We start from the raw sequence: 57,671 nt of genomic DNA, 5'->3' as shown, positions 1-57,671 counted from the left end.
CTGGGAGCGCGCTCCTAATGTCGCCCGCCGCATCGACCCGCAAACCGGCGCTGAGACCCCTCCGTACAATCTTCACCTGATGCGCGGCACGTTGGCGCTCCCGAGAGCGGCCGTATCAGCCAGTCCGAACCGACCGCTCAGGGGGGCGCGTCTGATCGGCATCTACGATAGCCAGGTCACTTTCGGCCAGTCTCGCGCCCTGCTCCTCTGGACACGGCTGATCATGCCGAATGGACGTTCTATCGTTCTCGAGCGGCAGCTTGGCGCTGATACTGCCGGGTATGCAGGTCTCGAAGATCAGGTCGACAATCATTGGGGCGAGTTGTTCAAAGCTGCGGCACTATCGACGTTTCTGGCGATCGGGACTGAACTGGGTGCCGGCTCGGACACCAACAGCAGCGACAGCGCAATCATCCAGGCATTGCGACACGGTGCCTCGGGCTCACTAAACCAGACCGGGCAGCAGGTCGTTCGCCGCAGTCTCAGCATCCAGCCTACTCTGACCGTGCGACCTGGCTTCCTGGTTCGTGTTCATGTCGATCATGACCTCATACTTACGCCGTATAGAGGGTGACAACATGCCAAAAATCAAAATCGGAGAGCTTCCAGACGACGAGCCTGTCAAAGTGAGTACGGAGCTGCCTGCGGCCGTGCATCGTGATCTCGTTACGTATGCAGAAGCGCTTACGCGTCAAGGTAGTCAAGTGGTCGATCCGACTAAACTCACCGCCCGCATGTTGGGGCGCTTTATGGCCACGGATCGAGGAATTTCTAAACTGAAACGTGAAGGCCACGTACCGGACGCAGGCGATGGACAGCAATGCTCAAGGTTTCTCGAAGCCGTTGGTCGACGTTAAAATAGACGCAATGCATCAACCTGGCGCTGCCGAGTTGGCGCTAAGAGCTGAGATATCGTGTCGGAAAGTGTGTTCCCGCGTCTGCCCGAAACAACTCCCATTACCAGGTTTTCTCGGTTTTCAGACGCGAGAGCGCTGGGCGTCGACGTGCAGTTATTCGGTCACCTTCAGGCGCGTTACACTGCTCCGGCCATCGACGCTGACAGGCACGTCGCCCTCGATCGTGGCCCTACGTACGACGCGATGCTGGTCCCCGTAATCGTTGACCGCGTAATGCTGCGTTGCGCGGTTATCCCATATCGCAATATCGCCCTCCAACCAGTTCCAGCGCACAGTGTTTTCGGGCGCGGTGACGTGAGACTGGAACAGATCGAACAGCTTTTGTCCGTCGTATTTGGGGACGTCAACAAAGTGCTTCACCAAAGCGCCGAGCACTAGCGTCCGCTCGCCTGTTTCGGGGTGAACGCGTACGACGGGATGCTCGGTCTCAAAAACCGTTCTGGTGAATACCTCGTCAAAGTGTTTCTTGTCGACCTCGCGGACGCGCGCGATGCCGGCGTAATCGAAAACGTTGCTATGAACGGCCCATAGGCCCTCGGCAAGCCGTTGTAGCGGCGGCGGCAGATCAAGATAAGCGGCAGCCGTGTTCGACCACACGGTGTCGCCTCCGAACGGTGGCATTACAACGGCCCGCAGGACCAAAATCTTGGGATAGGCGTCGGCGAAGGTCCCATCCGCATGCCAGACGTCGGCGCGGCCGCCGCCGCGAGTGGAGTCCAGTTCGAGGAGCGACGCCGTCCCCTTGGTGGCACCGAGCATCGGATGTGGCACTAGCTTTCCGAGACGAGCGGCAAAGCGCTCCTGCTCGGCGTCATTGAGATGCCCCTGATTGCGGAAGAAGATCACTTTGTGCTCAAGCAATAAGTTGTTGATCGCGGCGATAGCCTGATCCGGTAGATCGCCTGATAGCTTGATATTTATGACTTCGGCACCGATGCGCGCTGCACATTTCACAACATCGGTGCTCGGAATGACGCCACCGACCAAAGCCATTGTGCTCATCTTTCTTTTCCAAGCCTTTGTAGTTCTTCCTCGCCTCCTGGAGCGAATGATCTTCAGCAAGCATCGTGCCAAGCGAAAGACGACATGTACTCGCCAAAGGGCACTGAACGAATCGCGGTATTTGGCGCGAGTCATCGAACTGAGCCGATGGCTGGGCCGAGTGGCGAAAGAACTCGATCGACGACCTCACCCTTCGATTGTCGAATCGTGAAGACGTAACGGAGAGCAGGAGCGCGCCAACGGCAGATCTTCAGCTATGCTTTTGTGATCATCAATGGTGTTGAGAAAAGCAATGCTTCTGTAAAATTGCTAATATTTCATGATGGTCGTGAATCATGTAGTTGGGTCTTGCCGGGCTCAAGCGCGCTTCGAAAACAAATTCTCCCACGATTGATACGTTGATATGACCGAGATTGCGGGCAATTTCCGTCTCAACTAGCATATCGCCCACGATGACAGTTCTTTCTGGGATAATCATTGATCTGCATATACAAGCGCAGCCGGTCTTGCTTGCCCATGCTAGTTGCGCGGCTCAAATGCCAAAATGTCGCTGACATGAGTCTCATTCGAAGTCGTTGCGCTTGTGCGCGAACTAGGTGTTTAGTCCCAGGCTTTGATGGTGCATTCTTATCGCACGATTCGAAGGATGCGCTATGGGACAAGTTTTACACGGCTGCGCCACCACGACGGAGGCAGTCCGTCGAGCAATACAAAATAGTCAAGAGAGCCTGAGGGCGCTCGCCAAGCGCTACGGGATCAACCAGAAGACTGTCGCGAAGTGGAAGGAGCGCGAGACTGTCGCCGATATCCCGACAGGCCCCAGGGACGCCAAGTCGACAGTGCTTTCCATCGAGGAGGAGGCGATCATCGTCGCTTTCCGGCGGCATACGCTATTGCCGCTCGACGATTGCCTCTATGCGCTCCAACCGACCATCCCGCATCTGACGCGATCATCCCTGCATCGCTGTCTCCAGCGCCACGGCATCAGCCGATTGCCAGAGGTCGAAGGCAGCAAGCCTGCGAAGAAAAAGTTCAAGGCTTACCCGATCGGCTACTTCCACATCGACATCGCCGAGCTGCAGACCGCTGAAGGCAAGCTCTACCTCTACGTCGCCATCGATCGCACCAGCAAGTTCGCCTTCGTGCAACTGGTCAGGAAGACGGGAAGGACCTCCGCCTCGGCCTTCCTCGAAGCCCTGATCGCGGCTGTCCCCTACAAGATCCACACGGTTCTCACCGACAATGGGATCCAGTTCACTTTCCCGCCGCGCTACGCGGACGGCCCGACGGCAAGATATACGACACATATGTTCGATATCCGCTGCCAAGAGAATGGCATCGAACATCGGCTGACCAAGATCAAGCATCCCTGGACCAATGGCCAGGTCGAGCGCATGAACCGCACGATCAAGGAAGCGACCGTCCAACGCTACCATTACGATCGACACGATCAGCTCGAAGCACACCTTGCCGACTTCATTAACGCCTACAACTACGCTCGACGGCTGAAGACCCTGAAGGGCCTCACGCCCTACGAATACATCTGCAAATGCTCGACTTCCCAGCCAGAACGATTCAAACTTAATCCGCTCCAGCAAATGCCGGGACTAAACAACTAGTTCAACAATTGATTGCTGACAATGACGGCTTGAACGGCTCTCTGATCAGCGGCGAGCAAGACATTTCACGCCCCTTTACGCCTTTGCGTAAGGCAGCGTTGCGCGCTAAGAATTCGTAGGTGTCGTGAAAAATGGCGCCATCCTTGCCATGCACGAGCTCGATTTCATCTCTCGACATACCCGGATTGCGGAAAAGAATGGAGAAAGGGAGCTCAAACTCTCGAAACCTATCCATATCGATCGTTGCGCGGCTGAACCCGCCCAAAATGGCATTGACCGTCTGCAACATCGCATTTGCGTGATCGAGGAGTATGCCATTCCAGTTGAAATAAAATGGCGGATTTCATGCGTGAACCTCGGCACGTCATCGCGCGGTAATGTGTTCGAGACTAGGAATTTGCTGGTCTACATGTCTGGAGTGGTCGTAGTAGATATGTCCGAACAGAGCTGGAATGGGTGTACCGCACGTTAGTGAGCTGAACGGGAGCACCGTTCTTCCTGTGGTTTGGAGAGTGTGAGCATTGCTGTTTTTGTGGGCTCTGTTTCTGAATCGATTTGTTTTAAGCCATGCCATGCTAGGCGGTGCTGGGAAAGCCACAATGCCGAATGGGCGTTCGAAAGTCTCAACACTTACTATGCGCGCTGTACTGGACCTGACGCGACATTGCGTCTCTGTTAGAATACGTACAAGCGTCTACACAGTGCGTAAGTTTGGAGCTGATCGTTCCGTAAGTGAATTTCGCGAGGTAATTGATGGCCCGCCCGCTGGAGCCTGTGAGAGCTGTAGATGTAAGATCGCTCTCTGTCGAGCGTCGCGGTTGGCGGGGCATGCACATTGTCGTCTCAGTCCTGAACCAAGATAAGAGCTGCAACTTCCTTGGTCCCGCGCCAGTTTGCTCGCCGCTAGTGGCTCTGCACAGTGATTTTGACAGGTTGGGTCCGGCGGTCAGATTAGCTCCGGCAGGAGTTTCGGATCAACGAGGACCTCGATGCTGCGAGGCGTCCTTGGCTGCCGTCTGATGAGGCCGGCGCGTTCTAGTGTCAGCACCATCTGGTGAACCGTAGGCGGGCTGACGCGGAAATATTCCTGGATGTCGGTTTCGGCCGGGGGCCTGCGATGCAGCCGGGTATAGAGGTGGATAAAAGCCAGATACTGCCCCTGCGTGGGCGTGAAGGGTTTTGTCGAAGGACTCACGCCGGCCATCCGATTCAGTTGTTTGTGCGTGCCTCGAACGAGGAGGCACACCATGAATGTACGCTATCGGGTCGAACTCAGCCAAATCGAGCGCACCGATCTGAGGGCGCTGCTCAGCGGCGGCAAGCATGCGTCCCGCAAGCTCAAGCGAGCGCAGATTTTGCTGGCCGCCGATGCCGAGACCAGCGACGAGGAGATCGCAAGGAGCGTCGGCGTGAGCGGCTCGACCGTGTACCGGACCAAGCGACGCTTCGTGGAAGGCAATCTGGAGCGGGCGCTGAGCGAAGAGCCGCGTCCCGGGGCGGAGCGCAAACTCACGGGCAAGGAAGAAGCCTTGCTGGTGGCGACAGCCTGCGCCAGTCCGCCAAAGGGCCGTGCCCGCTGGACGCTAAAGCTGCTGGCGGGTGCGATGGTCAAGCTCACCGAACACAAGAGCCTGTCGCACGAGACGGTTCGGCGGCGCCTGGCCGAGAATGCCCTCAAGCCCTGGCGCAAAGACATGTGGTGCATTCCGCAGGTCGACGGCGAATACGTCGCCCGCATGGAGGATGTGCTCGACCTCTATGCCGAGGCGCCCGACTCCAGGCGGCCAGTGGTGTGCTTCGACGAAAGCCCGGTGCAACTCATCGGCGAAACGCGTCAGCCCATCCCGGCCAAGCCCGGCAGGCTCGAACGTTACGATTATGAGTATCGTCGCAATGGCACGGTCAATCTCTTCGTTCTCCTCGACGTGCATCGTTCCTGGCGCAAGGTCAAGGTCACCGAGCGGCGAGCGGCAAGGGATTACGCCCAATGCATGCGTGATCTCGTCGACATCCATTATCCCGACGCCGAGATCATCCGGGTCGTCCAGGACAATTTATCGACCCACTCCGCCGGCGCCCTCTATCAGGCGTTCCCGCCCGCCGAAGCCAGGCGGATTTTGCGACGGCTCGAGTTCCACTACACCCCAAAACACGCAAGCTGGCTCAACATGGTCGAGATCGAAATCGGCGTCCTGCGGGGCCAGTGCCAGGATCGCAGGATCGACGACCCCAAGCGACTGCTCCGCGAAATCACCGCCTGGGAACGACAACGAAATGCCGCCCGCTCCCGCATCAAATGGATGTTCACAACAGACAAGGCTCGCGCCAAAATGGCTGGCGCCTATCCCGCCACTTCCAAAGAGTCATAATCACTGTGACGAGGTACTAGGCCCTTGGCGATACCAATGCGATCAGGCGCGGGGCGGTTTTGGCTCATCTTGCGCTTGCCTTCGACCATGGTGATCGGGATGCGCGCGCCGACGATTTCACGCAACTGAGCGGCGATGAAATCCGCGGGAGCATCGCTGACGGCCCAAGGCGTCGCGCGTCACGTCTCATGGATATTCGTCAGACGCGTCACGATCTCGAGCAGGCGATTGGGATCCTCGAAGAACTCAATCGGCCTATTGGCGTGAACCGCGATGTAGTTCCATGTCGGCACCACATGTTCAGCTTGTCGCTTGCTGGATACTAGGATGGCGTCACATAAGCCTCTGCGCCAGATCGCAGGAGCTTCTCCGATCGAGGCCGTGCCATTGCGGATTACAGCGCGTCGTGTTCGCCTTCAAGTGGCCCATCTGAGCAGCGGATTGTCGCTCAAATGTTCTCGGGGTCGTCGTCTCGAAAGTGGGGTGATATGTACATGAAGGCTCTCCGTTGGCAGTCGTCGAGATAAACCCAAGTCAATATGCTGAAAACTGCCAGTTTCGGTCGTTCCCGGAGAGCTTCTTCGCTTCCTCGCAGCCCGATTTGAGAATCTTGTGGAACACCTCGATTTTCCACCTCAGCGCATACCATTCGAGCTTCTCAACGGCGTCCTTGCGTGACTGAACGGGCAGGTCGGTGATCAGTTTCCACTCGATTTTCTTTCTGTTCTTCAGTGTCCCGCCTTCCGCATGAAGCCGGCGGAACCGGAGGAGATCACGCAGCTTTAGCCGCGCAGATCTTGCTCACTTAGGTTGCAAATTCAATCTTTGGACACGGGCTTCGTCCGAGCCGCGATTCCGTGGGTTTCGGTCGCTTCTCCTACAGGCGCTTGGCGTCTCAGCGTCGTCGAATCCGTGGCACCCGAAGCTTTCGCCTTACTTGGCGGTCCAGTTCGTGATCGAGCCGCGCGGATCCGGAACGATACCATGCGCTCCAGTTACAGCTTCCAAACGGCATCTTGCTCATGGACAGCCTGGATACGGCAAGATCCTCGTGGTCGACGCGCCCGTCGCCATCTCGAGAGACTAGCCTTCAGGATTGACCTGAGCGAACTCGGAGGCCCCTTCGCCATCAGACGACTGTTTCCATGAGACAGGCGTTCGAACAAGCGAAGCGCAGCGCGCCTTCGCTGCGGATCTTAGAGGAGATTGATGTCTTTCGCCGGTGCGCGGACCCTTGGAGGAACTGACGGAGCTCCACCGGATGGCTTATACCAGTCAGTACAATCGTCTTGCCCTCGTAGCTGCTGAACGGATCGCAGGCCAGATATGACAACCGTCCAAGTAATTCGTGTTTGCTGCGCTGTCGACGGGTTGATGTGCGAGACGTCGCATCGCCGCGACCGGCTCGATCCAGGGCAAATCGGGGACGTGCATCAGGCTTACGAGCCGACATCCGCCAAGGCCGCGAATCGAAGCTCTCGCAGTGGTCGTACCCGTTCGATCGATTCTTTGTAGCGATCGTGCACCCTTATGGGCGGCGATCTCAGAATCATTCTCGAATTCATCGTAAGCAACGAGTCGATGTCATTACCGAGCTGATCGGCCTTTGCGGTTGCGCGCGATCTCGAGCCGTCGTGCATGTGGGACGGCGGTAAGAACCGAGAGTCCGTCGGCGATTCGACGATGTGGTCTTGTTTTGGCTGTGAATAGGACGATGTGGCGAATCATAGCTGGCTCTGGCTCGTGTGAGATGAAGGCTGATCGCAGGGCAATCTTGGTATCGTGCCAGCGACGGACGCCGCATGGTTGCGATTGCATTGTTGTCCCTCATAATGACGCCGGGAGGACGAGGCGCTCAATGGTTTGAATGTGACGCGCAAGCAGATCGCAGGCTTGATCGATATTGCGCGATCGTAATGCTTGCAGAATCAAGCGGTGATCCTGATTGGAGCGCGGGCACCATCCGGCACTGCGCGCCATCGCGAACACCAGTCGCGAGTTTGCGAGTTGCAGCCCATCGAGGCAGGCGAGCAATCGAGGCATTGCGCAGGGCGCCACAAGGGCGTGATGAAATGCGCGATTCGCGATCTCGAATTCCTGAATTGTGTCCGCATTGTCTGCTTCGATCAGGGCGAGCTCAATCCGCGCCAGATGAGCCGACGTAAGTTTCGGCGAGGCATTCCGCAGCGCGATCACTTCCAACGCGGCGCGCATCTCGGCGATCTCCTTCACCGACTTCGCGTCGAGCGATGCAACGCGCACGCCGCGGCGGGGGGCGGCAACAACGAGATGTTGTGCCTCCAGTTGCCGAAAAGCTTCCCGCACGGGGACGTGGCTCGAGTTGAATTCGCGCGCGATATGGTCCTGCCGCAGCGGTGCGTCTGGTTGTAGCGCGCCGCTGATAATGCGGTGCGCGATCGAATGCGCAATGCGTTGCGCAGTTGTCGCGTTGTCGCTTAAAGTCATCATAGATTATCTACTATAAAACATCGTGCGTGGCGGCCAGACGTCAGTTAACATACCTCGAGATGGAATATGATAGATAATCATAAGGATTATCTATAGTTCGAAGGAGGCCTCGTGGCTCGGATAGTCCCAAGCGCGAAAACAAAATCGGAGGATGGCTGCGACATCGAACCCGTTCGCCACGACTGGACCGTTGGAGAGGCGACGACGCTCTACAACGCGCCGTTCTCCGACCTGATGTTCCGCGCCCAGGCCGTTCACCGCCGCCGATTTGATCCCAATCATTTGGAGACCGCGAGCCTTCTCAGCCTCAAGACTGGCGGCTGCCCAGAGGATTGCGGTTATTGCTCGCAGAGCTCGCATTATGACACGGGGCTGAAAGCGACGCGGCTGATGGACAAGGTGGATGTGATCGCGGCCGCCGAGCGTGCGAAAGCGGCCGGCGCGGCGCGGTTCTGTATGGCGGCTGCGTGGCGCAGTCCGAAGGACCGGGACCTAGGCCATGTCTGCGAGATGGTCAGCGCGGTGAAGGGTCTCGGACTGGAAACCTGCGTGACGCTCGGAATGGTGACCGCTCCTCAGGCGCAGCGTTTGCGTGAGGCCGGCCTCGACTTCTACAACCACAACGTCGATACCTCGCCCGAATTCTATGGCCAGATCATCGCCACGCGGATCTTGCAGGATCGTATCGACACGCTCACGGAGGTGCGCGCGGCGGGCATCAAGGTCTGCAGCGGCGGCATCATCGGCATGGGGGAGCGCGTCGTGGACCGGATCGCCATGCTGGTGCTGCTCGCAAATCTTCCGAGCCATCCGGATAGCGTGCCAATCAACCTCTGGAACGAGGTCAAGGGCGTGCCGGTCATGGAAACCGCGGAACGCCCCGATCCAATCTCCCTCGCGCGTCTCGTCGCGGTCGCACGCATCCTGATGCCACAAAGCGTGGTGCGGCTGTCCGCCGGGCGGCAATACATGACCGACGAATTGCAGGCGCTGTGCTTTCTCGCCGGCGCTAACTCGATCTTTATCGGCGAGGCGCTTCTAACCACGCGCAACTCGCAGCGCGAGCGCGACATGGAGTTGCTCGAGCGGCTCGGCATCAAATCCAGCCTCGACCAGGCGCAGCCGGTCAACAGGCAATCTGCGCCGGCCAACGATAGCGTTCACAGTAATTGACGCCCAAAGGGGCGTCCGCCGCCCTTGAGAAACCCTTGAAGAATGTCAGGAAGAAGCGGGGCTTCGCGATAGCGGCTGCCTAAATGATTTACGCAAGCACCCCTACTACACGCGGGATTGATTGATGACTTCAACACGCGCGGGCAAGGTGGCCACTTATCACGCCGCCTTGCGGGCCCTGAACGAGCAGGACGGGCTGCGGCGCCTAGCGCCGCGTTCGGGCATTGATCTTGGATCGAACGACTATCTCGCGCCGGCGAGTGCACCGCGCATGAAGAAGGCTATGGCGGCAGCGCTGGAAGCCGGCACTCCAATCGGGGCCGGCGGGTCACGCCTCCTGCGCGGAAATTGCGACGAGCACGAACGTCTCGAACTGGAGGCCGCGCACATTTTCGGAGCCGAGACGGCGCTGTTTTTCAGCGGCGGATATGTGGCGAATTTTGCGATCCTGTTGCCTCAACGGGGCGATCTGCTGGTACTCGATTCGCTCGTGCACGCGAGCATTCACGAAGGCGCACGGTCCGGACGAGCCGAGTTTCGCGAAAGCGCTCACAACGCCCCGACGTCGGTCGAAAACACAATCCGCGACTGGCGAGTGAAAGGCGGGACGGGCCGCGTCTGGATCGTGGCTGAAAGTCTGTACAGCATGGACGGCGATTTCGCGCCGCTCAAGGAGCTTGTCGCAATCGCCGACAGGCATGATGCGTTCCTTTTGGTAGACGAAGCTCATGCCACTGGCGTGTATAGTGAGCAGGGAAAGTGGCTGACCGCCCCCTACGAAGGGCGCGAGAACCTGGTGGTCGTTCATACGTGCGGCAAGGCGTTGGGCGCCGCCGGTGCCCTCGTCACCGCGAGCCGGGTGCTGCGCGACTTCATGGTCAACCGTTGCCGTCCATTCATTTTTGCAACCGCCGCGTCCCCTTTGCTGGCTGTTGCCGTGCAGGAGGCGCTATCAATCTTGAAGGAGGAGCCGGAACGGCAACAACGCCTGGCCAGCTTGGTCGCCTTCACGGCGACAACGCGCGCGCCATGAAACTGGCATCGATGCTGCAGGCTCGCGGATTCGACGTTCGGGGAATCCGACCACCGACTGTGCCGGCGGGCACAGATCGGCTGCGAATCTCCCTGACGCTGAATGTCCGAGAGGATGATGTGCGTGCGTTGCTCGATGCTTTGATGGAAGAAACCGGAAGCGAGGCAAGATGGCTCGGCGATTCGTAGTCACCGGCACCGACACTGAGGTCGGCAAGACGATCTTTTCCGCAGGAGTCGTCGATTTTCTTGATGCCTATTATTGGAAACCTGTCCAGGCTGGTCTTCGAGGGGAGATCGATTCCCAGGTCGTTAAACGACTGGCTGAACTTCCAGACGATCGGATTGTGCCAGAGCGGTATCGTCTTGAGACGCCAGCGTCACCACATCTCGCAGCAGAACTCGATCGCCTTCATATCGACGCCACCTCACTCGATGTACCGGACACCGGGGATCGCCCGCTCGTGATCGAGGGGGCGGGCGGGCTGATGGTACCGCTCAATCGCAACGAACTCTACATCGACGTCTTTGCACGATGGCGGCTGCCAGTCATTCTCTGCGCGCGCACTGCCCTCGGTACCATCAATCATTCGCTGCTTTCGCTCGAGGCCTTGCACAATCGCAACATTGAAATTCGCGGTATCGCGTTCATCGGCGAAGAGAACGTCGACACCGAGAGCACCATTTGCAGGATCGGACAAGTGCGGAAGCTGGGCCGGCTGCCGTGCCTTGTTCCACTCACGGCCGACGCGCTTCGCGCGGCCTTTAAGGTCTCGTTCCATGGTGGTGATTTCGATTCATAATGTGCAAAGCAAAGTCGCGGATCTGGCATCCGTTTACCCAACATGCGCTGCAAGGCGAGATGATAAAGGTTTTGCGCGGCCAGGGCGCATATCTTTACACCGCGGATGACCGTCGCATCATCGACGCGATCGCGTCTTGGTGGGTAGTGACCCATGGCCATTGCCATCCTTACATCGTGAGCGCCATTCAAAAGCAGGCGGAAAAGCTCAACCAGATCATCTTCGCGGGCCACACTCATGAACCCGCCGAAGAGGTGGCATCCCTGCTTCTGAAGCTTGCGCCCCGTGGCCTCGACTACGTTTTCTTCTCCGACAGCGGCTCGACCAGCGTGGAGGTCGCGCTGAAATTGGCGCTCGGCTATTGGCGCAACATAGGCGGGTCGCGCTCGCGTATCGTCGTGATGCAGCATTCCTATCATGGCGACACGGTGGGGACGATGTCGGTCGGCGCGCGTGGTGTGTTCAATGCGGCCTACGAACCTCTGCTTTTCGAGGTTACCTCAGTGCCGTTCCCGGCGCTGGGTCATGAACAGGCGACGCTCGACGCGCTCGAGGTCGCGTGTCGCAACGAAAACCCGGCTGCCTTCATCGTCGAGCCCCTGATCCTGGGGGCTGGCGGGATGCTTATGTATCCTGCTTGGGTCCTAAATGAAATGAAACGGATCTGTGAGGCCTCAGGCGTCCTGTTCATTGCCGACGAGGTCATGACTGGCTGGGGGCGCACTGGAACATTATTCGCTTGCGAGCAGGCCGGTGTCACGCCCGACATTGCCTGCTATTCCAAGGGCCTCACGGGTGGCTCTCTTCCGCTTGCGGTGACGCTCTGCCGCGCGGAGATTTTCGACGCACACTATTCGAAAGACCGAACCCGCACCTTCTTCCATTCCAGTTCTTACACGGCAAATCCGGTGGCGTGCGCCGCTGCCAAGGCGAACCTGGATCTCTGGTGCAACCATGAGACCTACGAGCGTGTGGCCTCAGTCGCTGCAATGCAGAAACAGAAAATCGAACCATTTCGCGCGGACGCGCGCTTCGGGAACGTCCGTCAAACTGGTACTATCACAGCACTCGAGCTGAAGGTGTGCGACGAGGGGTACCTCGCCAATATCGGGCCGAGACTGCAGGCGTTTTTTAGAGATCGAGATCTGCTGCTGCGCCCGCTTGGCAATACGATCTATGTTATGCCGCCGTATTGTGTCACGTCGGCGGACCTCGAGGAAATCTACGCTGGAGTTAACGATGCAGCCGATGAGCTGGTCTAGAAGCAGGCCGGATCGGTCGCCGATCGCCACAGCCGGTCCGCGAATCTGCCGAAGTCATTGGCCACGCCCGCATGACCCAACACACCGGCCGAGAAAGTCTTCGTCTGGTGATCGCGCAACCAAAAGGAATTTCCATCCGTTCGCGGGCCATTTTCGAGGTGTCGATTTCTTTTTATCTTCGCCGGTTGACAATTTTCTTCCAAGCTCCCTAGGAAGCACCAGGTGCGCAAAGGCTCAACGATATTTCAAATGAGAAAAGTGCTCTCTGCTAAGCTGCACGGCATCCATGTCACAGAGACCAATCTTTATTATCCCGGTTCCGTCACCCTCGATCCAGGTCGCTGTCACGAGGCGGGCATTCTACCGACGGAGTTCGTGGAGACCTGGAACAAGAAATCCGGGGCACGAATCTCGACTTACGTCATTCTCGGCGTACGCGGCTCACGTTGCTGTGTCCTCAACGGCGCTGCGGCGCGGATCTGCCAAGTCGGCGACCAACTCATTGCTTGCAGTTCGTCCTTCTTGGACGAGCAGAAAATTGTTGAGTTAAGGCCGAAGAGTCGCCCTTTCGATCGCAGCAACCAGATTACTGAACACCTGACATACTCGGTCAGTTCGGAAGCAGCAGGCGACTTCGCGCCGCATAATCGAACTGAAGTCGTCGACGCGATGGGGGTCCAATGAGCCACGTTTTAGAGCAGCCGGTTGAGCGCATCACGATTCCCATGCTGCAGAAGTGGAAAGAGGAGAGCCGGCGTGTCGTCATGACCACTGCCTACGACGCGGTTCTGGCGCGTATCGCGGATCCTTCCGTCGATATAATTCTCGTCGGTGATAGTGTCGGTAACGTTTGCCTTGGATTTGAAAACACGCTACCGGTGAGCGTGGCGATGATGAACCATCATCTGGAAGCCGTTGCACGCAGCAAGCCTCGAGCTTTACTCGTCGCCGATATGCCGTTTCTTAGCTTCCACCTCAGCGTCGAGGAAACCATACGCAATGCCGGCGGATTCCTGCAGCGAGGCGCAGCCGCGGTGAAACTCGAGGGCGGCGGCAAGCGTATCGAGATGGTACGTGCCCTTGTCGATTGCGAGATTCCGGTGATGGGTCATCTGGGCCTTATGCCCCAGAGCGTCAATGTCATGGGCGGCTTCAAGGTGCAGGGCCGGAAAGCGGATGAAGCGCTGCGGTTGCTCGATGATGCTCACCGTCTGCAGGAGGCCGGCTGTTTCGCTTTGGTGTTGGAAGGCATTCCGGCCGAGCTTGCTGCTCGAGCAACCGACTCCTTGACAATACCGACGATCGGAATCGGCGCCGGCCCGGACTGTTCGGGGCAGGTGCTCGTGTTTCACGACGTGCTGGGCCTGACCGAAGGTCAACGCCCCAAATTCGTTCGCGCCTATGCGGAAGGCTTCCAGCAGTTGCATGATGCGCTTTCGCGCTGGGCCGCGGATGTCCGCAGTGGTGCATTCCCGGGACCGCAAGAGTCCTATCGACTTCCTGAAGGCGTCGGCGAGGCAATTACCAACTGGGCGCCGTCCAACCCAAACCGATGTAAAGGTCGACATGCAAACAATCGCGACGGTCGCTGAGCTTCGCCGCACTCTCGCAAAAGCCCGCAGTGCCGATCAACGGGTCGGATTCGTGCCGACAATGGGCTATCTCCACGATGGCCACTTGGCGCTGATCGCGGCGAGCCAGGGGCAATGCGACGTCACGGTCGTCAGCATCTTCGTCAACCCCACTCAGTTCGGACCAAACGAGGATCTCAGCACCTATCCGCGCGACTTCTTGCGCGATGAGGGACTGTGCCGCGATGCCGGGGTTGCGATCCTCTTTGCGCCGGATGCACAGGAAGTCTATCCGAGCCATTTCGAGACTTTCATTGAACCGGGCGACCTAGCGAAACCTCTGTGCGGAGCATTCAGGCCTGGACATTTTCGCGGTGTCGCGACTGTCGTATGCAAGTTGTTCAACATGGTGCAGCCCGACGTCGTGTTTTTTGGCCAGAAGGATTTTCAGCAATGTGCAGTCGTGCGTCGCATGGCGGTTGATCTCAATCTCCCCATCGAGATCGTCACCGTACCAACCGTTCGCGAACAGGATGGGCTCGCGATGAGCAGTCGCAACCGGTATCTCAGCAAGGAAGAACGTCAGCGGGCCCTTACGATCAATCGTGGGCTATCCGCCGCGCTCGATGAATTTCGCTCTGGAGAGCGCAACGTAGAAAGGCTGATTGCTATCGCCAAGCGGCATTTAGAGGCAGTTGACCGACTGCAGTATCTTGAACTTGTCGACGGTGACACGCTCAACACCGCCGATAGTCCACTGCGACGCCCCGCGGCGCTTTGTGCGGCAGCCTACGTCGGCTCGACCCGGCTGATCGACAACGTAATACTGGCGTCGCCAACTCCGTAGCGCAATGCGTAGTCAAACCGTACGCAGCATATTGAGCTGGAAGAAGTGCTCAAGGCAACTTTTTACAGACGTGTCGACCTGGTAGCAAAGGGCGAACCCCGAGCCGACGTTGTTCAGAGAGTTAGCGATGCGATAGGGGGTGCTTGCGGAATATTGTGGGACCGAGAACTTTGCATTTGGCAACATCACAAGTTTCTCGCGGCTGCGATGACCTGCCACTGAGTTTTCATCCGGTGGCGGTTAGAGTCTCGGGGTTTTGTACGCCAAGTGGCGCGGGTGGAGCAACGGACGATCGGCGGAGCTGGTCGGGGTTGCGCAGCCGGTCGTCCGTTGCGGTGAGGTGGGCGGCATAGGCCGCGGGGGTCAGGTATTTCAGCGACGAGTGAGGCCGCTGGAGATTGTAGTCGGCAACCCAGTTGGCGATCTTGGCGCGAGCATCGTCGAGTTCGAAGAACAAGGTCTCGTTGAGCAGTTCGTCGCGCATCCGGCCGTTGAAGCTCTCGACAAAGCCGTTCTGCATCGGCTTTCCTGGTGCGATGAAGTGCCAGTCGATGGCTGCGTCCTTGCACCAGGCGAGCATGGCGTTGCAGGTGAACTCGGTGCCATGGTCGGACACGATCATTCCTGGCTTGCCGCGCCGCTCGACGATCGCCGTCAGTTCGCGGGCCACGCGCCGCCCCGAGATCGATGTGTCCGGAATGGCGCCCAGGCATTCCTTGGTGACGTCGTCGACGATGTTGAGGATGCGGAAGCGCCGACCGTTGGCGAACTGGTCGTGGACGAAATCCAGCGACCAGCGCGCATTGGGCCTCGCCTCGACCAGGATCGGGGCACGGGTCCCCACGGCCTTGCGGCGAGCCCGCCGCTTGCGGACGGTGAGCCCTTCTTCCCGATAAAGCCGGTAGATCCGGTTGATCCCCGAGGGCTCTCCCTCTCGCCGCAGCAGGACGAACAGCCGGCGGTAGCCAAAACGTCGCCGCTCGTTGGCGAGGTCACGCAGCCGGCCGCGTAGAGCAGCGTCCGGCGGACGGCTGGAGCGGTAACGGACCATCTTCCGATCCGCGCCCACGATCGAGCAGGCCCGCCGTTCCGACAGGCTCATGACGGCCTGCAGATGCGCGACAGCAGCGCGCTTGGCGGCGGGCCCTACCATTTTTTTGAAAGGAGCTCGCGAAGGGCGGCTGCATCGAGCATCTGCTCGGCAAGAAGCTTCTTCAGCTTCCCGTTCTCCTCCTCCAGGGCCCTCAGCCGCTTGGCCTCGGAGACATCCATGCCGCCGAATTTGGCCTTCCAATTGTAGATCGTCGCTTCAGAGATCCCGTGCCTGCGAGCCAGATCGGCCGTCTTCGCCCCGGCCTCATGCTCCTTCAACACTGCGATAATCTGCTCTTCCGTAAACCTTGCTCGCTTCATCTGTCCGTCCTTCTTCAGGCCGGACTCTAACTCCTTCTGGAGGAAATACTCAGTGGCAGGTCAGCGACCAGAGACCGTTTCGACAAACCTTGGTATAGTGTTTTGCAGCCCATGCTATATTACCGACTTACCTTTGTAGAGTTGAGGACCCGTCAGGTCGTTTGTACTTTCGATGTCGAACCTGGATCATTCGATCGACGAGTCGGTGCGAAGCCTAAACTGATACCTTGCTAGAAGTCGTTGCGTTCCAATCAGGTGTGAGGACGAACATCTTGAACCGGACCTTTGGCCGATTGCACGCAAAAAAGACAGGGGCTTTATCTTAAGAAGGTACCCACTATTCGAGATCGCGATCAGCGATCAGAACAGCTCAGCCAACGTTTATGCAAGCGACGAAGATGGAGAAGCGGAGGATTGGGCACGCTATGCTCAGGAACGTGTGAGCCCTTAGAGTGGCCGATAACGCTCCCCTCATACTACGGGCTTTAGCGCAGTCGCCGCATTGATGATCGCTGCCGTAGCGCAAGTTGCTGGCGTAGTTGCATCCCCCTCTTGAAATGCGAGTCGCGATGGCATTTACCGAGCTTTTCATCAAACGTCCGGTATTGTCTATCGTCGTCAGTGTCCTGATCCTGCTGATTGGCTTGCGCGCGGCCACCGTACTGCCGATCCGGCAATTTCCCAAGCTATCTAATACGGTCGTCAATATCACGACTTCCTATCCTGGCGCCTCCGCCGACATGATCCAGGGGTTCATCACCACTCCCCTGGAGCAGGCAGTCGCTTCCGCCGAGGGCGTCGACTACATCAGTTCCTCATCGGTGCTCGGTACCTCGACGATCCAAGTCTACATCAAGCTGAATTTCGATCCCAACGAGGCGCTCACCGAGGTGCTCTCCAAGGTCAACTCAGTCAAATATTTGATCCCGAAGGAATCAAACGATCCGGTCGTCACTAAGTCGACCGGTCAGATCACCGCTGTAATGTATATCGCCTTCTCCAGCGAGGAATTGACGGCCAGCGCGATCTCCGACTACCTCTCGCGCGTCGTGCAACCCGTTATGTCAACCGTCGATGGCGTCGCAGCGGCAGACATCTTGGGCGGTCAGAGTTTTGCGATGCGGCTATGGCTCGATCCTGCGAGAATGGCAGGGTACGGCGTGTCGCCGGCTGAAGTTTCGGCTGCAATCGCCGCTAACAACTTCCAGGCCGCGGCCGGCCAGACCAAGGGCAATTTCACCATTTCCGATGTCACTGCAAACACGGATCTGCGGAGTGTCGATGACTTCAAGCGCATGATCGTCAAAGCCAATGACGGGGGCTTCGTGCGCATGGAGGACATTGCGATAGTCGAGCTTGCCGCGCAGACCACAGACATGAGCGTCGCCATGAACGGCGAGCACGCGGTCTTTATCGGCGTTCAGGCAAGCCCGCAAGGCAATCCGCAAAGCATAGTGCGAGGCGTTCGGGCGCTGTTTCCAGAAATGGAGCGTAACCTGCCGCCGTCACTGAAGATGAAAGTGGCCTACGACTCCACCAAATTCATTCAATCGTCGATCGATGAAGTGGAGAAGACGCTCATTGAGGCCGTTGTGGTCGTGGTGGCGGTGATCTTCCTATTCCTGGCCTCGCTGCGGTCGGTCATCATTCCTGTAGTCGCTATTCCGTTATCGCTCGTTGGTGTCTGCAGCGTGATGCTGGTGCTGGGGTTTTCATTCAATCTCCTGACTCTCCTTGCGATGGTTCTCGCGATCGGTCTCGTGGTCGATGACGCGATCGTGGTGGTTGAGAACATTCATCGCCATTTAGAAGAGGGGGCGCCGCCCCTCCAGGCTGCTACAAGGGGCGCGCGCGAGATCGTCGGCCCCGTTGTCTCCATGACGATTACCTTGGCTGCTGTATATGCCCCAATCGGATTTCTCGGCGGTCTCACCGGTGCGTTGTTCCGCGAGTTCGCGTTTACGCTAGCGGGAGCGGTGATCGTGTCGGGCGTAATCGCTTTGACGCTGTCGCCGATGATGTGCTCGCTCTTTCTGAAGCGCGCCGAGAGGGGGCGGTTTGCAGGGTTTGTGAACCGCGGGTTCGGCGCCTTGACACGATGGTACGGCCGCAAGCTCGACCGCTCGCTCGACTACTGTCCGATTACCGGGCTGTTTGCGCTGACCATGTTGGGCCTCGTCGGCTTTCTATATATGAATACTTCCAAGGAACTCGCGCCCGAGGAGGATCAAGGTGTCGTATTCGCACTAACCAAGGCGCCGAAATACGCCAATATCGACTACCTCGACTATTACGGCACCAAGCTCGAAAAAGCGTTCCAGAAGTTCTCCGAGACTGATTTGAGCTTCGTGCTCAATGGCTTTAGCGGCCAGCAGAGTGGCATGGCCGGCATGTTGCTCAAGCCATGGGACGAGCGCAAGCGATCATCGACCGCGCTAAAGTCCCTTGTCCAAGCCGAGCTGTCGAAAATCGAAGGCATTAACGCGTTTGCCTTTAGCTTGCCGCCGCTTCCGGGCGGCTCGGGTGGCCTACCAGTGCAGATGGTGATCAATTCGACGCTTGGCTTCCAATCCGTCTACGAGCAGATGTCGAAGCTGAAGGATGCCGCGCGCAAGAGCGGTCTGTTCATGGTGAGCGACTCCGACCTCGAGTTCAACCAGCCGGTAGTACGAATCAAGGTTGATCGATCCAAGGCCAACGAACTTGGCATCACCATGCAGACCATCGGTAACGCGCTCGCCACCTTACTTGGCGGAAACTACGTCAATCGCTTCAATTTGCAGGGTCGCTCCTACCAGGTGATCCCGCAGGTGCCGCGCGAGGAACGCCTGGCCCCGCAAGCAATTGGGAGCTATTATGTGAAGACTGCGACGGGCTCGATGCTCCCGCTGTCTACCGTAGTCTCCACCGAGACTGCGACCGATCCGAACGCGCTCACCCACTACAATCAGCTCAACTGCGCGACCTTTCAGGCCGTGCCGATGCCCGGCGTCACGATCGGTCAGGCTGTGGACTTCCTGGAAGCCGAGGCAAAGAAACTGCCCGCAGGCTTCAGCCACGACTTCCTCGCCGACGCCCGCCAATATGTGCACGAGGGTAACCAACTGGCGATTACCTTTGCATTTGCACTCATCATCATATTCTTGGTGCTTGCGGCGCAGTTCGAAAGTCTGCGCGATCCCCTTATCATCATGATCAGCGTGCCGATGGCAATCGTCGGTGCCTTGATCCCGCCATTCTTTGGCTGGGCGACTATGAACATCTACACCCAGGTCGGACTGTTGACACTGGTCGGGTTGATCTCCAAACACGGCATCTTGATGGTTCAGTTCGCCAATGAGCTGCAGCTCAAGGAGAGACTTGACCGTCGCTCGGCTATAGAGATGGCGGCGCGCGTCCGACTGCGTCCAATCTTGATGACCACGGCGGCAATGGTGACGGGCTTCATACCCTTGTTGACTGCAACGGGAGCGGGCGCCGCGAGCCGCTTCTCGATCGGGCTCGTGCTCGTCGCTGGCATGTCTGTCGGCACGCTGTTCACGCTCTTCGTGCTGCCGGCGGTCTATGTCGCGATCGCGTCCGATCACCGTGCCGATGCGAGCTCCGGCCGCGCGACGATCGCCGCCGAGCTCGACCTCACTGGCGCTGCTGATGCCCAGATGGCCAAGCAATGACGATAGAATAGATTTCGCTCAGTGTGGTGAGCGAAGGAGCGTGCGACCGCTTCAAGCTCCCTTGCGCATCGAGATCTTCAAGCCCGTGATGCAGAGCTTGGCAACCATCAGGTGCCCGGCGAAGAATACGTCATCGGTGATCCGCGCCTGCTCTGTCAAGGAATCGCACCGTACATTCACGGCGGCGGAACGCTCTAGACCTCGCCGGGGGAAGAAGGGAACTGATGCTCGCCTGATAAAAGGTGGCCTTGCCATTTATCCCAAGTGCTCTTTAAGGAGAATTGTTTGCTTCCGTCCGACCGCGTTGCGTTGCTAGCTGAAAAAGGTGACGCTGAACCGCTTAGGATTCGACACGAGTTCAATTCCGTGGGGCGACGGTCGTCAGGAGCCCCCGTATCCATGACCGACGCACTTACGGCTTCGACACGACCATTGTCGACAAACCGAAGAACAGGCTGACACGTATTGCTGAGTGATCGCAGTCGGGTATTGGGAAGGGCAGCACAGCTTCTGTTGTACGACCGAAGTCGAGAGTAGGAGCAACTCCTGAACCTGTGCTGACCACTGCCATTGCGAAGACGGCCGGAGCTGCTATGCGAATGGTAAGAATCTGCCGCAATCCAGATGACCAATGGCCGCGCTGGTCCCCCGACGCGTGACCCGACGCCCTCCGGTGTGGGAAAGTTAAGGAAATGCCTGAGTGTGATCCTGCTATGTGGTTTCTGGCCGCAACGACGTGTTTTGCGGCCTTTGTAAATGGAGCCATCGGCTACGGCTTTCGTCGCTCACGGTACCCCTTGCGCTGGTTTTCTACACCAATGGGGAACCTTCTGGCCGCCTGAGCCGGGACAATCGAATATCAAAAGTATCGGGCCGACATTGACGGCTTGCGCGTGATAGCGGTCCTCGTTGTATTGATCTCGCGGGTCAGCGCAGTTACTCGCGATGAGAGCTTCCGATTTTGCAAAAGCTGTCGGAAAAGCTACGGTCGTGTTAGCGCCAACTACAGGCGTGGGGCGCCGTTGGCTTTGTAGGCTTTGCGACAGCCCATACTGAGCGTTGCGCCTCCGGCTGTCGCAAACCAGCAAAAAGCTATCATCTTCGTATGGCCAGCTCATCCGGGAAAGATTAGCCGAAACACCGCCCCCACGGGCTCGACCATCACCCCTACTTGTCGCTCGCCCTGTGACGTAGTCCAGCATTTGTGACGGCATCGCATTTGCAGTGATGAAGAACGTCAACTTGAGGCCATCATCGTCGAGTCGCGCGCCGCTTGCGACGCACGCAGGATGAGGGGCGCCGCGCTCGCGAGCCCGTTCTTTCAGGAGCGTCCGTGATACCATCTGCCAATTGGTCTGCCGGCGTGCTTGGGACGCGGCTGACATTTTTTGTGGCCGGATTCGGCCTCGCGGCCTGGGCGCCTTTAGTGCCAATCGCCAAGGAGCGGCTCGCGCTGGATGACCGCATGCTTGGTCTACTGCTGCTCTGCCTCGGAACGGGATCCGTCATCGCGATGCTTATGACCAGCGTGTCGAATGCCCGGTATGGCAGCAAGCCCATTATCCTCGCGGGTGGACTTGGACTCGCGATCATCCTGCCGTGCCTTGCAATTGCCGACACACCTGTCAAGCTCGGCGCCACGCTGTTTGCTTTCGGCGTTTCAATCGGCTCAATCGATGTAGCCATGAACATTCATGCGATTGAATCGGAGCGCGCCACCGGCCGTCCATTGATGTCCGGCTTCCACGCTCAGTATAGCATTGGCGAATTCACCGGCTCTGCTGTCGTGACCTCGTTCCTCTCGCTGCAGCTTGGCTCGCTTTTTTCGACGTTGGTCTGTTCGGCGTTAATGACGATCGTGATTGTGTCGGCCTGGCCGAGGTTACTCGCGACGGGTTCGAGACAGCAGGGACCATTGTTTGTCTTGCCCCATCGCAGTGTGTTGCTGATAGCTGTGCTCGCGGCTATCACCTTTCTTGTCGAAGGTGCAATGCTCGATTGGAGCGCTTTGCTTCTCGTTGAACGAGATCTTCTCGCGGAGGCGCACGGGGGCATTGGTTGTATGCTCTTCTCAATCGCCATGACCGCAGGGCGTCTCAGCGGAGATGCCGTGGTGGCGCGAATCGGCGACCGTGCCACATTGATGCTCGGGACTCTGCCAATCGTGACAGGCTTCTTGGCTGTGGTGGCCGCGCCCGTTGCGTTGATTGCTATGGCGGGGTTCCTGCTTATTGGATTGGGTATTTCAAATGTTGTTCCCGTACTGTGTCGCCGCGCCGGCAAACAGAAGGTGATGCCAGCAGGCATAGCGATCGCGGTCATCACGACAGGCGGCTACACGGGTATACTCGTCGGGCCAGCCGGCATCGGGCTCATCGCACACATGTTTGGCTTGCCCCTGGCGTTCGGGATGTTAGGCGTGCTCATGTCCATCGTTACGCTGTCGGCGAGGATGATGATGACAGACCATCGCTAAAACATTGCTCGAGAGGAAAGGGGTACCGGCACGCTTCCGGCTAATGATCGTCCATCGGCGTTTGAGACTTAGAGTCGATGAGCCTCAATTGATGGCAGCACGTCTCGATCATGATCATTTTCCTTTTCCTGCAAGTCGGCTGGCTGCGTCGGAGCTTGGATACACCGCGTCACTCGGTTTCTTGGGGGCCAACTGAGGGGCGTTGTTGACAATGAACGTTCGTCAACTGCGAATCACGATTGATCGTTACGTGAGCGGCGGGTCCGCTAGGCCGGATGTTCACCGCCGATTGATCGTAGGATCGGCCCCTTATCTGGGAACAAGCGAATCACTCTGGTGCCTCCATCGCTGTCAGCGCGATACGCCCGGTATGCCAGCTGAATCCCGTCCTCCAGCGAGGTCGTGGCGCGCCAACCGAGCCCGGACAGCCGACCCACGTCGAGCAGCTTGCGCGGCGTGCCGTCCGGGCGCGACGTGTCGAAGCTGATTTCACCGCGAAAACCGACGGCGGCCGCGACCATGAGTGCGAACTCGGCGATGCTGATGTCCTTGCCAGTACCGATATTGACCAGTTCCGGCGAGGAATAGGTCTTCATCAGATGGATGCAGGCGTCGGCGAGATCATCGACATAGAGGAATTCGCGGCGCGGCGTGCCGGTACCCCACACCACGACTTTGCCGGCGCCCGAAATTTTGGCCTCGTGGAAGCGGCGGATTAGCCCGGCGACGACATGGCTGTATTCAGGGTGATAATTGTCGCCGGGGCCGTAGAGGTTGGTCGGCATCACGCTGATGAAATCGGCGCCGTACTGGCTGCGATAGGCCTGGGCCATCTTGATGCCGGCGATCTTGGCGATGGCATAGGGTTCGTTGGTCGGCTCCAGCGGGCCGGTCAGCATCGAATCCTCTCGCAGCGGCTGCGGCGCCAGGCGCGGATAGATGCAGGAGGAGCCGAAGAACATCAGCTTCTCGCATCCATTGGCATGCGCCGCCTGGATCACGTTGCTCGATATCGCCAGATTGTCGTGGAGAAACTCGGCGCGCAGCGTGTTGTTAGCGACGATGCCGCCGACCTTGGCGGCGGCGAGGAACACGGCTTGCGGCCGCTTCGCGGCAAACCAGGCGTTCACCGTGGCCTGGTCGCGCAGGTCGAGCTCGCTGCGCGACACCGTCAAGAGGTCGGCCTGTTCGCGTGCCAGCCGGCGCATCAGCGCCGCGCCGACCATGCCGCGATGGCCGGCAACGAAAACCGTCTTGCCCTTCAGTTCAAACGCCGTGCTTGCCATTGGCCGCCCCCTGCCTGGCTTGGACCAGATCGCTGGCGACCATTTCCCTCACCAGTTGCGAGAGCGGCGTCTTCGGAGCCCAGCCGAGCTTCGCGCGCGCCTTGCTTGCATCGCCGATCAGGAGATCAACCTCGGTCGGACGGAAATAGGTCGGATCGATCTGCACCAGTGTCTTGCCGGACGCCTTGTCCACACCGACCTCTTCGACGCCCTTGCCGCGCCATTCGATGCTGCGCCCGACCTCGGCAAACGCCAGCTCGGCGAACTCGCGGACCGACCGCGCCTCGCCGGTCGCGAGCACGAAGTCGCCGGGCTCGTCGACCTGCAGGATCCTGTGCATGCCCTCGACATAATCGCGAGCATGGCCCCAGTCGCGCTTGGCGTCGAGATTGCCGAGATAGAGCGTGTTCTCGAGGCCGACCTCGATGCGGGCGACGGCGCGGGTGATCTTGCGCGTCACGAAGGTCTCGCCGCGGGTCGGGCTCTCATGGTTGAACAGGATGCCGTTGCTGGCGAACATGCCATAGGCCTCACGGTAGTTCACTGTGATCCAGTAGCCATAAAGCTTGGCGACGCCATAGGGCGAGCGCGGATAGAATGGCGTGGTTTCCTTCTGCGGCACCTCTTGCACCAGCCCGTAAAGCTCCGAGGTCGAGGCCTGGTAGAACCGCGTCTCATTTTCCATGCCGAGGATGCGGATCGCTTCCAAAAGGCGCAGCACACCGATCGCGTCGGCATTGGCGGTATATTCCGGGCTCTCGAAACTGACGTGGACGTGGCTCTGGGCGGCCAAGTTGTAGATCTCGGTCGGCCGGATCTGCTGCACCAGCCGAATCAGATTGGTCGAATCCGTCATGTCACCATAGTGCATCAGAAACGGCAGGTTGCCGGCATGCGGATCCTGGTAGAGATGATCGATGCGCGCTGTGTTGAACGAGGACGACCGGCGCTTGATCCCGTGCACGGTGTAGCCGAGACCTAGCAGATACTCGGCGAGATATGCGCCGTCCTGCCCGGTGACGCCGGTGATCAGCGCAACGCGCCGCTTTGAGTCCTGAGCCGCCATGGTCTCTCTTAGTTGCGTCGGAAAGAAAGCCTACCTGTGAAATGCTATTGCGAAGCCGTTTGTCGATAAATCTAGATGCGCAAGCGCGCTCCACCGGCAATTAGAGGAAAGCGATCATTAGCTCCAGTCATACACATCATGTAGGAAATGCACACTATATACATTGATTTATATTAAACTGGAGAAGCCAACACATTGAGCTTCCAAACATGAAAGTCAACTAACCCTCGCAACCTGCCTGATATCCGCGATGATCCGAAGCAGGCGAGATGGATGGCAAACGCAGTTACGAGCGTCAGGGCGCGCTTCCCCCGCGGGCGATATTTCCAATGAGATAGAAGCCGACGGTCTGTGTTCCTTATCTATTCTCAAGCGCATCTACGCATTCGCGTGCTCTCGCCATGGCTTGGGAGAGTGACGAGCTGAGGCCGCGGTCGTCAATGCGTTTGTCGGCATCACGCGATGCAGGCGAGCACACGTCAAGCCTGCGCATCATTTCGTAATCTACAAAGCGCCCGTACCGTTAATCTCCGAATAGAACACCCTGGCTTGGCGGTGACTCGTCAACGGTGATCAGTGCCTTTGCCAATATCAACTCGCGGCAGTGGACGGTCGACGCAAGACAAAATGAGAAAGAGTAGCAAACGTTGGTATAAATCCTCGAACGTTCCGATATCGAAAGTTTACGTTCGTACAATAGAGCTCCGACGCCAATCGTTTAGTCTCGACGAGCGTGACTTGCCTCGGTCCGAGTATGATGAGCCATCTTAAACCAGCGCCGGCAAAATGTTTCCAGTGACATAGGACAATTCTTGCTAGAGCGGCTGCGCAAATATATCGGCAGCAGACGATGTAGAAGCCACGGGCAGCGTGTCTTCTTTCTATCTGCAATGAACCAAGGCCCAGACGAACGTGAGCCTCTCGAAGAGTCTATCAGTGAGACGCAAGGACTCAATGACTCCCACATCAACTGCCGCCCGGTTCGCCGGTATCGCTGCTCACTTTCTTGGAAACTTGAGCTGCAAGTCGTGAAATGGCTCATCAGTGATGGTGAGCAAACCAGAAGATGTTTTACCGTAGCATAATTGACCTGTGACCTGCCTATCTGTTCGAATGTCCTCAATCCATGGAGCCAGACTATCTGCACGATGTATCCTCGCAGCGGCTTGTTGCGACGACGACAGCTGTCGTCGCAACGGAGCGAGTTTGTTTGTGTCGGAATTGTATTTCACCGGGCAAGCGCATCTGCGTATCTGGCTCTCCTCGAAGCGGTCACGCTATTCGCAGCCCGCATCACAGTTTACTCGATCGGCAGCCAAAAGCGGAATGTAGCCGGGCGAAGTGATGGTGGCCGAAGAAATCTGACTCGCGCTTGTGAATGCGGCGGCGATGCGGGCGGCCGCGAAAGATCCCGAACTTGACGCCTGTTACCACCGGGCGAGCGAATTTCATAACGGGGTTCCTGTGAGGAGGAACGTCGGGCTTCTTGAACTTGGGCAGCGTTGATCGATATGTGTGGCATTGTTGGCATCTTGGGGCGTGGTCCGGTCGGTGAGCAGTTGGTCGCGTCGCTCAAGCGATTGGAATATCGTGGCTACGACTCCGCAGGCCTCGCGACTCTCGAAGGTCTCCGTATCGAGCGGCGACGCGCTGAAGGTAAGCTGAGAAACCTTGAGGAGCGGCTGCGCTATTATCCGCCGTCGGGTCGTACCGGTATTGGTCACACCCGCTGGGCGACTCATGGAAAGCCGACCGAGAGCAATGCTCATCCGCATGCGACGGAAAATGTAGCGGTCGTTCATAACGGAATCATTGAGAATTTCAGCGAGCTGCGGACCCAGCTGGAGCGGAATGGAGCCCATTTTGACTCAGAGACGGACACCGAGGTGGTGGCACATCTCGTCGAATCTTATCTCAAGAATGGCTACTCGCCGCAGGATGCGGTACAAGCGTCGCTGCCGCGCCTGCGCGGTGCCTTCGCGCTGGCATTCCTTTTCAAGGACCACGACGATCTTTTGATCGGTGCGCGCAGAGGGTCGCCCCTTGCGATCGGACATGGTAACGGCGAAGTGTATCTAGGATCGGACGCGCTCGCGCTCGCGCCTTTGACCGACACCATTACCTATCTTGAAGACGGCGACTGGGCCGTGCTGACGCGCACGACGTGCGTGATTTATAGCGCAGACGGCTCCGTCGTCCAGCGGGAAACATCAAAGTCTGGCGTATCGTCACTCCTTGTGGACAAAGCGAATTATCGCCACTTCATGGCCAAGGAAATCCACGAGCAGCCAACAGTGGCCGGCAAGACATTGGCGCATTATCTCGACATGGCGGCCAAGCGCGTCGCCCTGCCGCTCACATTGCCGTTCGACTTTAAATCCATTCAGCGCATCTCAATTATCGCGTGCGGCACTGCAAGCTATGCCGGGCACATTGCCAAATACTGGTTTGAGCGGCTGGCGCGCTTGCCTGTCGAGATCGATGTAGCGTCCGAGTTCCGCTATCGGGAGGCGCCTCTGCGCCGGGGGGATCTCGCCATCGTCATCTCGCAGTCGGGCGAAACCGCTGACACACTAGCTGCGTTGCGATACGCCAGGGGCCAGGGCGTGCACACGATATCTGTGGTCAACGTCCCGACCTCGACGATTGCACGTGAGAGCGAATCCGTTCTGCTGACGCTGGCGGGGCCAGAAATCGGCGTCGCCTCCACAAAGGCATTCATCTGCCAGCTGTTGGTATTGGCAGCGCTTGCCGTCGCAGCAGGCAAAGAGCGCGGTAATCTCTCTGAGATCGATGAATCGAAGCTCGTGCGTGAGCTTATCGAAGTGCCGCGGTTGATTGCTGCGGCGCTGTTGATCGAGCCGCAGATCGAGAAGCTCGCGCATTATATCGCCGACTCAAGGGGCGTGCTCTATCTCGGTCGGGGCACGTCGGCCCCCCTGGCGTTGGAGGGCGCACTCAAGCTGAAGGAAATTTCCTATATCCATGCAGAAGGTTATGCCGCCGGCGAGCTCAAGCACGGACCGATCGCGCTGATCGATGAGACCGTGCCTGTGGTGGTGATCGCGCCTTACGACAAGGTCTTCGAAAAGACCGTCTCGAACATGCAAGAAGTTGCCGCTCGGGGCGGCAAGATCATCCTGATCACCGATGCGAAGGGTGCTTTGGAAGCGACCGTGGACACACTCATGACCCTTGTGCTGCCTGAGATGGTCGCAAGCTTTACGCCGATGGTCTATGCCATTCCGGTTCAGCTCTTGGCTTACCATACCGCCCTCGTAAGGGGCACGGACGTGGACCAGCCGCGTAATCTCGCAAAATCGGTGACTGTCGAATGAGACCGCAATGTTAGTATCTGAGCATTGAGGCCTCCGTGTCGAGGTGTTGGGCTTGCGTTTGGTCGCGTCGAGTTCGTGGAGCCGGAACCGGACAAGTTCTTTGCGATTCGTGATTCCCTGACGGCGGTCATCGGCATTGGGGACGGCGATGAGCAAACCGCGGGATGATCGCCAGAAAGAGCTGTGCTTCCGGCCCTCGATCAGATCATCGACATGGGCCACCCGCTGGTGCGGTTGGCGGCGCTGATCGACTGGAAGTTTCTGGATGATCGCTTTGGTTCGGTGTGCCAAACACGTCCGGGGCAGCCTGGCCTGCCGACGCGGCTTGTCGCCGGCCTGTTCATCCTGAAGCACATGCACAATCTCTCGGATGAGGTGCTGTGCGCCCGCTGGATCGAGAACCCCTATTACCGTGTGCCACGAACACCGGCGGCGACGCCGGTGATGCTGTATTGAAGATGGGAGTTTGGCCTCCCGGAGCCGGCCTGCAGGGGCAGGCTTCAAACCACCTCATGCTGCCGCGTTCAAAAGGTGCGGTGGTGAGCGATGAGGAAAAAGGCGGTGAATGAAACCGTCAGGTAAGTGACAAGAAGATGAGTGCAAGCGAACCGCCGATGACGTCTCGAAATGGGTTCAAGACGCTGTCAAAACGGGCGTGGGGTAGTAGCGCTCGGAGGAGTGTGGGCGGAGCCTGGTTACGGCCCACGCGGCAGCCGGTGCATAGGCGGCATGATCTCGTCACAGGCTTCAACACGGAACGTGGGAACCTGACGCAATGCGTCAGGGGCGGAGCAACCCGTAATAGTGACGAAGCGGCTGTAATGGCCGTGGGGCAAAGGGGTTGCGTTATCCTGCCGGCGTCACTGCGCCAACCGGGAAGACCGGGAGGAGCACGGTGAACTCCGGCAAACCGTTGCCTATCACCAAGCGGATGGTGTGGGAAGCCTATAAGCTTGTGAAGAAGAAGGGAAAGGCGGCGGGCGTCGATGGCCAGAGTCTCGGAGACTTTGCCGGCGATCTTGAGAACCACCTCTACCGGCTGTGGAATCGGTTGGCGTCAGGAAGTTACTTCCCGCCACCAGTGCGGCGGGTCGAGATTCCTAAGGCCGGCGGTGGGGTTAGTCCTCTTGGCATACCGACGGTCGCGGACCGTATCGCCCAAATGGTGGTCAAACGGTGTCTGGAGCCGGCGTTGGATGGAGAATTTGATCCGGACTCCTACGGCTACAGGCCCGGAAAATCGGCCCATCAGGCCATAGAGCAGGCGCGTAAGCGGTGCTGGCAGCACGACTGGGTCGTAGATCTCGACATCAAGAGCTTTTTCGACACGATCGATCATGAACTCTTGATGCGCGCGGTCTATCGACACACGAAAGCTGACTGGATCCGGCTCTACATTGAGCGGTGGCTTAAGGCTCCGGTCGAGATGCCCGATGGATCGGTTCGGGCGAGGACGACAGGCACGCCTCAAGGGGGTGTGGTGGCTCCCTGAACGCAAAAGATAACTTTGCGGTGGGGGAGCGGTCACGGAGCTATTGGCGGCGCCGGGCGCCTTTCCACCGGGAGGGGTGGGTGGGAGGGGGATGGAGTGGCGGATGACGATCTTGTCGTCGCCAACGAGGACTTCCTTCACGAGAAGGCGCAGCACGCGTTGGCGTTCGATTATATCGAGCGCGCCGACGGACGAGCGGAGGCGCTCGAGGAAGCTAGTCACGGATTCGGCGAGACGCAGACAAACCTCCTGCTCCTGCGATTGGTCTTCGATCGCCTGCAGCGCCGACAAGCAAGCCTGTTCGCGGCTACGCAAATCGGGCATGCGACTGCGCAGCTCTTCAAGTGAGAGAAGGCTCTCTTGATAGGCCGTGAGGAGACGCTCGATGCTTTTCCGGGAGCGCGCAAGATCGCGGCGAAGCGTTTCCTCCCGGCGCTGTGTGGGATCGGTGCACGGCGGCGATCAAGGTGAGACTCCGGCGACAATCAGGGGTTCTTCCGCACATTTGGTGCAGGGTGCAGGATTCACGAACAGTGCGAATAAGGGCATAAGGTCGGAATCGCAGTCGACGTCCGTGATTCGCCTTGCTCCATGCCTTCCGCTCGCTGGTTTCCCCCGAACTTTCGATTGTCCAGATCCTTCCCCAGACGGACAGGGTGGTGCTCGTGGCTCGGCCGAAGTCAGCGGTCTCGCTCTGTCCCTGTTGCGGCGGCCAGACGGGTCGCGTCCACAGCCATTACGTGCGACGCTTAGCCGATCTGCCGTGGCAAGGTCGAGTGGTCGAAATCCGGCTTCAGGCGCGACGCTTTCGATGCGCGAATCCGCAATGCCCGCGTCGGATATTCACCGAGCGGCTACCGGCAACGGTGCGGCCGAAAGCAAGACGCACAACCCGCCTCGGCGAGAGCCTACTGGCAATGGGCTTTGCGGTCGGCGGAGAACCCGGCTCGCGCCTGTCGCGCAAACTGGCCATGCCGGTCAGTGGCGACACCTTGCTCCGGATGGTTCACTCGGCTCCCTTGCCGGATTTCGTGGCCCCGACCGTCGTCGGCATCGACGATTGGGCTTGGCGTCGTGGCCAGCGATATGGAACGATCATCTGCGATCTGGAGCGCAATTGCGTGCTTGACCTGCTTCCCGATCGTAATGCCGACAGTGTTGCGCGCTGGCTGAAGCGCTGGCCGGGCATCAAGGTCGTAGCCCGCGACCGTGCGGGACTTTATGCTGATGGCGTACGCTGCGGCGCGCCCGACGCGGTGCAGGTGGCGGACCGTTGGCACCTGCTCAACAGTTTAGGTGAGGCCCTGCGCCACGCTGTCGGCCGCCATCGTCACAACGTAGCCGCCGCCGTGCAAATCATGGCGTCCGTGCAACGACCGAAGACTGGCAGTTCCACGCTGCCGCCCGGCCTTGCACAATTGCGGGCGGATCAAAAGGCTGCACGACGCGAACGCTGGGATGAAATCTGTCGCCTACGCGAGCAAGGTTGCCCGACATCCGGGATCGCCCAACTGCTCGGCGTCGACAGGCGCACGGTTCAGCGCTGGCTGGCCGCTGGCGGCGAACCGGAGCATTCGCGTCCTCACAGACCTTCACATCTTCTCGCGCCCTTCTCGGCATGGCTGGAAGCGCGGTGGGCCTCCGGCTGCCAGGGGGGCCAGCAGCTTTGGCGCGAGCTTCAGCAACAGGGTTATACTGGAAGTCGGGTGACCGTCGCGCGATGGGCCGCTGACAGGCGTGCACATGCAGACTCGGGAGGAGCAGCACAACCGCACCCAACCTGGAAAGCTCCCTCGCGTCGTCGCTGTGCTTGGTATTTGAGCCGGGATCTGGATCAGATCGATGCTGACGCCAGGCTGTTCCTCGGTCACTTGTTTGCGCGAGCTCCGGAACTCGCCACGACAGCAGAGCTAGCGAAGAGGTTTGTGTCTCTTCTCAGGGGCAGCGACATCGCCGAGCTCGATAAATGGATCGCACAAGCAGCCACCAGCGAGCTCAAGAGCTTCGCCAACGGCATCGCGCGCGACATCGACGCGGTCCGACCAGTCGAAGGCCAGATCAGCAGGATCAAAGCCATCAAACGACAAATGTATGGCCGGGCAAGCTATCCGCTATTACGTCGACGTGTCCTTCTGGCTGCTTGAGTATGACCGGGCAACCTATCCAACCCAAGCTACCAAGCTGCACCAAATGTGCGGAAGAACCCCTGATTGTCGCGCTATAGGGATCGGCGTTGCGCGCCGCCTTGAGGCGGCGCTCAAGTTCGTCTTCGATGAGGTGTCGGTCTTCAAGTAAACGCGCGATCTCTTTCCATACCACCTCGTCCAGCAAATCCTGGCGCATCGGGCGACTGTCGCAGACCGGCCCGCCGAGCCGGCGCCGGCCATCCGAGCCCAAGCAGCGGTAGTAATGGATGGTTCGAGCGCTCGACCTGGTGGAGGTGCGATAGAGCCCATAGCCGCATTTGGCGCAGCTCAACAATCCTTGCAGGGCGCTCGGCGTGATCGTGCGTCGCGGGGCATGCTTCTTGTTGGCTTCCAAAAGCTCGTTCGCCAATGCGAAGGTCTCTTCGCTGATGATGGTCGGCACGGGGATTTCGATCCACTCTGTGCGAGGAAGCTCATGATTGGCGCTATTGCGAGGCGCGACGCCGCCGCGCAATCGCAACGGCCGCGTCACACGCATGCGCGGCGCGATCCGCGTCTTGCCAAAGCAGGCCGTTCCTTTATACGCCGGATTGCGCAGCATCGCCCAGACCGTCGAGCGCTCCCAGCGGCCTGTTTCTTTGGCTGTCGGAATCTGGCGCTCATTGAGCAGGCGCGTGATGGCGCCGATGCTGTGGTTTTTTGCGGTGTAAAGCTCGTAGACCCAGCGCACGATACCGGCCTGTCGCTCGTCGATCTCATAATAGGCGGCCGAGTGATCGGTCTTGCGCTTGTAGCGATAGCCAAACGGAGCGCCGGAAAGCACGCTCACTTGGCCTTGAAGGGCGCGATGGCGCTTCCCTCGCCGCGACCGTTCCAGGATTTGAGCGCGTTCATATTCGGCGATCATGCCCTGAAACTGCAGCAGGAGCTCGTCTTCCGGCGTCGCTGCCCGTCTCGAGCGAATGAACAAGACCTCGACGCCGGCGCGCGCGAACTCTTCGATAAGAAGGATTTGATGCGCATAGCGCCGGCTCAGCCGATCGGGAGCGTAGACGAGCACGGCTTGGATCCGCCCTTCTGCGGCGAGATCGCGCAGTCGTTCAAGTCCGGGGCGCAACAAGCTCGCGCCGCTATAGCCGTCGTCTTCGATCACCCATTCCGCCGGCACGTCGCAGTTCTGCTCGCGCGCGAAAGCGATCAGCGCGCTCGTCTGACTGGCGATCGTGTTCTCCTCCTTCTGTTTGTCCGACGACACTCTGGCGTAAATCGCGGCGGTCTTCATCTTCGCCTCCCGTCACATCGGCGCCAGCGCGCGCGAAGCGCACCTGATCTGGAACGAGAATTTCGTAAACCTGTTCAAGTTTGACGGCGACGAGGCGATCGAACGCAAATTCGAGTCGAACGTCGCGTTTTCTTCGCCGCTCAGCCATCTTCGCGGACAGACGCGAGATAAGCGGCCACCGCTCGGCGCATCACCTCGCTTGCCGAAAGCCTGGAAGCCGTCGCATGCGTCTGGAGTTTTTGGGCAAGATCGGCCGGCATCTTCAGGGAGAGCGTCACTGATGGCTGCGGCGCGGGAAGGAGCCGCTCCCTGCTTTTGGCCACTTCGAGATAGCGATAGGCCTGCCGCAGCGACAAGCCGCTTTCGCGCGACAGCACCAAGGCCGCCTCCGCCATGCCGATTTTCTTCGCGAGCAAGCGTCGCGCCGCCCTCAGCCGCTCGGCTTTCTGCGCTTGCGTCGATCGAATCATATGACATAACGGTATTACCTTTTGCGTCTCAAATCAACAACGGCTCTATCACGCCAGCCGACGATGACGCGTTCAAAGCGGAAGTTATCATTTGCGTTCAGGGAGCCGTCAGTCCAATCCTGGCAAACTTGTTCCTGCACTACGTGTTCGACGTTTGGATGAAAGGGTCTTATCCCCACATTCCGTTCGAACGCTACGCCGACGACATCATCTGCCATTGCCGCACGCGGCAGGAAGCGGAGGAACTTAAATCGGCGCTGGAACGACGGTTTGCTGACTGCCATTTATTGCTGCATCCGGAGAAGACTAAAGTGGTCTACTGCGCTGACAGCAATCGACTACCCGCGTATCCATTTTGACTTCCTAGGCTTTAGCTTCCGCCCCCGTATGGCGAAGAACCGGTGGGGCAGGATCTTCACCTGCTTCCTTCCGGGCGCGTGAGTCCGAACTCTCTCAAGAAGATGAGGGCTCGCATTCGAGGATGGCGCTTGCCTCGGCACTCGCCGCTTCCGCTTGAAGACATCGCGCGTAGTCTCAACCCCGTCCTTCGGGGCTGGGATCAATACTACGGGCGATTCTACCCGACGGAACTGCGTAGGCTCTATGAGTACTTCGATGAGCGCCTCGGCGCGTGGCTTCGGTGCAAGTACAAGCAACTGAAGGGCCATCGGGGACGGTCGTTGCGGAAACTCAACGAGATGGCGAAGCAAAATCCAAAGCTCTTTGTCCATTGGCAAAAGCTTGGACGGGCCACGGTTGGATGACAGGAGCCGGATGATGCGAGAGTACCACGTCCGGATCTGTGAGCGGCCGAGGGTGAAACTCCCTCGGCCTACTCGACAATATTTCTGCGGCGAGTTGAGCTTCTGCCACCGGCTGCCGTTCGATCGATCGTCGATGACGCGCTGGCGCCAGCGGCTCGGCGAGGAGCAGCTCGTCGCGCTGATCCAGGAAAGTCTGTCGGTGGCGCACAAGACAGGCGCCATCGGTCCCAAGGACCTGGAGCGGGTGGTAGTCGATACCACGGTGCAGCCCAAGGCCGTTGCGCATCCGACCGACACGCGGCTGATGCATCGGGCCATCACCAAGCTCGTCGGGCTCGCCAAGCGCAACCGTGTGCCGCTGCGCCAGAGCTATCTGCGCCTGGCCAAGCGCGCCGCCATCATGGTCGGCCGCTATACCCACGCTCATCAGTTCAAGCGCGCTCGGCGTCGACTCAAGTTCCTGCGGACGCGGCTTGGCCGGATCATCCGCGACATCCGCCGCAAGATTGATGGCGATGCGGTGCTGGAAGCGCGCTTTGGCCCGCTGCTCGATCTGGCGCAGCGGGTGCGCACCCAGGATCAGCATCAGCGCGGCCCCAAGGTCTATGCGTTACATGCGCCGGAGGTCTCGGCAAGGGGAAAGCCCGCGCGCCCTACGAGTTAATGGCATGGACCACGCCCGCTCCCGGCGGCAACATAAAGTCCCCGGTAAGAGAAGGAGCGCAAGCCATGCCCCATACGATGGTCACGATCGGTATCGATCCAGGCAAGAACACCGCATGGACCGCAACTATCTCAAAGGTCGCGTCGGCGACCGCATCAATGCCGTCCTCGCCGCGGGCCGGCTACAACGTCGGCCTGCTCCTGCGATGGCTCGCAGAACTCTTGCGTGCCATCATCCGCGCCTTCGCCGAAACTGTCCCGGCTCAAAAGATCGCTTAAATCAGCGCTCGTCCGCGTTTTTCACGGAGGACATCCGAAGTTGCTCGTAGCTGCCGTATGCTGCGCGACCTCAGGCAATGCCCTCGTCAACCCGCCCGTGCTCCGCTGAGCGGCTAGACGACGATCTGAGCGTGACTATGGCGTGGGCGATCTCAGACGGAGAACGATCCCGGCATCAGCAGGTCAATCATAGACCGATTCAGCTGGATGAGCAGAATCAGTCGTGCTTGCGTCATCATCCTCAACCCTGACTATCGCCAATGGGAGTGAGCGTTACCTTCCTGCCGCTCGAGTGGAACGGTCGATAACAATCGGGAATTGCGGACAATTGGGAGATCCAAGTCGGCTCCTGGTTACCCAGCCTGCAACCGCTTTGCAGGGCCAGATTAGCCTGAAACGCGATGCAGAACTAATCCTCACACCTTGCCGAAGCCGACGAGCAAATCGGTGCAGACAGCTTCGGGTCGCTCCGCCGCGGCTAATTCATTGGCAGCGCCTGCGCGCGACAACTTACTTTTCATGACCGCCAGCATTCGCGCCACGTCGGGAAGTTGAGCACGCGCTTCGCCCCCGAAACGATTGCTTGGGATTAGCGGTCGAGTTTCTCCCTTAGATCGCGCGTAGCAGCAACTCATTCAATCCGGTTAAGCCGCACGCGCCACCGCGGCCCTCCCCACCTGCTACGCGTCATCAAAGGATCGTTAGAAACCGGACATTCCCGCGCAAAGCCGAGCGCCTGGAATCAAGTGCAGGTAATTCGCCGCGTCGGAAGGACGCGGCGCCACCGGCTATGTGCGGCAGGCAAGTATTATTGGCCATTATCTGACCCAGCGACAGCCGACCGGCTCGTATAGCAGGATCGACCAGCCTCGCGGCGACGCGGGATTTGGCACGACTGGCAAATTCGGTTGGTGGGCCAGCGATCGCATCGGGTTCCTATCGCGGAGCCGTAGATCTGGTTGACCAGAACAACCGCTCCTCATTCTCGGCATGGGAATTGCTATCCCGCTCCTCGAACGAGACTGCTGTCAGCGCATGTCTGGGAGTGCGGCGCCGTAGGGCAGCCTCTACGTCTCTATCGTTTCAACGCTCGCACCGAAATATGATTATGCACGCAAATCTTAGGGTCACAACCTCAACAACGCAACATAGTGAGCTGGCTTGCTGGGTTAGGCGTCCGTTCGCAATACTCCAAGGAGGAACGAGATGAATGATCGGAATGTGGCCGAAGTCGATCTTCACGACCTACAGGTCTTGGATCCGCTGATTGGGAAATGCCAGCAGCTGGTCAGGGAAGTGACAATTCCCTACCAATGGGAGGTGCTGAACGATCGCGATCCCGAGGCAATACCGAGCCACGCGGTAGAGAACTTCCGCCTTGCCGCCGGACGTGCGAGGGGCCAGTTCCATGGCACGGTTTTTCAGGACAGTGACGTCGCAAAATGGCTTGAGGCGGCTGCATGGTCGCTATGCCAGGCACCCAATCCAGACCTGGAGAAAGCCGCTGATGAGCTGATTGAATTGATTGCGGCGGCCCAATGCGGCGACGGCTACCTCAACACTTATTTCATACTGAACGCGCCTCAGGAGCGCTGGACCAACCTAGCGGAGTACCACGAGCTTTATTGCGCCGGCCACTTGATTGAAGCGGGTGTCGCGTTCTTTCAGGCGACTGGCAAACGGCGATTGCTGGAGGTCGTTTGCAGGCTTGCTGACCACATCGGCAGAGTTTTTGGCCCGGAGCGCGATCAGTTGCACGGCTACGATGGCCATCCGGAAATCGAACTTGCGTTGGCACGCCTCTACGAAGCGACAAAGGAGCAGCGATATCTCACGCTAGCCAACTATTTCGTGGAGCAACGCGGCACGGAGCCACACTTCTACGACATTGAGTACGAGAAACGCCAGCAATCCTGCGTCCCCAAATCGGACGGCACGCCTTGGATGATAAAAAATAAAGCGTATAGCCAAGCGCACTTGCCACTTTCGGAGCAGCGGACTGCAATCGGTCATGCGGTTCGTTTTGTATACCTCATGACCGCGGTAGCTCATCTCGCGCGTCTGCGCCAGAACGAGCAGCAGCGCCAAGCTTGCCTACGGCTATGGCAAAACATGGTCCAGCGCCAGATCTATATTACCGGAGCCATCGGCTCGCAAGTCGCTGGCGAAGCGTTCAGCAGCGATTACGATCTGCCGAATGATACGGCGTACGCGGAAAGTTGCGCATCGATTGGCCTGATGATGTTCGCACGCCGTATGCTGGAGATGGAACTGGACGGTCGCTATGCGGAGGTGATGGAGCGCGCGCTCTACAATACCGTTCTCGGCAGTATCGCGTTCGACGGGCGTCACTATTTCTATGTTAACCCGCTCGAAGTGCATCCTAAAACGCTGAGGTCTAATGGCATCTACAATCACGTCTCGCCGGTGCGACGACGCTGGTTTGGCTGCGCGTGCTGTCCACCGAACATCGCACGCCTTTTCACATCGATTGGTCATTACATCTACACGCCCCGCACCGACGTGCTCTATGTAAACCTCTACGTTGGTAATAGGGTGGCTATATCCATCGACGGACATACGCTGCAGTTGCTCGTAAGCGGCAGCTATCCCTGGAGAGACGAGGTGGAAATCGCCGTCGAATCTGCGCCGCCAATTGCCCACACGCTCGCCCTGCGCCTGCCGGAATGGTGTAGCGCGCCGCAGGCGAGCCTGAACGGCGAGCCTGTCAATTGCGAGCCGCGCAAGGGCTATTTGCACATTCGTCGAACATGGCGGCAGGGAGATCGCGTCAAACTATCGCTGCCGATGCAAGTGCGTCGCGTATACGGCCATCCACAAGTTCGCAATTTGGCCGGCAAGGTGGCCATCCAGCGTGGCCCGTTAATTTATTGTCTGGAGGAAGCCGACAATGGGACCGAGTTACACAACGTTTGGCTTCATGCAGACAGTCGGTTTTCCCTTGTCGAAGGAACTGGTCTCTTTAACGGCAAGACCTTGCTGCAGGCTGACGGGGCGCGGTTGCAACACACCCATTCTGAAGAAGCGGTTCTTTATCAGTACGACAAAGTGGCTGGACAGCTAGAACCGCAGCGGCTGACATTCATTCCGTGGTTCAGCTGGGCTAACCGCGGCGAAGGCGAAATGCGGATTTGGATAAATGAGCATTGACGCCGAACGCGCGGGGCGCGCTTCCACGAATCGAAGTTTGATAACTTTTCTAGCGATATCGTTGCTCAAAGTCTGGAAATCGGCCAAAATATGGAAGGCGGCTCGTCCGCGAACTCCACTGCAACGTCGACACCCAGAACCCGACATGAGGTGGCGCGGCGCAACTCCGGCGTCAGCAGGTCAATCATCGATCGACCTGATTTCTAATGGAGGAGCATCCTCGGGCGTGCTCGCCGCCTCTCATCAAACCTGATGAATGCCAATGGCACGAGCGTACCAAGGCGCTGCAGGCAATCCCTTTGACGGCCACACGCTCGGCCCCGTGGTCGCCGACATGGAGAAGCTCACCGGCATGGAGGCTCGTCGTATCCACGTCGAAAAGGGGTACTGCGGCCCAACTACCCGCACCGGTTCAGGGTCTGGATCTCGGGTCAGGTTCGCCGCGTCACGGCTTCCATCCGGAGCGAGATGAAGCGTCGCGCGGCTGTCGAACCCGTCATCGGTCACGTCAAGGCCGAGCACCGCATGGACCGGAACTATCTCAAAGGCCGCGTCGGTGACCGCATCAACGCCGTCCTCGCCGCGGCCAGCTACAACTTCGGCCTGCTCCCGCGATGGCTCGCAGAACTCTTGCTTGCCATCATCCGCGCCTTCGCCGAAACTGTCCCGGCTCAAAAGATCGCTTAAATCAGCGCTCGTCCGCATTCGTCACGGAGAACAACTTAATCCGTCGTCCTGGCGAGATTGTCGTCGCGTGGAGCGTTTAGATCGGACATGAACCCAAGCTGCAGGTTGATTGCATCAGATGCCCTCTCGGCCACCATACGCCTTCAGTGCGGTATCGAGGAGCTCGATTAACGCTTGTCCGCCAAAGGGTTTGGCGAGGAAGCCAATCGCTCCGGCGCCCAGGGCTGACGCGCGCACGCGGTCGTTGGGGAAAGCCGTAATGAAAATGAACGGTGCGTCGTAGCCACGCGTCCGCATCTCTGCCAACAGCTCCAGGCCGCTCATAGCCGACATCTGCACATCGGTAATGACACAGGATGTCTCGTTCAACTGCGGCGACCGCAAGAGTTCCTCGGCCGACGCAAATATTCGGACGATGTAGCCACGCGATTTCAAAAGGTTCTCTGTCGCCGCACGGACTGAGGCGTCGTCGTCAACGACGGAAATCAAAGGCGTAGACAACACGAGCCCTCCCGACGCGGGTATAGTGGCTGCCAAAGTAGTAGCCACATTCGCCGAAAGTGGGCTTGAGTGACGAAATTGTAAAATCATACGTGGGTTTATTCGGGACGATTGGCGCGGATTCCCAGCGTCTCAGTCATTCTGATCAAGTCGGCCAGCGACCGGGCACGCATCTTTTTCATGACGTGTCCACGGTAGATCTTGACCGTAATCTCGGCGAGCCCAAGCTCGGCTGCTACCTGCTTGTTCATCAAGGCCGGCCGCGACCAGTTTCATCACCGCCTGCTCGCGCGGGCTTAAGGTTTCAAATAGAGACTGCAGCTTCGCGACGGTCTGCTGAGCCTGCCGTCTTTTGCGATCGCGTTCGGTCGCCGCAACCACGGCATCAAGGAGTTCCTGGTCGCGAAACGGTTTGCTGAGAAAATCGACCGCTCCTTCCTTCATGGCCCTGACGCTCATGGGAACGTCGCCATGGCCGGTAATGAAAATGATCGGAATATGTATGTTTAACCTCGCCAGCTCGGTCTGGTATTCAAGGCCGCTCAAGCCTGGCAGCCGGACATCAAGAACGAGACAGCTAACAACGTCCGGAACTGTGCTCTGCAGCATTTCGCGGGCCGATCCGAATGCAACCACGTCCAACCCTACCGATCGAAAAAGGTTCGTAAGCGAGCGACGCAGGGAGATGTCATCCTCGACGACGAAGACTATCGGCTTTGTCGACGCCTCGGCATTGCTGCCTTCACCTGGCGAGTCAAATCGTCCTGTCACGAGACGGCCTCCTTATGCAGCGGCAGGGCAAACTGGAAGGTCGCGCCCGGTCCATCTTTGTGGACGATTGACAGCCGCCCTCCGTGAGCTTCCACGATCGATCGGCAGATCGAAAGACCCATTCCAAGGCCACTCGCCTTTGTGGTGAAGAAGGGATCTAAGACGCGGTCCGCGTCGTCTTCGGCGACCCCGACGCCGCAATCGGTCACGGCAAGCTGCACGTGCCCCAGATCGTCCTTTGATGATTGAATCAGCAGTTCGCGCGTCCGGTCTGTAACGGCGTCCATGGCTTCGATTCCGTTCATCACCAGATTGATGATCACCTGTTGTAGCTGAATCCGGTCGCCGAAGATCATGGGCAGCGCGGCCGTCAACTCGGTTCGTAACGTCACTCGGTGGCTAACCAGCTCTCGTGTTACCAGCGCAATGACGTCCTTAACGACCTCATTGATATCGAGCGGCACCATCTCAATCTGGCCTTTCTTCGCGAGTGTGCGAACACGACGGATCACCTCGCTTGCCCGGATCGCGTCTTCGATGATCCACTCCACCGAAGAGCGCGCGGCGGAAAGATCAGGAGCGTCGCGACCCATCCAACCGAGGCACGCATCGGCGTTGCTGATAATAGCGGCGAGTGGCTGGTTTATTTCGTGGGCGATGGAAGTTGTCAGCTCGCCTAACGTCGTTACACGCGTCACATGCGCAAGCTCCGCCTGTGCCTTTCGTAGTGCTTGTTCGGCTTGATCGGCGCGAATGGTAGCGGTGATATCAGTGCTGACGCCGCGGTAGCCGAGAAAATTGCCCTTTCCATCGAAAAAAGGCTTGCCACTCGTGCGGACGTAGATCAGAGATCCCATCCGAGTCACGGTGCGGTAGACGAGATCCCGAAACGGGAGATGGGCCTCCAACATCGCCCGATGCTGCCGCCACTTCTCGGGTTCCTCTTCGACGTCGCACGCAATGTCCCAGCGAAGCAGGCCCATCACTTCTGTCGCCAAAATTCCCGCAGTGCTGGTGTGCTCGGATAAGTGAGTGACCTGATGATCCGGCCCGGTCTCCCAGAGCCAGTCGGAAGCTGTTTCGGCGTAGTCGCGAAAGCGCTGTTCGCTTTCGCGCAGCGCAGCAAGTGTGTTCTCCAGGCGTTCCCTAGCTGCGTGCTGTTCGGTGACATCCATATGTGTTCCGATCAGCTCGCTGACGTTACCGTCGCTGCCGACCACCACGTGCGCAACGGCGTGTATGCGCCTGATCCCGCCATCTGGTAGAAGGATACGGAAATCATATTCGAACCGCCCCTCCTTGTGTTCAATTGCCTGGCGCTGCACCTCCTGTAGCCGCGGCAAGTCGTCCGGATGGATGCGCGATCGAATGGTCTCTATCGATACCGGCTCTTGTGGGCTAAAGCCAAACAGACGATCGACCTCGGCGGAGCGATACACGAAATCTAGACCGTAGACGTCCCAGGACCAGCTGCCCGTGTGACTGAGATGCTGGGCTTCGGCCAGATAGGCCTCGCTCCGGCGCAGCTGCTGTTCTGCTCGCCTCGCCGCCGTGATATCCGTAGCTGCCCCAACAAACTCGATCTCACCAGAGGCAGTTCTCGTGACTCGTGCCCGCGCATGGATGTGCTTCACCGAGCCGTCCGGTAGCAGCAGCCGGTATTCGTGCTCGAAATCGCTCAGGTCTCGCATCCCTCGATCGATAGTTTCTCGAACCGAAGCCCTATCATCTGGATGAGTGCGCTCAACGACGAGCTGCGGCGTCGGGACCGTCTCAGGGTCTAGTTGGAAAATCCGAAATGTTTCCTTTGACCAGAGGGCCTTGCCGGTGGTGGCGTTCCAGCTGAAGCTGCCCGTATGGCTCAACTCCTGCGCCTGGGCCAAATGTGCTTCGCTCCGCTGCAGGGCAAGTTCGGTCCGCTTTCGCTCCGTGATATCTTCGCAGGCTATAAGGATGATGGGCTGGTCATCGGTCCAGAGCATGGCTTTGGCGTTTTCACGTACCCACAATATCGAGCCGTCCTTCCTGACTTTCTGGACATCCCAAGTGCGCGATTGTCCGATATCCTCAAGGCATTTCCGAACGCATTGGCGAACGAACGCGCGATCCTCCTCAAGAAAAACGCGCAGCACGGATTGACCGGTCAGTTCAGCACGAGCATAACCGAGTTGTGTCGCGCCGAACGTATTGACGTTGAGGACAGTGCCGGCTTCATCGACCATGAAGTACATGGCCGGATTGTGCTCGAAGATTGCGCGCCAGCGTTTTTCGCGATCCTCTAAATCCGCCGCACTCTGCTGAAGCTTGGCCGCGGCCACACGCGCAGCCTCTCTTTCCTGGCGGAGCTTTCCGATCAGGTGCGTTCCCACAATCGAGACAATAAAAAAAGCAACAACTACCGGAAGATCTTGCGGGTCATCGATTCGCAGACTGAACGCCGGCGGCGCAAAGTAGTAGGTGAGAGCAGCGATGGCTAGGATGCAGAGCGCTGATGACGCGACGAAGCTGCCCATCAATGAAAACAGCAAGACCACTAACAAATAGGCGAACGCCGTCGCGGCGAAATGCGACTGAAGGTACAAGCAAAGCAGTGTTACCGCGGCCAGCGTTATGCTGCCGAAAGTAAATTGAGGAGCTGAACGTTTAAAATTGCTGATGTGGCTACGCATTTTGATAACGTCCGGCCTTTCCGGCGGGAGAACTATAACATTTTAGGCAAAAATGGGGCAATCCCCGGCGCCCGGCCCCTGGTGGGCGGTTCCGAGATTGATTGCTTGCTGCGGAACTCAGCACGCGCCGAGAAAAAACGCATCATAGACATACGTATAGTTGTTCTAAACATTCTAATATTGCGCGCCGGCGCGCCTGCATTCGAAGCTGAGATGTCTGCTTTCCCCAGCTGTCGATAACCTCAGGGCAGGCGCTTGAGGCTGCGGCCGATGACAACCCCCTTACGCCAACGGCACAAGGACAGCGGCTGCAGTTTCCCCAAGACCTGGAGGCGGAACAATCAGGCGCCCCTCGCCGAACCCGGCAAGAGCAGGGACAAGCTGCCGGACCACTCATCTCGCCGGCACGATCGGTCATGCGGAAGAAAGCGCAATGGTCATGTGTCAAAAAGCGAGGGCGAAGTTACGCGACTGCTTTGGTGCCCTAGGGCCAGCACGCCAGATGTGGAGGACCTTTCCCCGAGTAGTTAGCCGCAATCGAGCGCGCAACGACGCCGGACCGGCACCAGCCGTGTGCGTGGTCGGGCGAGGCAAGTGCAGTGACCGCGCACATCGGCATTTGTTGGCTGGACCAACACCCAGCTCCGTCAGGCTGACACGTTCTGTCGCTATCATGTTATCTAGCCCGGCAAAATGTTGCACAAGCGTTCAGATAGCCGGAGCATTGACGGCCAAAGACGCGCTTGAAATGACTGTTAAAAAGCTCCTACTCATTTTGCTCGCGTGGGGCATCTTTTCAGGGGCGGCCGCCGGGCGCGACGCGGAGGGCTGCGCACTGGAGATCGCGTGAGAAAGTCCCGGCTCGTGTCAAGTCGACTGTGCGGATTCGAAGTGCGAGAAATGTGGCTCCGCTTGCATTCGATGCGTCTTCGAATGGCGGCGGTCAAGTCCGGGACCTACCTCATTGTTCTTTTACTATCGATAGTGCTGGAAACGGTGGGCTGGTTGAGACGAGCCTGCAGCGTCTTGTGCTCGAGCTCGTTTTCCCACCAGGATACGAACACGGCGGCGATGCCATTGCCGGTGATGTTGGTAAGGGCGCGCACCTCGCTCATGAACTTGTCGATCGAAAACACGATTGCCATGCCCGGCACCAGCGCCGGATTGACCACCGACAGCGTTGCAGCGAGCGTGATAAAGCCGGCGCCGGTGACGCCGCTTGCTCCCTTCGACGTTAGCATTGCCACGAGCAGGATCGTGAGCTGCTGGCCAAAGGTGAGATCGACCCCGAGTGCCCGGGCAATAAACAATGTCGCAAGTGTCATGTAGATATTGGTGCCGTCGAGGTTGAAGGAGTAGCCAGTAGGCACCACCAGGCCGACCACGGGCTTGGAGCAGCCCAGCCGTTCGAGCTTCTCCATCAATTGCGGCAGCGCGCTTTCAGAGGACGAAGTGCCGAGCACGATCAGAAGCTCGTCCTTGATATAGATAATGAACTTGAATATTGAAAAGCCTACGAGGCGCGCGATCAGACCGAGCACCACCGCCACAAATAGCGCCGCCGTAGCGTAAAACAGCGCGATCAGACCGATCAGATTGCCGAGTGCTGCCGGCCCGAACTTGCCGATCGTGAAGGCCATGGCGCCGAAGGCGCCGATCGGGGCCGCTTTCATTATGATAGCGATTACGCCGAACACCGCGTTCGCGACGTCGTCAATGATGCCGCGCAGGCGCTCCCCACGCTCTCCCAGCGCCATCAGCGAAAAGCCGAATAGGATCGCGAATAGGAGAACCTGCAGAACATCGCCGCGAGAGAAGGCGCCGACCACGGTATCGGGAATGATGTTGAGAAAGATATCAACGGTCTTCGAGGCTTCCGCCTGCTTGACGTAATTGGCGACCGCCGCAGCATTCGGCTTAACCGCAAGGCCATGTCCGATTTGGACCAGATTGCCCATAACGAGGCCCAAAAGCAATGCAAAGCTGGAGACGATCTCGAAATAGACCAGCGCCTTGACGCCGACGCGCCCGACTTTCTTCGCATCTTGAATATGCGCGATACCAGATGTGACGGTGCAGAAAATAATCGGCGCGATCACCATCTTGATGAGCTTGATGAACCCGTCACCGAGCGCCTTGACCCAGTCGTTGGTCGCGACGGACGGCCATAGGCAGCCGACCATGGCGCCAATCAAGATCGCAATCAGCACTTGGACGTAGAGAATCTTATACCAAGTTTGCGACGCGCGCGCGGGCGCCGCAGTTGCCATGGTGGTCATGACGCTTCCTTCCCGAAAATACTCGAATGTGAGCCGTCCCGTCGTTGAGAGGAGACAGCGTCATACGAGACTCATCATTTTTTAGCCGGGTCCAATTGGAGACGGTTCCGAGAGCCGGCGCGTCGTTCCAAGGGCAGGCGTTCAGTTACGTATCCTTTCTCGTTAAGCAAGATATGCACCAGACGCGCAAACTGCGGCCGATTAAGTAGTCGCGGACAAACTGCCTGTCTCCGGGTGGCATCGGCTTGAGTGCTCAAACCGCGTTCGCAAGGTCGAACGAGAAGTTGCAGCGTGACTCGTAACTTGATCGGCTGGGCGCATTAGCGGAGTCACGGATCGGCCTCGAAGCCTAGCGTGATCGATATGCGCCGATTGCGGAGATGGATGCAACAGTAGGCTACATCGGTAAAATTGATAGTTTGGATTGTAGGCATCCATGCGATGGAAGCCTGATTTAGGAAGTCGATTGCACGGAAAAATCGCCTATGGATGCACTGCGTTGTCGCTAGCGGCGAAGCTTGTTTTCGTGCAAAGGGCATTTGTCTCCAGGCGTGTGCTAACGATTCCCATTAGGCAGGTTGGTTGAGGGGCGGCCTTCGCTCTTGGCCCCGCGCGCCTTTTGCCGCGTCGCAGAAGCAGCGTTACAATGATTTCTCCGCTAGATCGTTCGCGTTGCTGCCAACGGCAGGCTTTCTGCGATCCGTTCCATTACCGGCGCGGCGAGTGCGGCCTTTGAGCCATCGACAAACCAAACAGGCATGTCTCGGGGCGTCAAATGCTGCCGTTTCGTTGCGCGACTGTCGCTGTCTGCTCGGGAACAAAGATGCCGTAAATCTGACAGATCGTTAGATCCGCTCCACAGCGACGTCGTGCGTCTATGCGAATTTCTCTCACGTAGAGCATAGAGCGCGCCACAGTGCGCACGCGGCACAGGAATTGCTGATGGCGAACGAGCAGCTGCCGCCGTCAGATGGATGGAAAGGTGGCCCAGTCACAGGAGTTGCCGATGAGGCTTGCGAAGCTGCTCTTGCTTGCAGAAACGACGCGCGTGAATGTGGCGGCTACAAAGTGCCGCGCGACTAAAGGGCGATCCGCGCCACATCCCTGGGCGAGCCGGACGTGCAGGCGATCACTGTGCCGATACGGCGACCTGATCTCATTGTTGGGCTGACGCATGGATGTCTTTTCGGCAGAGATTGCGAATCCGTTGCGCTCACGATTGAGCTCGCCGGGAGAGAGATGACAAATCTACCGAATGCGAGCCCATGTTGTCTGAAACCCTAATTCGCAAGGCCCCCTGTTGCCGATTCCTTCAATCAGGCAACCGAAAGCCCGCCGCAGCAGTACTGTCCGTGATTTAGCGAAATTGCTGTCCCTTAGTTAGCGAAACCACTGTCCGGTTTTTGCGAAATACGCACTGTGAACCAACTGTCGAAGAGCGTCGGTGCGGGAACAATCCGCACGCCACGATCTGTGGGAACCGGGGGCGGGCCGCCTTCGGTGACCCGGTGAAGTCTCATTATTCGAGGCCACGGTCTGCGAGCAGTCGGTCCATGATTTCGCGATTGATCTCGCCAGCGATTTGGTTTCGGACTTGGGCTCCGAGCACCCGCTCGGCATCCAGGTCGCCTAACAAGCCCTTCTCGGCCAGTCGATGATTCAAGCGGGTTTGAAATTCCTCGCCCATGGCTTCGACGCGCCGGTCTTGCATCGCTGCATGTTCGCCCGGAGCGATGCGCCTCAGCACCGTCTCCCAGGGGTGCCAGCGGGTTGCCATGTAAGCGTCGAACTGGTTCGCTTCCTGCTCCCGAACCAGGTCCAGCGCCCGCGCAGCATCATCCGGGGTTACGTGAGAGACCGCCAGGAATTGCATGTTGGGGGCGACGTGACTGAGCTCGAGCGGCTCGCGCAGCAGATGTTGATAGGCCAGGTAGACTTCGATCTCGTCTATGCTCGGGTCGACCCTGACGAGCGAGTTGACCCTGTCGCGCGCGATCCCGTCCAGCGCCTCCAAGCGGAACGCAACACGGCCGCGCTGGATCAGTTCGCCGAGCCGATCATCATAAACTCCGTCCTCGACGTCAGCGTTAAGGCGCGCGGTCTGCATACCGTTCCAGTGCAAAGTAACGCGATCATCGCAACTCAAGTTGGCCTCGGAAGCATGCGTGAAAAACTGCTCGCGCAATCTCGGATTGGCCGCCGCCCGCCGCAAATCATCAGTCACTGCCTGCCGAAACTCGTGATTGCCATGGTTCACGGTCCCTCGTAGCCGCTCTAGGAACCGTGCGTAGTCTTGGGCGCCTGGCTCATCCGCAAAGTGCTGCCATTCGGCCAGTGTCGTCGGGTCGTCTGCGAGCCAGTCCGCGATAACCTCGTGCAGAGGCCGCGGCTCAACTTCCATCGCTCCTTCGGGCACCGGGAAAAAGATCTGCGGACCGGCATAGTCTCCGGCATGCATTGCTATCGCCAGATTGGTCCGCACCGGCTCGGGCAGCGGATTATTCTCCAGATCAACGCTGGACTCTTGGCCTAGCTGCGTCAGCAGGGTCTCGGGCACGCTGGTCAGCTGATTGTTGCTGGCGCCGAGCCACAGGAGCTCGGCCGGTACCGGCTCTGGCAAGCTGGTCAGCTGGTTGTGGCTGGCGCTGAGCCATTCGAGCCCGGCGGGGAGGGGGTGGGGCAGATTGGTCAGCTGATTGTAGTCGACGTTCAGCCGCTGGAGTTCGGCGGGAAGCTCGGGCAGGCTGGTCAGCCTGTTGCCACTGGCGTCCAGCTCCTGAAGCGTTCCCGGAAGGGGGGGCAGACTAGTCAGCTGGTTGTTGTCGACGCTCAGGCGACGCAGCCCGGGCGGCAAGTCTGCGGGCAGGCTGGTCAACCCGTTGCTGATGGCATAGAGCCGCCGGAGCCCGATTGGAAGGTCGGGCAAGCTGGTCAGCCGATTGTTGCTGGCGTAGAGCCGCTGGAGACCGGCCGGAAGGGTATCGGGCAAGCTGTTCAGCTGATTGTCGTCGACGTTCAGGCGGCGCAGCCGGGCCAGGAGGGGGGCGGGCAAGGCGGTCAGGGACAAGGACGACAGATCCAGCGCCTCATCGACATCGCCCGCTTCTCGCCAATCCCTCATTCGACTGACCGCCTCTTGCCGATTCTCGTGTTCGCCCTGCCCCTCTTCGGCAACCCAGCCCGCCAGGACCTGGTCGCGCGACGAGGCGGCGTCGGTGCCCGCCTCCGTCAAGGCTTCGACCCACTGCGCCGGGGCGGGAGCCCCTCGTTCGGAAGCCTCGGATTCTGAAGTTTCGGAAGGAGTGCCAGCGCCAAGCCGGGCCTGTTCTGCATTCATGGATGTCGTCTCTTCGGTCGTCAGATGAAGTCTAGATGGAGACGTTCTCATGCTACGAGGCTTTGCTGTCGACAATCTGACAAGCCTCGGAACGATCCCGCATTGCCTCGTCAGAAATGCTCCTGAATACGGAGTTGTTGCCTCACGTAAATTGCTCCCCAATAGCAACGGAGCGCAGAGGCGGCGATGAGGCGATTGAGCATGGCGACGCGCACGGAACTGAAGTCTGTTTTGGCACGGCGTTACGGGATGTCGAGCCGCGTCGAGAGCCGCATTCTCGACAGTTCGTTGCGATTACCTGCTTCCATCGGAAGCATGTGATCCGGATGTTGTCGGCGGCCTCGTCGACTTTTCTGGCGAGCGGCTTGGTGCCGGACAGACCGAGGATGTAGTCGATGCCGTTGGTCTCGCACCACGCCATTGCCTCCGGCCGGGCATAGTGCCCGTCGCCACGGAACGTAATTCGCGTGTCGTGCCATCGCGTGCGGATGTGCCGTACCAGGCGGCGCAGATGGGCACACACCTCGACGCCGCCCGGCGTCTTGCCGGGCCGCAGCACGACTGCCACGGGCCGGCTCTTCTCCGTGTCGTAGACGTGGATCGGCAGAAAGCAGCGCTCGTCATAATGAGCGTTGAACAGCGAGAGCTGCTGATGGCCGTGGACGACATCGCAGCTATCGTCGATGTCGAGCGTGACGGATGCCGGCTCGCGCGGGTAGCTATCCATCCATGCGTCGACCAAAGTGTAGGTCAGTCGGATCACGTCGCGCTGGCGCGGAGCATTCTCCAGGCGCGACAGCGTCGGTTGGGAACACAGATCGCGACCGCTGTCCGGCAGCCGTCCGCAGGCCAGCTTGAATGCGGGATCGGACCTCAGATGATCGAGGTCGTCGGCGTCCTCGTAGCCGCAGCAGATCGCGAACATGCGCGCGCGGAACATATCGACAAGGCTGTGCACGACCCGCGTCGGATCGCGCCGATCCGGGAACACCCGGGCCAAATTGTCGGCCAAGCCAAGACGCCGCTCGGCCATCGCCAGAAGCATCACGCCCCCATTCGAGGTTAGGCGCCCACCATCGAGGCAGCTGTGACTTTCTTGGCGTGAACGGCTGGAAACGAAAAGGGCGGAATCGTATCGTCGGTCATGGCGGGTGTGGCGTTCGCGGTTGAAGGTGATGGGTTGGCTTCGCAACCGAATCCTACGCCGTATCAGCGCTTTACACCACGCTCGCCGGCCCCTCAGGCGCACTCTTGCGAATAAGACGGGCTAGCTTTTCCACAAGCCGAGAACGCAATTCGAAACGAAGTCGTCGCCATCGCGCACTTTCGACGGTTAAGCACAGCGGGCATGCTCACACGAGCGGCTCGGCACGCCGTGGGTTTGAAATCCTGCGAAATTTGTCAAATATCGCTGAATTCCTGTGCCATTTTGGCGGCTCCATCGCGATATCGCTGCGCGCTTCCGATTAGAAAGGCGCTCTAGGCAGGAGTTTTCAAATGAAGGTCGGAGTCCCCAAGGAAATCAAGGCGCACGAATATCGCGTGGGTCTTACCCCTGGAGCTGTCCGCGAATACGTGGCAGCGGGTCACCGCGTGATGATCGAGACCGATGCTGGCGCTGGCATTGGTGCAACCGATGACGATTATCGCAATGCTGGCGCAACGATTCTAACTTCCGCAGTTGAGGTATTCGCATCGAGCGAGATGATCGTAAAGGTTAAGGAGCCTCAGCCGTCCGAATGGTGTCAGCTGCGGGAGAATCAGATCCTGTTCACTTATCTGCATCTGGCCCCCGACCCCGATCAGGCCATGGGCCTCCTGAAATCTGGATGCACCGCGATCGCCTATGAGACCGTAACTGATGCGCATGGTGGTCTTCCACTGCTGGCGCCGATGAGCGAGGTCGCGGGTCGGCTTGCGATCGAAGCGGCAGGTAGCGCCCTTAAGCGGAGTGCAGGCGGACGAGGGCTGTTGATCGGTGGTGTGCCCGGTGTTCAGCCGGCCCGAATCGTGGTGCTTGGAGGTGGCGTCGTTGGTACGCACGCGGCACGCATGGCGGTCGGTCTGGGCGCTGAGGTGACCATCATCGACCGTTCGATACCTCGGCTCCGCGAGTTGGACCAGCTATTCGAAGGACGCGTTCGCACCAGGTTTTCGACCATTGACTCCGTGGAGGAAGAGGTATTTGCGGCGGATGTGGTGATTGGTGCGGTGCTCGTTGCAGGTGCGAGCGCGCCGAAGCTGGTCCGCCGGAGCATGCTGAGCTCGATGCGCAAGGGGGGGGTGCTCGTGGACGTCGCTATCGATCAGGGCGGCTGCTTTGAGACATCGCATCCAACCACTCACGCTGATCCAACTTACGAAGTGGATGGCGTCATTCATTATTGCGTGGCCAATATGCCCGGCGCCGTGCCGCTGACCTCGAGCCAGGCACTGAATAACGCGACGCTGCCGTTTGGTTTGGCTCTGGCTCAAAAAGGTTTTTCCGCCGTGCTCGAAAGCCCGCATTTGCGCGCAGGCCTCAACGTCCATCGAGGCCGGCTAACTTACAAGGCGGTGGCCGAAAGCCTCGGGCTACCCTTCTCACCGATCGACCAGGCTGCTGCCTGATCCCAGAGGCCCGTTATGGCGTTTCCTCCCTGACTTTGGCCACCCTTCGGGGTGGCTTTTTTTTGGCTCTATCGATCTGCTGACCGCCGCCGGCATTTATTTGTAACGCGGAGCGAAGTGGAGGATCACCAGACGAACGCCCGGCTTCAGTCGCCCTCGTGACGCGAAGCAATGTACTTTTGCTCCATACAGCGTATATGAATGCCGGTCTTGCCAGGTAAATCCAAGGCAATTGAGAATGCGCCCCGCGGGTCCCCAGGGGACCCGCGATCACCGGTGCGACATTATCTGACGCGATCGCCGCGACCTTTTCGGACTGGCTGTGGAGACGCGGACCAAGCCGGTGACGACTGCGCCGGTTGTTCATCGTGGTGCTGTCGCCGAAGCCGCCGCCGTCCCGGGTGGGGAACCAACAAGATGCGGCTCGCGGTCGACCTGACGTGAAGTGGCGCGGCGCATCGATCGTAGCCGCCGCACCGCGGCCTTGGGAAGGATCGCAGATCGCTCCCTCGTGCTGGCGAACGCGGTTCACCTGATCGGCTGACTGCCGGGAGATCGACCATGCGCAAACGACGGCATCGAGATCAGCAGCTGTCATGCCGATTGTAGGATTTGCGACACCGTGTCGAGGCGGCGACTTGCGTTGTCGAAAATAGCCGAGACAAATCAAGGTTAAACTGTCTGGCACAAGACTTGAAAGCAAGAAGCTGTCCCGCACCTTTTTGCTCATGGAAGCGCAGTGATGGCCTACAAGATAATCGCATCCCAGTGCACCGTCTGTGGTGCGTGTGAGTTCGAATGTCCCAATGCTGCGATCAGCCTGAAGAACGACATATATGTGATCAATCCGACCCAGTGTACCCAATGTGAAGGGCATTTTGACGCGCCGCAATGCGCCGTCGTTTGCCCGGTGCCTGATACCTGCGTGCCGGCATAGGTAGCCGATGAGAGGAGCTCCGACGCGAAACATGATGAAGACGCTATCGACAGCCGCCGCCCTTTGGATCCACCTCCTGTTTCTCTCACTGGCTGGTCCCGAGTTGGCCGTGATTCGCGCGATCCACTCGGAGAGGGCGCCGCGCAATCGTCGCCGGCGGTCCTTGCGCGAGCGGAGCGGGCAATGGTAGCTGTACAAGAGACCGTCGAGCGCGTGAAGCGCATCGACGTCGATCAGTATCGTTATGGGTTTGAGACCCTGATCGAGTCCGACAAGGCCCCCAAGGGATTGTCGGAAGAGACCGTCAAGTTCATCTCCGAAAAGAAGAACGAACCCGCCTGGATGCTCCAGTGGCGGCTCGAGGCCTATCGGCGCTGGCTGACCATGACCGAGCCGACCTGGGCCCGCGTCGACTATCCCAAGATCGACTTCCAGGATCTCTATTATTATTCGGCGCCGAAGCCGAAGAAGTCGATCACCTCGCTCGACGAGATCGATCCGGAGATCCTGAAGACCTACGAGAAGCTCGGCATTCCCTTGCGGGAAGTCGCCATGCTCGAAGGCGTCGAGCCCAAGGTGGGCGAGGAAGACCCGGCCCGCCGCAAGATCGCGGTCGACGCGGTGTTCGACTCGGTGTCCGTTGCCACGACCTTCAAGGCAGAGCTGAAGAAGGCCGGCGTGATCTTCATGCCGATCTCGGAGGCGATCCGCGAGCATCCCGAACTGGTGCAGAAGTATCTCGGCTCGGTGGTTCCGACCTCCGACAATTTCTACGCGACGCTGAACTCGGCGGTGTTCTCCGACGGCTCGTTCGTCTACGTGCCGCCGGGCGTGCGCTGCCCGATGGAGCTGTCAACCTATTTCCGCATCAACGAACGCAACACCGGCCAGTTCGAGCGCACGCTGATCATCGCCGACAAGGGCTCCTACGTCTCCTATCTCGAAGGCTGCACCGCGCCGCAGCGCGACGAGAACCAGCTGCACGCCGCCGTGGTCGAGCTCGTCGCGCATGACGACGCCGAGATCAAATATTCGACGGTGCAGAACTGGTACCCGGGCAATTCGGAAGGCAAGGGCGGCATCTACAATTTCGTCACCAAGCGTGGCGACTGCCGCGGCAACCACTCAAAGATCTCCTGGACCCAGGTCGAGACCGGCTCCGCCATCACCTGGAAATATCCGAGCTGCATCCTGCGCGGCGACAACTCGCGCGGCGAGTTCTATTCGATCGCGATCTCGAACGGCTTCCAGCAGGTCGATTCGGGCACCAAGATGATCCATCTCGGCAAGAACACGTCGAGCCGCATCATCTCCAAGGGCATCGCGGCGGGCAAATCGCAGAACACCTATCGTGGGCTCGTGACCGCGCATCGCAAGGCGACCGGCGCGCGCAACTTCACGGCCTGCGATTCCCTGCTGATCGGCGACAAATGCGGCGCGCACACCGTGCCGTACATCGAGGCCAAGAACTCCTCGGCGACGTTCGAGCACGAGGCGACGACGTCGAAGATCTCCGAGGACGTGCTGTTCTACTGTGTGCACAGAGGCTTGACCGAGCAACAGGCCACTGGCCTCGTCGTCAACGGCTTCGCGAAGGACGTTCTGCAAAAACTGCCAATGGAATTCGCAGTGGAGGCGCAGAAGCTGATCTCGATCTCACTCGAGGGATCTGTCGGATAACCAAACCTCCGCGAGCCCTCTCGAATGCGGCTCGCCATTCGCATGGCATTTCAGGGATCAGATCAGAATGGCGCTACTCGAAATCCGAGATTTGCATGTTGGTATCGAAGACCACGAAATTATTCGCGGCCTCGATCTTAACGTCAATGCGGGTGAGGTGCACGCGATCATGGGGCGGAACGGCTCCGGCAAGTCGACGCTCTCGCACGTCATCGCCGGTAAGCCAGGCTATGAGATCACCGGCGGACAAATCCTGTTCAGGGGCGAGAACCTCTTGAGGATGGAGCCAAATGAACGCGCCGCCAAGGGCGTGTTCCTGGCATTCCAGTATCCGGTCGAGATCCCCGGCGTGACCACCGTGAACTTCCTGCGGGCGGCACTAAATGCACAGCGCAAGGCGCGCGACCAACAGGAACTCTCCACCCCCGAATTTCTGAAAAGAGTCCGGGAGGTGGCCGGTTCGCTCAACATTCCCCATGACATGCTCAAGCGCGGCGTCAATGTCGGCTTCTCCGGCGGCGAGAAGAAGCGCAACGAAATTTTGCAGATGGCGTTGTTCGAGCCGAGTCTGTGCATCCAGGACGAGATCGATTCCGGCCTTGATATCGACACGCTGCGTATCGTCACCAGCGGCATCAACGCCTTGCGTTCGCCGGAACGAGCGATGATCGTGATTACTCACTATCGGCAGCTTCTCGACTATATCGTGCCGGACGTTGTGCACGTGATGGCGAAAGGGCGGATCAGGAAGAGCGGCGGCAAGGAACTCGCGCTGGAGCTCGAGGCTGGTGGCTACGCCCAATTCGAAGACGCGGCCTGACGGCTCTAGGGAGAATTCCCCGATGAAGCAGGTTATGGCCAAAGCTGACGCCGGACGCGCCATGGGCAATGTTTTCGCTGCGGCGCGTGGACAGCTGCCTGGCGTAGGCGCTGTCCCCCACATCCGTGCCAGGGCATTCGAGGCCTACGAGCGTGCCGGCCTCCCGCACCGGCGCATGGAGGATTGGAAATTCACCGATCTGCGCGCCCTGATCGGCGAGGTGCTGCCACTCGCTCCGCGACCGGATGCGAAGGCGCTGGTGCGCGCAAAGGCGTCGGCCAAGCAAGTGGCCGCCGATCAGGCGGTCAAGCTGGTTTTGGTGGATGGCAAATTCGCGCCAGAGCTATCCGATCTCGGCAGGCTGGAAAATAAAATCGATGTGCGGTCGCTGCGAGAGGTTCTGGAGAATTCCGCCACTGGGGCCATGGCCGGTCTGGTGCTGTCAACGACTAGCGATGCGGCGATCTCGCTCAATGCCGCAATGGCGACAGATGGCCTGGTGATTACGATCGCAGATGGCAATGCGGTGAAGCGTCCAATTCAGATCGTTCACGTCGCAACCGGAGTGTCGGTGTCCACGTTTACACGCTCCTATCTGCAGCTCGGTAAAGGAGCGCATGCGTCCATCGTGGAAAGTTTCGTCCCGGCTGAAGGCGCGAGCGGCTATCAAGCCAACGATGCGATAATCGCCCTGGTTGGTGACGAGGCGAGCCTGTCGCTTATCCGCGTGGCAGCCGATGCCTCTGACGCCGTGAACATCTCGTCGGCGATCATAGCAGTCGGCGCCAGGGCTAAGCTCGACCTCTTCAGCATGACCTGCAGCGGCTCCGTCAGTCGCTATCAGGGATTCATCACGCTGGCCGGCGAGGAAGCCGAGCTCTCGGCTAACGGGGTTAATCTCATCAGGGACAAGCTGCACGCCGACACAACGTTCGTGGTCGACCACGCCGTGCCACATTGCACCAGTCGGGAGAGGTTCCGCGCGGTCGTCGATGATTGCGGCCGCTCGGTGTTTCAGGGCCGAATCGTCGTTCGTGCCGCCGCCAGGAAGACGGACGCCACCCTGACGACGCGCGCGTTGCTCCTGTCCGACCAGGCCGAGGCCGATAATAAGCCCGAACTTGACATCTTGGCCGACGACGTGACCTGCGGCCACGGAGCGACATCGGGTGCGCTGGACGACGCTCTCGTATTCTATCTGCGCGCGCGGGGTCTATCGGAGAAGGATGCGCAGATGTTACTGATTAAAGCGTTCCTTGGCGAGTCGATTGAGGGGATCGCCGCCAAGAATCTGCGCGATTTTGTGACAGCGCAAGCTGAACACTGGCTGCAGGGGTGGCGATGAGCGCTCATCCCGCGATGAGCGATGATAGTTACGAGGTCAAGCGTCTGGGTACGGACTTCCCCGCGCGGCTATGACGGTGTACCGCAAGCCGCTTGTCACCCGATAACGCTGCATCCGCACAAATGCCCAACGCGGTACTTGACCGTATGATACAGGTGTACTCCAGCGAATACGCCAACGTTCGTCGCGGCTTGCACTACCTCGCTAAAACGCGGCGACCGAGGCGTATGAAGGCGCCCGTACCAAGGTGGCGCGGCTTGTGAACGCGCACTTAAACGAAGAGATCATCTTCACCTGGAGCGCCACGGAGGCAATCAATCTGGTCGATAAGACTTTGGCCGTGAACGCATTACCCCGGGTGATGAGATCGTTCTCTCGATTATGGAACACCACTCCAACATTGTGCCATGGCATTTTCTCAGGGAACGACTCGGTGCAGGGATCAAATGGGGGCCAGTGGATGATGACGGAAACGTCTTGCGCGGTAAGTGTGAGCGACTGCTGACCCCGCGCACCAAAGATGGTTGCAACCACACAAATGTCGAACGTGCTTGCCACAGTCTTGCCGGTGAAAGGCGTGGTGAGGATCGCGCATGCTCGTGGTATCTCGGTGCTGCGTCGAAGGTTCGCAAGGATGCGTCCATATGAGCGCCGACGTCTGCGACATTGATTGCGATTTCTACGTCATGACAGGCCACAAACTCTATGGTCCGACGGGGATCGGTGTGCTTTAGGGCAAATCTGCGCATCTGGAATCGATGTCGCCCCTCAATGGCGGGCGGAGAGATGATCCGCGAGGTCTCGCGTTCCGGCGTCATTTATGGTGATCCGCCACACCGGTTCGAAGCGGGTATGTCGCCGATCGTCGAGGCCATCGGTTTAGGCGCGGCTATCGATTACATCAATTCAATAGGCAAGGTCCAGATCCGCAGGCACGAGAGCGTACTGCTCCCTTACGCGCAGGAGAGGCTGGCGGACATCAACTGCGTGCGCATGATCGGAGCTCCGCCGAAAAGGGGCCGATCATTTCCTTTGATATGAGGGGTGCGCATGCGCATGATATTGCCACCGTCATCGACCGCGCCGGTGTAGCGGTGCGGGGGGATCCAATGTGCGATGCCGCTGCGCAAGCGCTTCGGCGTGCTGACGACGTGCGGTGCGTCCCTCTACGACGTCCAGGTGGCGAGGCAGCTCGCGTTGAGGTCTGGTGGATGATGGTCGTGCACCTCATCGTCATCGCAGCACCTGTAGGTCTCGGCAACCATAGATAGTATGGGCAGGCCTGTGTCGGCCAGCCGGCCTTGCAGCCGGTCTTCCTGTTACGGCGCCTTCAGCGATCGTGGACGCGATCGAGAATTGGGCGCGGCAAATTTCACGCATAGCCGGCCCTTGTTCTATTTCGGACAGGGCCAAACCAAGAGTTCTCCGCCCAAAGCGTGATGTCGCGTTC

The 57,671-nt window shown here is 59.0% G+C and carries 37 protein-coding genes and 9 pseudogenes; 29 read left to right on the top strand and 17 right to left on the bottom strand.

Going from position 1 to position 57,671, the window contains the following annotated elements; genetic code table 11:
• Nucleotides 1-139: 139 nt before the first annotated feature.
• Together ACVWW6_RS02965 and ACVWW6_RS02960 are read left to right on the top strand one after the other, a co-directional pair.
• Nucleotides 140-574 (top strand): annotated as a pseudogene (locus ACVWW6_RS02965) (TrbI/VirB10 family protein); the annotation flags it as partial.
• A gap of 4 nt (nucleotides 575-578) precedes the next feature.
• Entirely contained in the window at nucleotides 579-857 is a 279-nt protein-coding gene (locus tag ACVWW6_RS02960; RefSeq protein ID WP_097669500.1) for a DUF2274 domain-containing protein, read from the top strand.
• A 153-nt stretch (nucleotides 858-1,010) separates the two neighbouring features.
• On the opposite strand, the gene ACVWW6_RS02955 is transcribed toward ACVWW6_RS02960, so the two are convergent.
• Nucleotides 1,011-1,919 carry a TauD/TfdA dioxygenase family protein gene (locus ACVWW6_RS02955; RefSeq protein ID WP_161533225.1) on the bottom strand — a complete coding sequence of 303 codons (909 nt, stop codon included), beginning with the start codon at nucleotides 1,917-1,919 and terminating at the stop codon, nucleotides 1,011-1,013.
• A gap of 653 nt (nucleotides 1,920-2,572) precedes the next feature.
• Between ACVWW6_RS02955 and ACVWW6_RS02950 the strand changes: the two genes are divergently transcribed.
• Nucleotides 2,573-3,538: an IS481 family transposase gene (locus tag ACVWW6_RS02950; RefSeq protein ID WP_456680100.1), complete on the top strand. Its 966-nt coding sequence runs from the start codon at nucleotides 2,573-2,575 to the stop codon at nucleotides 3,536-3,538.
• A gap of 1 nt (nucleotide 3,539) precedes the next feature.
• Here the strand turns inward: ACVWW6_RS02950 and ACVWW6_RS02945 are convergent, their stop codons facing one another.
• A complete protein-coding gene (locus tag ACVWW6_RS02945; protein WP_271553303.1) occupies nucleotides 3,540-3,827 on the bottom strand; it encodes a hypothetical protein in 288 nt (95 codons plus the stop codon).
• A gap of 657 nt (nucleotides 3,828-4,484) precedes the next feature.
• Nucleotides 4,485-4,742: a LexA family protein gene (locus ACVWW6_RS02940; RefSeq protein WP_161533226.1), complete on the bottom strand. Its 258-nt coding sequence runs from the start codon at nucleotides 4,740-4,742 to the stop codon at nucleotides 4,485-4,487.
• 43 nt (nucleotides 4,743-4,785) lie between these two features.
• Between ACVWW6_RS02940 and ACVWW6_RS02935 the strand changes: the two genes are divergently transcribed.
• On the top strand, nucleotides 4,786-5,907 hold the full coding sequence (locus ACVWW6_RS02935) for an IS630 family transposase (RefSeq protein WP_456680099.1): 1,122 nt from the start codon (nucleotides 4,786-4,788) through the stop codon (nucleotides 5,905-5,907).
• A 179-nt stretch (nucleotides 5,908-6,086) separates the two neighbouring features.
• Here ACVWW6_RS02935 and ACVWW6_RS02930 read toward each other — a convergent pair whose 3' ends face one another.
• From ACVWW6_RS02930 to ACVWW6_RS02920, 3 genes and pseudogenes are all read right to left on the bottom strand, one after another.
• Complete coding sequence (locus ACVWW6_RS02930) at nucleotides 6,087-6,200, bottom strand: FMN-binding negative transcriptional regulator (RefSeq protein WP_245570194.1); 114 nt, start codon at nucleotides 6,198-6,200, stop codon at nucleotides 6,087-6,089.
• Nucleotides 6,201-7,346: 1,146 nt separating this feature from the next.
• Nucleotides 7,347-7,635, bottom strand: a pseudogene (locus ACVWW6_RS02925) (Dabb family protein).
• Nucleotides 7,636-7,734: 99 nt separating this feature from the next.
• Nucleotides 7,735-8,373 (bottom strand): GntR family transcriptional regulator, encoded by a 639-nt coding sequence (locus ACVWW6_RS02920; protein ID WP_456680098.1) that lies wholly within the window; start codon nucleotides 8,371-8,373, stop codon nucleotides 7,735-7,737.
• A 123-nt stretch (nucleotides 8,374-8,496) separates the two neighbouring features.
• Here ACVWW6_RS02920 and bioB point away from each other — a divergent pair, with 123 nt between their 5' ends.
• The 7 genes and pseudogenes from bioB (at nucleotide 8,497) to panC (ending at nucleotide 15,064) form a co-directional block, all read left to right on the top strand.
• Complete coding sequence (gene bioB, locus ACVWW6_RS02915) at nucleotides 8,497-9,549, top strand: biotin synthase BioB (protein WP_456683115.1); 1,053 nt, start codon at nucleotides 8,497-8,499, stop codon at nucleotides 9,547-9,549.
• A 124-nt stretch (nucleotides 9,550-9,673) separates the two neighbouring features.
• Nucleotides 9,674-10,770, top strand: a pseudogene (locus ACVWW6_RS02910) (8-amino-7-oxononanoate synthase).
• Nucleotides 10,752-11,384, top strand: coding sequence for a dethiobiotin synthase (bioD, locus tag ACVWW6_RS02905; protein WP_271553300.1), 633 nt, complete (start codon nucleotides 10,752-10,754; stop codon nucleotides 11,382-11,384). The pseudogene ACVWW6_RS02910 and the gene bioD overlap by 19 nt, the downstream one beginning before the upstream one ends.
• A complete protein-coding gene (locus tag ACVWW6_RS02900) occupies nucleotides 11,384-12,646 on the top strand; it encodes an adenosylmethionine--8-amino-7-oxononanoate transaminase (protein ID WP_161533229.1) in 1,263 nt (420 codons plus the stop codon). The genes bioD and ACVWW6_RS02900 overlap by 1 nt, the downstream gene beginning before the upstream one ends.
• A 249-nt stretch (nucleotides 12,647-12,895) precedes the next feature.
• Nucleotides 12,896-13,330 carry an aspartate 1-decarboxylase gene (locus ACVWW6_RS02895; protein ID WP_271553299.1) on the top strand — a complete coding sequence of 145 codons (435 nt, stop codon included), beginning with the start codon at nucleotides 12,896-12,898 and terminating at the stop codon, nucleotides 13,328-13,330.
• On the top strand, nucleotides 13,327-14,238 hold the full coding sequence (gene panB, locus ACVWW6_RS02890; protein ID WP_271611793.1) for a 3-methyl-2-oxobutanoate hydroxymethyltransferase: 912 nt from the start codon (nucleotides 13,327-13,329) through the stop codon (nucleotides 14,236-14,238). Before ACVWW6_RS02895 ends, panB begins: the two co-directional genes overlap by 4 nt.
• Nucleotides 14,213-15,064 (top strand): pantoate--beta-alanine ligase, encoded by an 852-nt coding sequence (gene panC / locus ACVWW6_RS02885; protein WP_456680097.1) that lies wholly within the window; start codon nucleotides 14,213-14,215, stop codon nucleotides 15,062-15,064. Before panB ends, panC begins: the two co-directional genes overlap by 26 nt.
• A 226-nt stretch (nucleotides 15,065-15,290) precedes the next feature.
• On the opposite strand, the gene ACVWW6_RS02880 is transcribed toward panC, so the two are convergent.
• A protein-coding gene (locus tag ACVWW6_RS02880; RefSeq protein ID WP_456680096.1) for an IS3 family transposase occupies nucleotides 15,291-16,477 on the bottom strand; the annotation gives its coding sequence in 2 pieces (ribosomal slippage) (nucleotides 15,291-16,225 and nucleotides 16,225-16,477; 1,188 coding nt in all).
• Between the two features lie 569 nt (nucleotides 16,478-17,046).
• Between ACVWW6_RS02880 and ACVWW6_RS02875 the strand changes: the two genes are divergently transcribed.
• The gene (locus ACVWW6_RS02875) at nucleotides 17,047-20,151 is read left to right on the top strand and encodes an efflux RND transporter permease subunit (RefSeq protein ID WP_161533233.1); all 3,105 of its coding nucleotides are present in this window, start codon (nucleotides 17,047-17,049) and stop codon (nucleotides 20,149-20,151) included.
• A gap of 1,336 nt (nucleotides 20,152-21,487) precedes the next feature.
• Nucleotides 21,488-22,627: an MFS transporter gene (locus ACVWW6_RS02870; protein ID WP_271553310.1), complete on the top strand. Its 1,140-nt coding sequence runs from the start codon at nucleotides 21,488-21,490 to the stop codon at nucleotides 22,625-22,627.
• Between the two features lie 266 nt (nucleotides 22,628-22,893).
• Here the strand turns inward: ACVWW6_RS02870 and ACVWW6_RS02865 are convergent, their stop codons facing one another.
• The gene (locus tag ACVWW6_RS02865; RefSeq protein ID WP_271553295.1) at nucleotides 22,894-23,913 is read right to left on the bottom strand and encodes a GDP-L-fucose synthase family protein; all 1,020 of its coding nucleotides are present in this window, start codon (nucleotides 23,911-23,913) and stop codon (nucleotides 22,894-22,896) included.
• Nucleotides 23,894-24,979 carry a GDP-mannose 4,6-dehydratase gene (gene gmd / locus ACVWW6_RS02860; protein ID WP_161533235.1) on the bottom strand — a complete coding sequence of 362 codons (1,086 nt, stop codon included), beginning with the start codon at nucleotides 24,977-24,979 and terminating at the stop codon, nucleotides 23,894-23,896. Before gmd ends, ACVWW6_RS02865 begins: the two co-directional genes overlap by 20 nt.
• A 1,511-nt stretch (nucleotides 24,980-26,490) precedes the next feature.
• Between gmd and glmS the strand changes: the two genes are divergently transcribed.
• The 5 genes and pseudogenes from glmS (at nucleotide 26,491) to ACVWW6_RS02835 (ending at nucleotide 31,953) form a co-directional block, all read left to right on the top strand.
• On the top strand, nucleotides 26,491-28,317 hold the full coding sequence (gene glmS / locus ACVWW6_RS02855; RefSeq protein WP_161536955.1) for a glutamine--fructose-6-phosphate transaminase (isomerizing): 1,827 nt from the start codon (nucleotides 26,491-26,493) through the stop codon (nucleotides 28,315-28,317).
• A gap of 148 nt (nucleotides 28,318-28,465) precedes the next feature.
• Nucleotides 28,466-28,731, top strand: a pseudogene (locus ACVWW6_RS02850) (transposase); the annotation flags it as partial.
• Between the two features lie 481 nt (nucleotides 28,732-29,212).
• Nucleotides 29,213-29,809: a reverse transcriptase domain-containing protein gene (locus tag ACVWW6_RS02845; protein WP_456680095.1), complete on the top strand. Its 597-nt coding sequence runs from the start codon at nucleotides 29,213-29,215 to the stop codon at nucleotides 29,807-29,809.
• Nucleotides 29,810-29,905: 96 nt separating this feature from the next.
• Entirely contained in the window at nucleotides 29,906-30,157 is a 252-nt protein-coding gene (locus ACVWW6_RS02840) for a hypothetical protein (RefSeq protein WP_271553292.1), read from the top strand.
• Nucleotides 30,158-30,465: 308 nt separating this feature from the next.
• Nucleotides 30,466-31,953 (top strand): ISL3 family transposase, encoded by a 1,488-nt coding sequence (locus ACVWW6_RS02835; protein WP_456683114.1) that lies wholly within the window; start codon nucleotides 30,466-30,468, stop codon nucleotides 31,951-31,953.
• Here ACVWW6_RS02835 and ACVWW6_RS02830 read toward each other — a convergent pair.
• On the bottom strand, nucleotides 31,886-33,238 hold the full coding sequence (locus tag ACVWW6_RS02830; RefSeq protein WP_456680094.1) for a recombinase family protein: 1,353 nt from the start codon (nucleotides 33,236-33,238) through the stop codon (nucleotides 31,886-31,888). The two genes, ACVWW6_RS02835 and ACVWW6_RS02830, sit on opposite strands and share 68 nt — an antisense overlap.
• Nucleotides 33,239-33,378: 140 nt before the next feature.
• The gene (locus ACVWW6_RS02825) at nucleotides 33,379-33,708 is read right to left on the bottom strand and encodes a ribbon-helix-helix protein, CopG family (protein WP_011084760.1); all 330 of its coding nucleotides are present in this window, start codon (nucleotides 33,706-33,708) and stop codon (nucleotides 33,379-33,381) included.
• Nucleotides 33,709-33,851: 143 nt separating this feature from the next.
• Between ACVWW6_RS02825 and ACVWW6_RS02820 the strand changes: the two genes are divergently transcribed.
• The 5 genes and pseudogenes from ACVWW6_RS02820 to ACVWW6_RS02800 all read left to right on the top strand — a co-directional run.
• Nucleotides 33,852-34,067, top strand: coding sequence for a reverse transcriptase domain-containing protein (locus ACVWW6_RS02820; RefSeq protein WP_271554271.1), 216 nt, complete (start codon nucleotides 33,852-33,854; stop codon nucleotides 34,065-34,067).
• 102 nt (nucleotides 34,068-34,169) lie between these two features.
• On the top strand, nucleotides 34,170-34,472 hold the full coding sequence (locus ACVWW6_RS02815) for a group II intron maturase-specific domain-containing protein (RefSeq protein ID WP_246740619.1): 303 nt from the start codon (nucleotides 34,170-34,172) through the stop codon (nucleotides 34,470-34,472).
• Between the two features lie 67 nt (nucleotides 34,473-34,539).
• Nucleotides 34,540-35,414: pseudogene (locus tag ACVWW6_RS02810) on the top strand (IS5/IS1182 family transposase); the annotation flags it as partial.
• 1,206 nt (nucleotides 35,415-36,620) lie between these two features.
• A complete protein-coding gene (locus tag ACVWW6_RS02805) occupies nucleotides 36,621-38,585 on the top strand; it encodes a glycoside hydrolase family 127 protein (protein WP_456680093.1) in 1,965 nt (654 codons plus the stop codon).
• A 289-nt stretch (nucleotides 38,586-38,874) separates the two neighbouring features.
• A pseudogene (locus ACVWW6_RS02800) lies at nucleotides 38,875-39,272 on the top strand (IS5/IS1182 family transposase); the annotation flags it as partial.
• A gap of 114 nt (nucleotides 39,273-39,386) precedes the next feature.
• Here ACVWW6_RS02800 and ACVWW6_RS02795 read toward each other — a convergent pair.
• The 6 genes and pseudogenes from ACVWW6_RS02795 to ACVWW6_RS02770 all read right to left on the bottom strand — a co-directional run.
• Nucleotides 39,387-39,773, bottom strand: a complete 387-nt coding sequence (locus tag ACVWW6_RS02795; protein WP_161533237.1) for a response regulator transcription factor — start codon at nucleotides 39,771-39,773, stop codon at nucleotides 39,387-39,389.
• Between the two features lie 98 nt (nucleotides 39,774-39,871).
• Nucleotides 39,872-40,544: pseudogene (locus ACVWW6_RS02790) on the bottom strand (response regulator transcription factor).
• A complete protein-coding gene (locus tag ACVWW6_RS02785; protein WP_161533238.1) occupies nucleotides 40,541-43,213 on the bottom strand; it encodes a PAS domain S-box protein in 2,673 nt (890 codons plus the stop codon). Before ACVWW6_RS02785 ends, ACVWW6_RS02790 begins: the two are co-directional and overlap by 4 nt.
• Before the next feature lie 956 nt (nucleotides 43,214-44,169).
• The gene (dctA, locus tag ACVWW6_RS02780; RefSeq protein WP_097669300.1) at nucleotides 44,170-45,492 is read right to left on the bottom strand and encodes a C4-dicarboxylate transporter DctA; all 1,323 of its coding nucleotides are present in this window, start codon (nucleotides 45,490-45,492) and stop codon (nucleotides 44,170-44,172) included.
• Nucleotides 45,493-47,011: 1,519 nt separating this feature from the next.
• On the bottom strand, nucleotides 47,012-48,829 hold the full coding sequence (locus ACVWW6_RS02775; RefSeq protein WP_271612493.1) for an NEL-type E3 ubiquitin ligase domain-containing protein: 1,818 nt from the start codon (nucleotides 48,827-48,829) through the stop codon (nucleotides 47,012-47,014).
• 322 nt (nucleotides 48,830-49,151) lie between these two features.
• Nucleotides 49,152-49,975 (bottom strand): annotated as a pseudogene (locus ACVWW6_RS02770) (IS1380 family transposase); the annotation flags it as partial.
• A 351-nt stretch (nucleotides 49,976-50,326) separates the two neighbouring features.
• Between ACVWW6_RS02770 and ald the strand changes: the two are divergent.
• The 6 genes and pseudogenes from ald to ACVWW6_RS02740 all read left to right on the top strand — a co-directional run.
• Nucleotides 50,327-51,439: an alanine dehydrogenase gene (ald, locus tag ACVWW6_RS02765; RefSeq protein WP_097669298.1), complete on the top strand. Its 1,113-nt coding sequence runs from the start codon at nucleotides 50,327-50,329 to the stop codon at nucleotides 51,437-51,439.
• 742 nt (nucleotides 51,440-52,181) lie between these two features.
• Nucleotides 52,182-52,376, top strand: coding sequence for a 4Fe-4S binding protein (locus tag ACVWW6_RS02760; RefSeq protein WP_035730311.1), 195 nt, complete (start codon nucleotides 52,182-52,184; stop codon nucleotides 52,374-52,376).
• Nucleotides 52,377-52,559: 183 nt separating this feature from the next.
• On the top strand, nucleotides 52,560-54,056 hold the full coding sequence (gene sufB / locus ACVWW6_RS02755; protein WP_097669297.1) for a Fe-S cluster assembly protein SufB: 1,497 nt from the start codon (nucleotides 52,560-52,562) through the stop codon (nucleotides 54,054-54,056).
• A gap of 67 nt (nucleotides 54,057-54,123) precedes the next feature.
• Nucleotides 54,124-54,876 (top strand): Fe-S cluster assembly ATPase SufC, encoded by a 753-nt coding sequence (gene sufC, locus ACVWW6_RS02750; protein ID WP_097669296.1) that lies wholly within the window; start codon nucleotides 54,124-54,126, stop codon nucleotides 54,874-54,876.
• A 22-nt stretch (nucleotides 54,877-54,898) separates the two neighbouring features.
• The gene (gene sufD / locus ACVWW6_RS02745; protein ID WP_097669295.1) at nucleotides 54,899-56,221 is read left to right on the top strand and encodes a Fe-S cluster assembly protein SufD; all 1,323 of its coding nucleotides are present in this window, start codon (nucleotides 54,899-54,901) and stop codon (nucleotides 56,219-56,221) included.
• Nucleotides 56,218-57,385, top strand: a pseudogene (locus ACVWW6_RS02740) (cysteine desulfurase); the annotation flags it as partial. The gene sufD and the pseudogene ACVWW6_RS02740, both read left to right, overlap by 4 nt.
• Nucleotides 57,386-57,671: the final 286 nt, after the last annotated feature.

It is taken from the genome of Bradyrhizobium sp. USDA 3311, from assembly GCF_054062495.1.
This window is presented reverse-complemented; position numbering and strand designations above follow the sequence as displayed.

Excerpts from the sequence above, each read along its gene's own strand:
- ACVWW6_RS02960 (WP_097669500.1), top strand. The coding sequence starts at position 579 with ATGCCAAAAATCAAAATCGGAGAGCTTCCAGACGACGAGCCTGTCAAA.
- ACVWW6_RS02955 (WP_161533225.1), bottom strand. The coding sequence starts at position 1,919 with ATGAGCACAATGGCTTTGGTCGGTGGCGTCATTCCGAGCACCGATGTT.
- ACVWW6_RS02950 (WP_456680100.1), top strand. The coding sequence starts at position 2,573 with ATGGGACAAGTTTTACACGGCTGCGCCACCACGACGGAGGCAGTCCGT.
- ACVWW6_RS02945 (WP_271553303.1), bottom strand. The coding sequence starts at position 3,827 with ATGTTGCAGACGGTCAATGCCATTTTGGGCGGGTTCAGCCGCGCAACG.
- ACVWW6_RS02940 (WP_161533226.1), bottom strand. The coding sequence starts at position 4,742 with ATGGCCGGCGTGAGTCCTTCGACAAAACCCTTCACGCCCACGCAGGGG.
- ACVWW6_RS02935 (WP_456680099.1), top strand. The coding sequence starts at position 4,786 with ATGAATGTACGCTATCGGGTCGAACTCAGCCAAATCGAGCGCACCGAT.
- ACVWW6_RS02920 (WP_456680098.1), bottom strand. The coding sequence starts at position 8,373 with ATGACTTTAAGCGACAACGCGACAACTGCGCAACGCATTGCGCATTCG.
- bioD (WP_271553300.1), top strand. The coding sequence starts at position 10,752 with ATGGCTCGGCGATTCGTAGTCACCGGCACCGACACTGAGGTCGGCAAG.
- ACVWW6_RS02900 (WP_161533229.1), top strand. The coding sequence starts at position 11,384 with ATGTGCAAAGCAAAGTCGCGGATCTGGCATCCGTTTACCCAACATGCG.
- ACVWW6_RS02895 (WP_271553299.1), top strand. The coding sequence starts at position 12,896 with ATGAGAAAAGTGCTCTCTGCTAAGCTGCACGGCATCCATGTCACAGAG.
- panB (WP_271611793.1), top strand. The coding sequence starts at position 13,327 with ATGAGCCACGTTTTAGAGCAGCCGGTTGAGCGCATCACGATTCCCATG.
- panC (WP_456680097.1), top strand. The coding sequence starts at position 14,213 with ATGCAAACAATCGCGACGGTCGCTGAGCTTCGCCGCACTCTCGCAAAA.
- ACVWW6_RS02875 (WP_161533233.1), top strand. The coding sequence starts at position 17,047 with ATGGCATTTACCGAGCTTTTCATCAAACGTCCGGTATTGTCTATCGTC.
- ACVWW6_RS02865 (WP_271553295.1), bottom strand. The coding sequence starts at position 23,913 with ATGGCAAGCACGGCGTTTGAACTGAAGGGCAAGACGGTTTTCGTTGCC.
- gmd (WP_161533235.1), bottom strand. The coding sequence starts at position 24,979 with ATGGCGGCTCAGGACTCAAAGCGGCGCGTTGCGCTGATCACCGGCGTC.
- glmS (WP_161536955.1), top strand. The coding sequence starts at position 26,491 with ATGTGTGGCATTGTTGGCATCTTGGGGCGTGGTCCGGTCGGTGAGCAG.
- ACVWW6_RS02830 (WP_456680094.1), bottom strand. The coding sequence starts at position 33,238 with ATGAAGACCGCCGCGATTTACGCCAGAGTGTCGTCGGACAAACAGAAG.
- ACVWW6_RS02825 (WP_011084760.1), bottom strand. The coding sequence starts at position 33,708 with ATGATTCGATCGACGCAAGCGCAGAAAGCCGAGCGGCTGAGGGCGGCG.
- ACVWW6_RS02815 (WP_246740619.1), top strand. The coding sequence starts at position 34,170 with ATGAGGGCTCGCATTCGAGGATGGCGCTTGCCTCGGCACTCGCCGCTT.
- ACVWW6_RS02805 (WP_456680093.1), top strand. The coding sequence starts at position 36,621 with ATGAATGATCGGAATGTGGCCGAAGTCGATCTTCACGACCTACAGGTC.
- ACVWW6_RS02785 (WP_161533238.1), bottom strand. The coding sequence starts at position 43,213 with ATGCGTAGCCACATCAGCAATTTTAAACGTTCAGCTCCTCAATTTACT.
- dctA (WP_097669300.1), bottom strand. The coding sequence starts at position 45,492 with ATGACCACCATGGCAACTGCGGCGCCCGCGCGCGCGTCGCAAACTTGG.
- ACVWW6_RS02775 (WP_271612493.1), bottom strand. The coding sequence starts at position 48,829 with ATGAATGCAGAACAGGCCCGGCTTGGCGCTGGCACTCCTTCCGAAACT.
- ald (WP_097669298.1), top strand. The coding sequence starts at position 50,327 with ATGAAGGTCGGAGTCCCCAAGGAAATCAAGGCGCACGAATATCGCGTG.
- ACVWW6_RS02760 (WP_035730311.1), top strand. The coding sequence starts at position 52,182 with ATGGCCTACAAGATAATCGCATCCCAGTGCACCGTCTGTGGTGCGTGT.
- sufB (WP_097669297.1), top strand. The coding sequence starts at position 52,560 with ATGGTAGCTGTACAAGAGACCGTCGAGCGCGTGAAGCGCATCGACGTC.
- sufC (WP_097669296.1), top strand. The coding sequence starts at position 54,124 with ATGGCGCTACTCGAAATCCGAGATTTGCATGTTGGTATCGAAGACCAC.
- sufD (WP_097669295.1), top strand. The coding sequence starts at position 54,899 with ATGAAGCAGGTTATGGCCAAAGCTGACGCCGGACGCGCCATGGGCAAT.